Annotated in this window: 44 protein-coding genes; 18 read left to right on the top strand and 26 right to left on the bottom strand. The window is 63.5% G+C overall.

Annotated elements, in window-relative coordinates; translation table 11 throughout:
- Positions 1-224: 224 nt before the first annotated feature.
- The 11 genes from ACE3QM_RS19330 to xth all read right to left on the bottom strand — a co-directional run bounded on the left by ACE3QM_RS19330 (position 225) and on the right by xth (position 10,564).
- Positions 225-1,217 carry an Lrp/AsnC family transcriptional regulator gene (locus ACE3QM_RS19330; protein ID WP_374424149.1) on the bottom strand — a complete coding sequence of 331 codons (993 nt, stop codon included), beginning with the start codon at positions 1,215-1,217 and terminating at the stop codon, positions 225-227.
- Complete coding sequence (locus tag ACE3QM_RS19325) at positions 1,204-2,202, bottom strand: Lrp/AsnC family transcriptional regulator (RefSeq protein ID WP_048410849.1); 999 nt, start codon at positions 2,200-2,202, stop codon at positions 1,204-1,206. Before ACE3QM_RS19325 ends, ACE3QM_RS19330 begins: the two co-directional genes overlap by 14 nt.
- 2 nt (positions 2,203-2,204) lie before the next feature.
- Complete coding sequence (locus ACE3QM_RS19320; RefSeq protein WP_374424146.1) at positions 2,205-3,398, bottom strand: cytochrome D1 domain-containing protein; 1,194 nt, start codon at positions 3,396-3,398, stop codon at positions 2,205-2,207.
- Positions 3,359-3,694 (bottom strand): cytochrome c, encoded by a 336-nt coding sequence (locus ACE3QM_RS19315; RefSeq protein WP_374424144.1) that lies wholly within the window; start codon positions 3,692-3,694, stop codon positions 3,359-3,361. The genes ACE3QM_RS19320 and ACE3QM_RS19315 overlap by 40 nt, the downstream gene beginning before the upstream one ends.
- Positions 3,676-3,984: a c-type cytochrome gene (locus ACE3QM_RS19310; RefSeq protein ID WP_048410852.1), complete on the bottom strand. Its 309-nt coding sequence runs from the start codon at positions 3,982-3,984 to the stop codon at positions 3,676-3,678. Before ACE3QM_RS19310 ends, ACE3QM_RS19315 begins: the two co-directional genes overlap by 19 nt.
- 50 nt (positions 3,985-4,034) lie before the next feature.
- Positions 4,035-5,717 carry a nitrite reductase gene (locus ACE3QM_RS19305; protein WP_269325976.1) on the bottom strand — a complete coding sequence of 561 codons (1,683 nt, stop codon included), beginning with the start codon at positions 5,715-5,717 and terminating at the stop codon, positions 4,035-4,037.
- A gap of 77 nt (positions 5,718-5,794) precedes the next feature.
- Positions 5,795-6,007: a DUF3079 domain-containing protein gene (locus tag ACE3QM_RS19300; RefSeq protein WP_048410854.1), complete on the bottom strand. Its 213-nt coding sequence runs from the start codon at positions 6,005-6,007 to the stop codon at positions 5,795-5,797.
- Positions 6,008-6,626: 619 nt separating this feature from the next.
- Complete coding sequence (locus tag ACE3QM_RS19295; RefSeq protein WP_374424141.1) at positions 6,627-8,456, bottom strand: nitric oxide reductase activation protein NorD; 1,830 nt, start codon at positions 8,454-8,456, stop codon at positions 6,627-6,629.
- Positions 8,457-8,461: 5 nt separating this feature from the next.
- Entirely contained in the window at positions 8,462-9,265 is an 804-nt protein-coding gene (locus tag ACE3QM_RS19290; RefSeq protein WP_374424139.1) for a CbbQ/NirQ/NorQ/GpvN family protein, read from the bottom strand.
- A 10-nt stretch (positions 9,266-9,275) separates the two neighbouring features.
- Positions 9,276-9,530, bottom strand: a complete 255-nt coding sequence (locus ACE3QM_RS19285; protein WP_048410857.1) for a cytochrome C oxidase subunit IV family protein — start codon at positions 9,528-9,530, stop codon at positions 9,276-9,278.
- A 260-nt stretch (positions 9,531-9,790) separates the two neighbouring features.
- Entirely contained in the window at positions 9,791-10,564 is a 774-nt protein-coding gene (gene xth / locus ACE3QM_RS19280; RefSeq protein ID WP_048410862.1) for an exodeoxyribonuclease III, read from the bottom strand.
- 219 nt (positions 10,565-10,783) lie between these two features.
- Here xth and ACE3QM_RS19275 point away from each other — a divergent pair, with 219 nt between their 5' ends.
- Positions 10,784-10,960, top strand: coding sequence for a hypothetical protein (locus ACE3QM_RS19275; RefSeq protein WP_156183916.1), 177 nt, complete (start codon positions 10,784-10,786; stop codon positions 10,958-10,960).
- Between the two features lie 209 nt (positions 10,961-11,169).
- On the opposite strand, the gene ACE3QM_RS19270 is transcribed toward ACE3QM_RS19275, so the two are convergent.
- Positions 11,170-13,203, bottom strand: coding sequence for a M3 family metallopeptidase (locus ACE3QM_RS19270; RefSeq protein WP_374424136.1), 2,034 nt, complete (start codon positions 13,201-13,203; stop codon positions 11,170-11,172).
- A 59-nt stretch (positions 13,204-13,262) separates the two neighbouring features.
- Here ACE3QM_RS19270 and ACE3QM_RS19265 point away from each other — a divergent pair, with 59 nt between their 5' ends.
- The 3 genes from ACE3QM_RS19265 to ACE3QM_RS19255 all read left to right on the top strand — a co-directional run bounded on the left by ACE3QM_RS19265 (position 13,263) and on the right by ACE3QM_RS19255 (position 15,054).
- Positions 13,263-13,808 carry a gamma carbonic anhydrase family protein gene (locus ACE3QM_RS19265; protein WP_019104212.1) on the top strand — a complete coding sequence of 182 codons (546 nt, stop codon included), beginning with the start codon at positions 13,263-13,265 and terminating at the stop codon, positions 13,806-13,808.
- A gap of 2 nt (positions 13,809-13,810) precedes the next feature.
- Positions 13,811-14,338 (top strand): RDD family protein, encoded by a 528-nt coding sequence (locus ACE3QM_RS19260; RefSeq protein ID WP_374424134.1) that lies wholly within the window; start codon positions 13,811-13,813, stop codon positions 14,336-14,338.
- 248 nt (positions 14,339-14,586) lie between these two features.
- On the top strand, positions 14,587-15,054 hold the full coding sequence (locus ACE3QM_RS19255) for a DUF1842 domain-containing protein (protein WP_374424132.1): 468 nt from the start codon (positions 14,587-14,589) through the stop codon (positions 15,052-15,054).
- Between the two features lie 155 nt (positions 15,055-15,209).
- On the opposite strand, the gene ACE3QM_RS19250 is transcribed toward ACE3QM_RS19255, so the two are convergent.
- The gene (locus ACE3QM_RS19250) at positions 15,210-15,506 is read right to left on the bottom strand and encodes a hypothetical protein (protein WP_231464462.1); all 297 of its coding nucleotides are present in this window, start codon (positions 15,504-15,506) and stop codon (positions 15,210-15,212) included.
- Positions 15,507-15,798: 292 nt separating this feature from the next.
- Between ACE3QM_RS19250 and ACE3QM_RS19245 the strand changes: the two genes are divergently transcribed.
- On the top strand, positions 15,799-16,206 hold the full coding sequence (locus ACE3QM_RS19245) for a hypothetical protein (RefSeq protein WP_231464459.1): 408 nt from the start codon (positions 15,799-15,801) through the stop codon (positions 16,204-16,206).
- Between the two features lie 148 nt (positions 16,207-16,354).
- Here the strand turns inward: ACE3QM_RS19245 and ACE3QM_RS19240 are convergent, their stop codons facing one another.
- Positions 16,355-17,104: a PAS domain-containing protein gene (locus tag ACE3QM_RS19240; protein ID WP_231464456.1), complete on the bottom strand. Its 750-nt coding sequence runs from the start codon at positions 17,102-17,104 to the stop codon at positions 16,355-16,357.
- A complete protein-coding gene (locus ACE3QM_RS19235; protein ID WP_231464453.1) occupies positions 17,091-17,597 on the bottom strand; it encodes a WbuC family cupin fold metalloprotein in 507 nt (168 codons plus the stop codon). Before ACE3QM_RS19235 ends, ACE3QM_RS19240 begins: the two co-directional genes overlap by 14 nt.
- 164 nt (positions 17,598-17,761) lie before the next feature.
- Here ACE3QM_RS19235 and ACE3QM_RS19230 point away from each other — a divergent pair, with 164 nt between their 5' ends.
- The gene (locus ACE3QM_RS19230; RefSeq protein WP_231464450.1) at positions 17,762-18,163 is read left to right on the top strand and encodes a hypothetical protein; all 402 of its coding nucleotides are present in this window, start codon (positions 17,762-17,764) and stop codon (positions 18,161-18,163) included.
- A 186-nt stretch (positions 18,164-18,349) separates the two neighbouring features.
- Here the strand turns inward: ACE3QM_RS19230 and ACE3QM_RS19225 are convergent, their stop codons facing one another.
- Positions 18,350-19,570, bottom strand: a complete 1,221-nt coding sequence (locus ACE3QM_RS19225) for a DUF2399 domain-containing protein (protein WP_374424128.1) — start codon at positions 19,568-19,570, stop codon at positions 18,350-18,352.
- A gap of 10 nt (positions 19,571-19,580) precedes the next feature.
- Entirely contained in the window at positions 19,581-19,796 is a 216-nt protein-coding gene (locus ACE3QM_RS19220) for a hypothetical protein (protein ID WP_374424126.1), read from the bottom strand.
- A gap of 15 nt (positions 19,797-19,811) precedes the next feature.
- On the opposite strand from ACE3QM_RS19220, the gene ACE3QM_RS19215 reads away from it, so the two are divergent.
- The 9 genes from ACE3QM_RS19215 to kynA all read left to right on the top strand — a co-directional run bounded on the left by ACE3QM_RS19215 (position 19,812) and on the right by kynA (position 27,599).
- On the top strand, positions 19,812-20,324 hold the full coding sequence (locus tag ACE3QM_RS19215) for a GNAT family N-acetyltransferase (protein ID WP_048411902.1): 513 nt from the start codon (positions 19,812-19,814) through the stop codon (positions 20,322-20,324).
- A gap of 103 nt (positions 20,325-20,427) precedes the next feature.
- On the top strand, positions 20,428-20,820 hold the full coding sequence (locus ACE3QM_RS19210) for a hypothetical protein (protein ID WP_048411903.1): 393 nt from the start codon (positions 20,428-20,430) through the stop codon (positions 20,818-20,820).
- Positions 20,821-20,891: 71 nt separating this feature from the next.
- Positions 20,892-22,226, top strand: coding sequence for a tRNA (N6-isopentenyl adenosine(37)-C2)-methylthiotransferase MiaB (gene miaB, locus ACE3QM_RS19205; protein ID WP_048411904.1), 1,335 nt, complete (start codon positions 20,892-20,894; stop codon positions 22,224-22,226).
- An 83-nt stretch (positions 22,227-22,309) separates the two neighbouring features.
- The gene (locus tag ACE3QM_RS19200) at positions 22,310-22,597 is read left to right on the top strand and encodes a YciI family protein (RefSeq protein WP_231464442.1); all 288 of its coding nucleotides are present in this window, start codon (positions 22,310-22,312) and stop codon (positions 22,595-22,597) included.
- Positions 22,598-22,646: 49 nt separating this feature from the next.
- Positions 22,647-23,633: a PhoH family protein gene (locus tag ACE3QM_RS19195; protein WP_231464439.1), complete on the top strand. Its 987-nt coding sequence runs from the start codon at positions 22,647-22,649 to the stop codon at positions 23,631-23,633.
- Complete coding sequence (gene ybeY / locus ACE3QM_RS19190; protein WP_374424122.1) at positions 23,614-24,120, top strand: rRNA maturation RNase YbeY; 507 nt, start codon at positions 23,614-23,616, stop codon at positions 24,118-24,120. Before ACE3QM_RS19195 ends, ybeY begins: the two co-directional genes overlap by 20 nt.
- A gap of 3 nt (positions 24,121-24,123) precedes the next feature.
- Positions 24,124-24,975, top strand: a complete 852-nt coding sequence (locus ACE3QM_RS19185) for an HlyC/CorC family transporter (protein ID WP_231464433.1) — start codon at positions 24,124-24,126, stop codon at positions 24,973-24,975.
- Positions 24,976-25,106: 131 nt separating this feature from the next.
- Positions 25,107-26,591, top strand: a complete 1,485-nt coding sequence (gene lnt / locus ACE3QM_RS19180; RefSeq protein ID WP_374424119.1) for an apolipoprotein N-acyltransferase — start codon at positions 25,107-25,109, stop codon at positions 26,589-26,591.
- 165 nt (positions 26,592-26,756) lie between these two features.
- Entirely contained in the window at positions 26,757-27,599 is an 843-nt protein-coding gene (kynA, locus tag ACE3QM_RS19175; RefSeq protein ID WP_374424117.1) for a tryptophan 2,3-dioxygenase, read from the top strand.
- 33 nt (positions 27,600-27,632) lie between these two features.
- On the opposite strand, the gene ACE3QM_RS19170 is transcribed toward kynA, so the two are convergent.
- The 4 genes from ACE3QM_RS19170 to ACE3QM_RS19155 form a co-directional block, all read right to left on the bottom strand.
- On the bottom strand, positions 27,633-29,270 hold the full coding sequence (locus ACE3QM_RS19170) for a methyl-accepting chemotaxis protein (RefSeq protein ID WP_231464427.1): 1,638 nt from the start codon (positions 29,268-29,270) through the stop codon (positions 27,633-27,635).
- Positions 29,271-29,455: 185 nt separating this feature from the next.
- Positions 29,456-30,943, bottom strand: a complete 1,488-nt coding sequence (locus ACE3QM_RS19165) for a CoA-acylating methylmalonate-semialdehyde dehydrogenase (protein ID WP_374424115.1) — start codon at positions 30,941-30,943, stop codon at positions 29,456-29,458.
- Positions 30,944-30,984: 41 nt separating this feature from the next.
- Positions 30,985-32,301, bottom strand: a complete 1,317-nt coding sequence (locus tag ACE3QM_RS19160) for an aspartate aminotransferase family protein (RefSeq protein ID WP_231464420.1) — start codon at positions 32,299-32,301, stop codon at positions 30,985-30,987.
- Positions 32,302-32,485: 184 nt separating this feature from the next.
- The gene (locus tag ACE3QM_RS19155; protein ID WP_231581088.1) at positions 32,486-34,342 is read right to left on the bottom strand and encodes a methyl-accepting chemotaxis protein; all 1,857 of its coding nucleotides are present in this window, start codon (positions 34,340-34,342) and stop codon (positions 32,486-32,488) included.
- A 266-nt stretch (positions 34,343-34,608) separates the two neighbouring features.
- On the opposite strand from ACE3QM_RS19155, the gene ACE3QM_RS19150 reads away from it, so the two are divergent.
- From ACE3QM_RS19150 to ACE3QM_RS19140, 3 genes are read left to right on the top strand one after another with little or no spacing between them, the layout of a single operon-like run.
- Entirely contained in the window at positions 34,609-36,006 is a 1,398-nt protein-coding gene (locus tag ACE3QM_RS19150) for a PLP-dependent aminotransferase family protein (RefSeq protein ID WP_048411913.1), read from the top strand.
- Positions 36,007-36,039: 33 nt separating this feature from the next.
- Positions 36,040-36,837, top strand: a complete 798-nt coding sequence (locus ACE3QM_RS19145; RefSeq protein ID WP_374424112.1) for an MOSC domain-containing protein — start codon at positions 36,040-36,042, stop codon at positions 36,835-36,837.
- A 50-nt stretch (positions 36,838-36,887) separates the two neighbouring features.
- The gene (locus tag ACE3QM_RS19140; protein WP_048411915.1) at positions 36,888-37,799 is read left to right on the top strand and encodes a glutaminase; all 912 of its coding nucleotides are present in this window, start codon (positions 36,888-36,890) and stop codon (positions 37,797-37,799) included.
- A 115-nt stretch (positions 37,800-37,914) separates the two neighbouring features.
- Here ACE3QM_RS19140 and rplQ read toward each other — a convergent pair whose 3' ends face one another.
- Genes rplQ through rpsM form a run of 5 tightly spaced genes read right to left on the bottom strand, consistent with a single transcriptional unit; the run spans position 37,915 to position 40,759 of the window.
- Positions 37,915-38,310: a 50S ribosomal protein L17 gene (rplQ, locus tag ACE3QM_RS19135; protein WP_048411916.1), complete on the bottom strand. Its 396-nt coding sequence runs from the start codon at positions 38,308-38,310 to the stop codon at positions 37,915-37,917.
- Positions 38,311-38,335: 25 nt separating this feature from the next.
- Positions 38,336-39,319: a DNA-directed RNA polymerase subunit alpha gene (locus ACE3QM_RS19130; protein WP_039755788.1), complete on the bottom strand. Its 984-nt coding sequence runs from the start codon at positions 39,317-39,319 to the stop codon at positions 38,336-38,338.
- Positions 39,320-39,342: 23 nt separating this feature from the next.
- Positions 39,343-39,963: a 30S ribosomal protein S4 gene (gene rpsD, locus ACE3QM_RS19125; RefSeq protein WP_043594097.1), complete on the bottom strand. Its 621-nt coding sequence runs from the start codon at positions 39,961-39,963 to the stop codon at positions 39,343-39,345.
- An 18-nt stretch (positions 39,964-39,981) separates the two neighbouring features.
- Positions 39,982-40,377, bottom strand: a complete 396-nt coding sequence (gene rpsK / locus ACE3QM_RS19120) for a 30S ribosomal protein S11 (RefSeq protein ID WP_008955659.1) — start codon at positions 40,375-40,377, stop codon at positions 39,982-39,984.
- Positions 40,378-40,396: 19 nt separating this feature from the next.
- Positions 40,397-40,759, bottom strand: coding sequence for a 30S ribosomal protein S13 (gene rpsM / locus ACE3QM_RS19115; protein ID WP_048411917.1), 363 nt, complete (start codon positions 40,757-40,759; stop codon positions 40,397-40,399).

Here is a 40,759-nt window from a genome sequence, read left to right as displayed (position 1 = left end):
GTTGGCCGGAAACGATGGTGGCGCTGACCGCGTGGCGGAAGGCCAGATGCGGGAAGGAGCCTTCCGCGCCTAAACCAGGTAAGTCGTTCAATATTAGTTGCGCTTCAATAGGCATATTGCACGATGAGCACTCGCTGCAAAATGCTCATAAGCTCTTGATCATTCCACTTCTTCAGCTACAACGCCTTGCCTCATTCTTATCCCTCGAGACCTTGAACCGGTCCTCACAACCTCAAGCCCGTTTTCTTCAAAATCCGGCTGGAAAACAGCACCTCGTGGCTACGGCAGGCCTCGCCCAGCAAGGCGCGCGCGTCGTCCACCGCGGCCAGCACCGCCGGCCGCTCGCTGCCGTGCAGCATGGCGAACAGATTGTACGGCCAGCCCGGCTGGCGCGGACGGCGGTAGCAGTGGCTGACCGCGTCCAGGCCGCCCAGTTGCGCGCCCAGCGCGTCCACTTGTTCGTCGGCCACGTCGAACACCGCCATGCCGTTGGCGCGGTAGCCGATGGCGTAATGGTTGGGCACCGCGCCAATGCGGCGCACCACGCCCTGCTCCAGCCAGCGCGCCAGCTTGGCCGTCACTTCGGCCTCGGTCCAACCCAGTTGCCGCGCAATATCGCGGTAGGGCTGCCGGCACAGCGGCAGGCCGGCCTGGGTGGCGCGGATCAGCAGCCGGTCGTCCGCGCTCAGCGCGGCCGGTTCGCCCGCACACCGCGCGCCGGCGGCGGCGCCCACCGGGGCCGCGCCGCCCACCTGAAAACGCATGCCCACAAAGTATTCCCGCTCCTTGGGAAACAGGCTTACCGCCAGGCCGGTCACCAGTTCGATGCCGCGCCGGGCGGCGTCGATGGCGTCCGCGCTGTCCGCGGCCAGCACGAACCACATATTGAGCCGGTGTTCGCGGCGGTAGTTGTGCGCCACCGCCGGCAGCGCGTTGACGGCGGCGGCCACTTCGTCGAAGCGCGCTTCCGGCACCGCCAGCGCGGCCAGCACAAAGCGGCCGCCCAGGCGTTCTATCTGGTACATCGGCCCAAAGCGGCTGAGCACGCCGGCGTGCAGCAGCTCGCGCAGGCGCCGGATCAGGCTGTCTTCGCTGATGCCCAGGCTGCGCCCGGCCACGGCATAGGGCCGCGCCGCCAGCGGGAAGCCGCCTTGCAGCCGGTCTATCAGCCGCGCGTCCAGCGCTTCCAGCCTGTCTATCGCTTCAGGCGTATCCATAACAGGCTCCGGTTTGTTTGTAGCGCCGGGTGGAGCGCAGCACCGCCTGCGGCAGCCGTTCCAGCCCGTGCCGGTGGCGGATGTCGGCCAGCACGGCGTCCAGGCTTTGCGCATCGCGGGCGTGGATCATGGTGAACAGCTGGTAGGGCCAGTCCGGCGGCCGCGGCGGCCGTTCATAGCACAGGGTGACCGCCGCTTCCGCCGCCAGCGCCAGCGCCACGCGCTCGCGTTCGGTCTCATTGTCGATGCGCCACACCCACATGGCGTTGGCGCGATAGCCCAGTTCCCGGTGGCGCACCACCATGCCCAGGCGGCGGATGGCGCCCTGGCGCTGCCAGCTGGCGATTTGCGCCAGGGTCTGGGCTTCGCTCAGCGCGCATTGCGCGCCCAGCGCTTGATAAGGCCGCTCGGTCAGCGGCAGGCCCGGCGACAGCGCCGCCAGCAGGCGCTGGCGCTGGCCGGCGCCCAGGCCGGGGTCGTCCGCCGCCGCGGGCGCGTCCTGCGCCGCCGGCGCGGCATCGGGCAGGAAGGAGAAGCCCAGGTCGATGTGGTATTCGCGCAGCAGCGGCAGGTCCAGCGGGCGGATGCCGGTGGCCAGGCGGATGCGGCTCAGCGCCGCGGCGACGCCGGCCGAGGAGGCGGCGGCCACGACGAACCACAGATTGTAATGATGGTCGCGCCGGTAGTTGTGGTTGACCTCGCGCTGGCGGCTGACAAAGGCGGCCACTTCTTCCAGCCGCTGCGCCGGCACCGCCATCGCCGCCAGGGTGCTGTTGCCCACGGTATTGGGCGCGAACACCGCGCCGACGCGGGTCAGCAGGCCGGCCGCCTGCGCTTGTTGCAGCGCGGCCAGCAGCCGGGCTTCGCTCCAGCCCGGTTCCATGCCGGCGGCGAGCGCGGCAAACGGGCGCGGCAGCAACGGAAAGCCGCGCTGGCAGCCGTTGATCAGCCGCAGCAGGGCTGGTTCGGTATGCGGTAGCTCCATGTTCACATCCCGATGCGGCTGGCGCGCCAGCTGAAGAAGATGCCGGACGGACTCCGCGCCGGCAGTTCGCGCAGCACTTTGAGGCTGGCGGTGTCCACCACCACCAGTTTGTCGTCGTCGCGGCTGGACAGCCACACCGCGTCGCCGCGCGGGGTGAATTCCATGTGCAGGATGGCCTTGCCCGGCTTCAGGGTGGCGATCACGCTGCGCGTGGGCACGTCGATGACTTGCACCTTGTCGTTGTCCGGGAAGGCGAAATTGACCCAGACGCGCCGGCCGGACGGTTCCGCCATGGCGAACACCGGCTGGCCCAGCACCGGGATGGCGGCCAGTTGCGCCCAGCTGCGGTTGTCCGCCAGCAGCACTTCGTGGCGGCCGATGGCGGGCAGGAAGGCGTAATCGCCGGCCAGCGCCCAGCCGCGCAGATGCGGCATCTTGTACACCGGCAGCGGCTGCTGGCCACGGCCGTAGCCGGCCAGGATGCGGCGCACGCCCTGCTCCGGCCGCCAAGTGTCCAGCAGGGACAAGCCGTCTTCGCCGTACAGCCCGGCCAGGAAGTAGCGGCCGTCCATGCTGGCCAGGCCGTCGTAGGGGCGCTTGCCGGCGTCGCGGTAGCGGGTCAGTTGCGGCTGGGCCGGGTCGGCGGCGTCCAGCACGTCGATTTCGTCGGCGTCGAACAGCGCGTAAACGAAGCGCCGGCCCGGCAGGTCCGCCAGGCCCACCACGCGCGAGGGTTTGCCGTCCGCGCCCGGCGCGGCGGGCACCGAGGCCAGCGGCGCCAGCGTGGCGGCGTCGAACAGGCGCACGCCGCCCGGCTGGTAGTTTTGCGCGGCCAGCACGCGGCCGTCCGAGGAGATGGCGCCGCCTATGCTGTTGCCGGCCTGCACCACGCGCCGTTCCAGCCGCTGGCGCAGCAGGTCCACCTTGCTGATGGCGCCGTCGCGGCCAAACACGTAGGCGTAGCGCGCGTCGCGCGAGAACACCACCGAGGCGTGGGACAGATCGCCCAGCCCTTCCACCCGGCCCAGGCTTTCGGCGCGGGTATTGTCCACCACTTGCACGCTACCGCTGGCGCGTTCTATCACCACGCCCAGATCGCCGGTGCCGCGCAGCGCCGGCGCGGCGCAGCCGCCCAGCAGCGCGGCCAGCGCCGGAATCAGGGCGGCGCGCCCTGCTTTAACCAGTAAACCAGCCATATCGCTTCTTCTTCCGTCAGGAATGGCCGCCAGGGCGGCATTGGGGTGCCGGGCCGGCCGGCCAGGATCACGGCGGCCAGGCTGGCGTCGGGTTTGTCCTTGAGCGCCGCCGGCGTCAGCGGGCTGCCCAGCCCGCCGCCCAGGCTCAGCCCGTGGCAGGCGCCGCAGTCCTGGCGCACCAGGTGGCGCAACTGGGCCGCCCGCTCCGGCGCGGGGGCCGCCGGCGCGGCGATGGCGCTGCCGCAGCACAGCAGCAGCGCTACCGCCGCGCCGCGGATCAGCGGTTCAAGATCCATTGCACCATGGCCTTGAGATCGGCGTCCGGCACTTGCGGGTTGGGCGACATCGGCACCGGGCCAAAGCTGCCGGAGCCGCCCTGCTTCACCTTGTCCATCAGCTTGGCGGCGACGTCCTGCCCCTTGTACTTGGCGGCCACCTGCTGGTAGGACGGCCCCACCAGCTTGGCGTCCAGCGCGTGACAGGCCAGGCAGTTGTGCTGCTTGAGCAGCGCTTCCGGCGCGGCGGCCGCGGCCGGCAGCGCATGTAGCGCCAGGGCGGCGCAGGCCAGGATCAGGCTTGTTTTCATTGCAGTCTCCTCCGCCCGCCGGACCGCGCCCGGCAGGCGTTCTGGCGGGGTCAATAGATGTCGTGCTGGGTGTTGTAGACGTTGAACTTGCCGGTGGGGGTGACCAGGCGCGGGTCCTTGATCACCGCCTTGAGCTTGCGGGTCTTGTCGTCCACCACCACGATGGCGGATTGCTTGTCCTTGGCGCTCCACACCGAGAACCAGACTTCATCGCCGGCCTTGTTGTACTCCGGTTGCAGCACGCGCTTGGCGCCGTCGCTCAGGCCGGACCATTCGCCTATCGGCAGCATGCTGAAGCCCTTGTCCAGGTGCTTGATGTCGAACACCGCCACGCTCTGGCTGAGCTTGGCGTCCGGATTGAACACGGTGTCCACCCACAGATTGGCGGATTGCGGATGGGTCTTGATGAACAGCGAGCCGCCGCCCTGCCCTTTCAGCGTGCGCACCACTTTCCAGGCCTGGGCCTTGTGTTTTTCCGGATCGGTGCCCACCAGGCTGATGCTGTCGTCGCCCAGGTGGCTGGTGGCCCACACCGGCCCGTATTGCGGATCGGTGAAGTTGGCGCCGCGGCCGGGGTGCGGGGTTTTGCCCACGTCCACCAGCGCCGCCAGCTTGTCCAGCTTGGTGTCCACCACCGCCACTTTGTTGGAGGCGTTGGCGGCCACCATGAAGTAGCGGCCGCTGGCGTCGAAACCGCCGTCGTGCAGGAATTTGGCGGCGTCTATGGTGGTGGTCTTGAGGTTGGCCAGGTCGGAGTAGTCCACCATCATGATCTTGCCGGTTTCCTTGGCGTTGACCACGAATTCCGGCTTGTAATGGCTGGCCACGATGGAGGCCACGCGCGGTTCCGGGTGGTATTCGTTGTCCACCGTCATGCCGCGGGTGCCGACGATTTTCAACGGCTTGAGGCTGGCGCCGTCCATGATCACGTATTGCGGCGGCCAGTAAGCGCCGGCCACCGCCAGCTTGTCGTCGTAGCCGCGGTATTTGGAGGTTTCCACCGAGCGTGCTTCCAGGCCGATGCGGATTTCCGCCACGCTGTCCGGCTTGGCCATCCACAGGTCCACCAGGTTGATCTTGCCGTCGCGGCCGATCACGTACAGGTAGCGGCCGGATTTGGACAGCCGGGAGATGTGCACGGCGTAGCCGGTCTTGATCACGCTGACGATCTGTTTGCTGTGGCCGTCGATCAGCGCGATTTCGCCGGCGTCGCGCAGAGTGACGGAGAACAGGTTGGAGATGTCCAGCTGGTTTTCCTTGCGCCGCGGACGCTTGTCCACCGGCACTTGCACTTTCCAGGTGGCCAGCATGTCCTGCATGCCGAATTCCGGCGGGGTGGGCGGCTCTTGCTGCACATAGCGCGCCATCAGGTCCACTTGCTGGTCGTTGAATTCGCCGGAGGTGCCCCAGTTGGGCATGCCGGCCGGGGAGCCGTATTTGATGAAGGTTTTCAGGTATTCGGTGCCGCGCGCCAGGGTGATGTCCGGCGTCAGCGCCTTGCCGGTGGCGCCTTTGCGCAGCACGCCGTGACAGCCGGCGCAGCGTTCGAAGTAGATTTGCTTGCCGCGGGTGAATTCCGCCTCGGTCATCGGCGGGGCTTTGGCGTTGGCGTTCTGGTGCATCGCCTCGCCGGCGGGCGGGGCGGCGGTGTCCGCCCAGACGGGGGCCGCTGCCAGCGGCAACAGGGCGAGCAAGACGCTCTTGGTGAACAGGGACTGCTTCGGAGACTTCATGGTAGCGCTCCAGCGTTAGGAATAACCCTTTTGCGAGCATGATCATCCCGGACGCATACAGACAGCCTTGATTCGAATCAACGCTTGCCGGAGCCGTCCTGTCCGGTGACCGGGGAATCTTCCAGGCCCCAGTCGCCGTATTGATACCAGTCGTCGCCCAGCACTTCCGCCGGATGCTGGGTACGGCTGGAGCCGTTGCCGCACTGCAGGGAGTTGGCGGGGCAATAGAGGTCGCAGCCCCAGCAGATGCGTTCAGGATGGGCGGGGTGCAGCGGGAATTTTTTGGCCATGGAATCCTTCTGTGTTCGCGATGTTCATCATTTTCGAATCCGCTTCGCGGATGATGATTTAGGGCCGGTTCCGCCCGGCAAACGGAAAGGGAGATTTGCGCGGCCAAATCTCCCTTTACCCTAAAGGCCGCCCTGCAAGCCTGGCCTGCGGCTTCCCGCCGGGTCCCGTCAGGCCCGAGGCGCGGCTGAACTCGCAGCGCGCTAACGTCGCGCTGCTCGAACAGGCAGCCGCTTAAAACCTCGGGCCTGCCACCCGTCGGCAGGCTTGAAGGGAGCAGGGGCGCGTCGAATTCGTATTTGCCTACGTCTCTTAACCCGCCCCTCAGGAACATGAAAAAGAAACGGAACCATGCCATGCATAGCGCAGACGGACTTGGCGCGACATCAAACAATGGCCATTCAGCCCGCTAGAGCGGCTAACAAAATCCCTGAGGCAAGTCGGCCCAATGCGGCATCAGGGGTTTTGTTTGCCGAGCTCAGAACCTGTTCAAAGTCTCGCGAGCTAGAGCGAGACAAGGCGAAAACGGCTGAGAAAGCGGAATGTACATTCGGTACATGAGCATTTCGAAGACGTTTTCAACGCCGTATCGCCGACGCGCAGCAGACTTTGGGCAGGTTCTCACGCCGTCAGACTGGCATACAGCCTGGTCAACGCCTGCGGTAACCGCTCCGCCTGCCGCACCAGCGCATAACCATTGCGGCCGAACAAATGCGGCAGGTAGTCGCCCGCCTCCCGGTCTATGGTCACGCAGAACGGCGTCAGGCCGGCGCGGCGGGCTTCCAGCACCGCCTGGCGCGTGTCTTCTATGCCGTAGCGGCCTTCGTAGTGGTCCAGATCGTTGGGCTTGCCGTCCGAGATCAGCAATAGCAGACGCCGCTGCGCCGGCCGCTCGCTCAGGATGCGGGTGCACTGGCGGATGGCCGCGCCCATGCGGGTGTAGTAGCCGGGCCGGATGGCGAGGATGCGGCCGCGGGCGTCGTCGTCGTAGCGATCGGCGAAGTCCTTCAGGATCTGCAGCCGCACCTCCTGCCGCCGCAGCGAGGAAAAACCGTACAGGCCGAAGTCGTCGCCGCTGGCGGCCAGCGCCTCGGCGAACAGCAACAGGCTGTCGCGGATCACGTCGATCACCCGGCCGGTTTCGCCCAGCCAGCTTTCGGTGGACAGCGACAGGTCGGCCAGGGTCAGGCAGGCCAGGCTGCGTTCGCCCGGCGGCCAGTCCTGGTACAGCGCCGGCTCGCTCAGCGCCGCGCCGCCGCGTCGTTCCGCGAGGAAGCGGATCAGCCGGTCCAGGTCGATGTCGGGCCCGGCGGTTTCGCCGCTGCGCCGGCGGCGTTCCGGCGCCAGCGCCTGGAATTGCCGCCGCAGCCGGCGCGCCAGCGGCTGCAAGCGTTCCGGCAACGGGGCCGGCGCGGCATCGCGCGGCAGCATCGGCCGCAGCAGGCAATGGTCCTCCACCAAGCATTGCCGCTTCCAGTGCCATTCCGGCAGCTTGATGCCCGGTCCCAGCGGGGTGTCGTCGTAGGCGGCGGCCGGCAGGTCGAGATCGAAACGCAAACGGCTGCCACGGGTATGGGCGTCCTGGCCCAGGGTCAGCCGGTTCATGTCTTCGGCGGCGATTTCACCGTTGCCGTCATCGTCGTCGTCGTTGTGGCGGTTGACCTTGACGTATTCGTCCCAGGTGAACAGGCTCTCGGCGCGGAACACCATCAGCATGCCGTTCTTGCGCTGGTCCTGTTCCATGCGCCGGGCGCGGTAGCGGCGGCGTTGGCGCTGGGCGTCCTTGCCGCCGCCGCGTTCGCCGTCGGCATGGCGGCTGCCCTGCCCGCCCGCGTCCGTCAGCGGCGGTTCCGGGTGCAGCCACAGCGGCACCGGCTGCGGCGGCCGGCTCAGCGGCGGCAGTGTCACCGCTTGTTCCGGCCGGCTCAGCGCCGCCTGGATCGCGCGTTCCACCTCGGCCTCCGCCGGCGGCAGGCCGGCGGGCTCCGGCCGCTGCTCCAGCACCGCCGCCGCCAGCCGGCGGTAGAGGGCGGCCAGGCCGGGCATGGCCGCCAAGGCGCGCGCCGCGGCCAGGCGGTTGCGGCTCAGCCAGTCGCCGTCGCTGTCGGCCGCATAGGCGGCCTGGGCCAGCAGCCAGAAGTAGCAGTCTCGGTTGAGCGCAGCGCTGGGGAAACAGTCGATGCGTTCCGGCAGGTAGAGTGCCTGGCTGTCCTGCCAGGCCAGCTCCATCCGCGCGCCGGTGCCGGCCAGCCGCTGCAGCCAGCCGCGGCGCGCGCCGTGTTCGGTGCCCACGGTGGAGCGCAGCGCCAATGCCGGGTCGCCGCCCATCGCGCGGAAGAACAGCGGCGCCTGCGCCGTCACTTGCGCCAGCTCCGCCGCGTATTCCGGAAAGCCGCGCCGCGCCGCGCGCCGCGCCAGTTTGTCCCACCAGCCGCCGACGATGTCTTCCATGTCGCTCAGCCGGGGAATTGGGTCTGGATCACCGCCAGCAGCGCCGCCACGGTGTCGGCGTCGTCGCTCAGCGGTTCCGCCAGCGCGGTGCGGCAGGCTTGCCAGGGCGGCAGGCCGGCCTGGATCAGCTTGGCGGCGTACACCAGCAGCCGCGTGCTGGCGGCTTCTTCCAGGTCATAGCCGGACAAGCGCCGCAGCTGACCGGCCAGCGTCACCAGTTGGCGCGCCAGCGCCTCGCTGACGCCGCTTTCCCGCGTCAGCACGCCGACTTCCACTTCCGGCGGCGGAAAATCGAAGCTCATGGCGACAAAACGCTGGCGGGTGCTGGGCTTCAGCGTTTTCAGCACGTGTTGGTAGCCGGGATTGTAGGACACCACCAGCATGAAGCCCGGCGGCGCTTGCAGCACTTCGCCGGTGCGTTCCACCGGCAGGATGCGGCGGTCGTCGGTCAGCGGATGCAGCACCACGGTGGTGTCTTTGCGCGCTTCCACCACTTCGTCCAGGTAACAGATGCCGCCTATCCGCACCGCGCGGGTCAGCGGGCCGTCGCACCAGACGGTGGCGCCGTCGGCGATCAGGTGGCGGCCCACCAGGTCGGCGGCGCTCAGGTCGTCGTGGCAGGAGACGGTGATCAGCGGCAGGCCCAGCCTGGCCGCCATATGGGCGACGAAGCGGGTCTTGCCGCAGCCGGTGGGCCCCTTGATCAGCACCGGCAGTTGCTGGCGCCAGGCGGCTTCGAACAGTTCGCACTCGGCGCCCTGCGGTTGGTAAAAGGGCACGGGGATATCGAGGATTTCTGGCGCGTTCATCGGCATTCCTTCAGATAAAGCTGAGCAGCAGCGCGGCCGACACCAGCGCCAGCCAGCCCTGCACCAGCGCGCGCAGCCAGCGCGGCGCATGGCGCAGGCCCATATAGTGTTCCACCAGCAGCACGCCCTTGAACCAGGCCAGGCCCAGCGCGATCAGCGCCAGAGACGGCAGCCGACCGCCTTCGGCCAGCCAGGCCGCCAGCAGGGTCAGCCCGGACAGCAGCAGCCACAGGCCGATTTGCACAGATGGGGTGGGATGAGTCATGACGGCATGATGCCGGCGCGGCGCGGCGGCCGCCTTGATGCGAAATAAGGCTTTAGCGCCTGTTCAAAGGCTCGCGGGCAAGGGCGAGACAAGGCGAAAACGAGCGAAAAAGCGGAATGTGCTCGTGGTACATGAGCATTTTGAGCTCGTACTCACCGTGCAACGCTTCACGACGCGCAGCAGACTTTGAACAGGTTCTTAGGGAAGGAAGCGCGCCCCTGCCTTTGTCACGGGCGCGTCGGGCCAAGCTTGGACGGCGCTCAGTCGGCCAGAGTCAGCACCACCGGGGTGTGGTCGGACGGGCGTTCCCATTTGCGCGGCGCCTTGTCGATCACGCATTCCAGCGCGCGCGGCTTCAAGGCGTCGCTGACCAGGATGTGGTCGATGCGCACGCCCTTGTTGCGGCGGAACATCATCGCGCGGTAGTCCCACCAGCTGTATTGCTTCTCTTCCTGGTTGAACAGGCGGAAGCTGTCGCTCAGGCCCAGCGCGATCAGGCGGCGGAAGGCCTCGCGCTCCGGCGTGCTGCACAGCACTTGTTCGTGCCAGCTTTCCGGGTCGTACACGTCGCGGTCTTCCGGCGCGATATTGTAGTCGCCCAGCAGCAGCAACTGCGGATGGCGCTGCAGTTCGGCGGTGACGTAGCGCTCCAGATTGGCCAGCCATTCCAGCTTGTACGGATATTTGGGCGAATCCACCGCCTCGCCGTTGACGAAGTAGCCGCAGATCACGCGGATGCCGTTCACCGTGGCGGCGATCACCCGGCGCTGCTCGTCGCCGTAATCGGGAATGCCGCACACCACGTCTTCCAGCTCCAGCGGCGCGCGCACCAGGATGGCCACGCCGTTATAGGTTTTCTGGCCGAACCAGGCGGCGCGATAGCCGGCCGCTTCGATCTCGGCCAGCGGGAACACGTCCTGATCCATCTTCAATTCTTGCAGGCAGAGCACGTCCACCGGGCTGTCGGACAGCCACTGGATCACTTGCGGCAGGCGGACCTTGAGGGAATTGACGTTCCAGGTGGCAAAACGCATCAGCGGGCTCTCCAATAGTTTTTCAGGCAAAGGCCGACACCATAACCGCAGCGCGCGGCACTGCCAAGCCTTGCCCTGCAAGCGGCGCCAATGTTGATTATTTGACGCCAAATTAAACAGATTCGTTTAAACAAATAAACAACACCCCGGCGCGGCGGATTTGCCAACGCCGGAAACGCCGGCCTATGATCGAAATGTCGTCGTAACCGGAGCAAGTTCTTGACTATCAAGCACAAGCAGCACGACGCGCAACAGGCATTGTGCCCGACGCGCAACCCCAACCGTCCTCGTCTGGCACCGTTGACGCCGCCATTCTCGATGCGGACCCCCACCTTCCAGCACCGCCACACCCTGCAGCCGCTGCCGCCGTCCGCCAAACCAGAGCGGGACGACTGAATCTTTTTGCCGCGCGATCCGCGGCAAAAAAAAGGCGCCTCCGTCTGCACGGAGGCGCACAATAGACACTATATCAATCTACCCTGATATGCGTCTGGCTCGCTTGCTGCTCTGGAGATAACCCACTGAGCAAAAAATTAGAGCCACGGCGCTTCACAAGAGTTCCGGCGCAAACCGGATTATTTTTCCCTCGGCATAAAACGCTCGTTTCAAGCCGTCTCCACCATGCCGGAATGGCGCAGCAGCGCGTCGATCTGCGGGTCGCGGCCGCGGAAGGCGCGGAAGGATTCCAAGGCCGGGCGGCTGCCGCCCACCGCCAGGATTTCATCCCAGAAGCGCTTGCCGGTGTCCGGATTGGCGCCGCCGGCTTCTTCGAAAGCGGCGTAGGCGTCCGCGGACAGCACTTCCGCCCATTTGTAGCTGTAGTAGCCGGCCGAGTAGCCGCCAGCAAAGATGTGGCTGAAGCTGTTGGGGAAGCGGTTGTAAGCCGGCGGGAAGTTCACCGCCACTTCGCTGCGCACTTCGTCCAGCAAGGCCAGCCAGTTGCCCTTGTCGGCGTCGAAGCCGCTGTACAGCTGCAGGTCGAACAAGGCGAATTCCAGCTGGCGCACCGTGGCCATGCCGCTCTGGAAGTTCTTGGCCGCCAGCATCTTGTCGAACAGCTCGCGCGGCAAGGTCGCGCCGCTGTCCACGTGGCTGGTCATGCCTTGCACCACGTCCCATTCCCAGGCGAAGTTTTCCAGGAACTGGCTAGGCAGCTCCACCGCGTCCCATTCCACGCCGTTGATGCCGGCCACGCCCAGTTCGTCGACGCGGGTCAGCATATGGTGCAGGCCATGGCCGAACTCATGGAACAAGGTGATCACTTCGTCATGGGTGAACAGCGCCGGCTTGTCGCCCACCGGGCGGGTGAAGTTGCAAGTCAGGTAGGCAATCGGCGTCTGCACCTGGCCGCTCTTGCTGCGACGGCCACGTGCGTCGTCCATCCAGGCGCCGGAGCGCTTGCCGTCGCGGGCGTACAGGTCGAAGTAGAAGCTGCCGACCAGTTGGCCGTCCTTGTGGATGTCGAAGAAGCGCACGTCCTGATGCCAGACCGGCGCGCTGCTCGGGCGCACCTCGATGCCGAACAGCGTCGACACCACGCCGAACAGGCCGGGCAGCACCTTGCTTTCCGGGAAGTATTGCTTCACTTCTTGCTCGGAGAAGGCGTAGCGCGCCACCCGCAGTTTTTCCGCGGCATAGGCCAGGTCCCAGGCTTCCAGCTTGGCCAGGCCCAGTTCGGCGGCGGCGAAGGCTTCCAGTTCCTGGCGGTCCTTGACCGCGAACGGCTTGGCGCGCGCGGCCAGGTCGCGCAGGAAGGCGATTACTTGTTCCGGGCTTTCCGCCATCTTGGTGAACAAGGACAGTTCGGCGAAGTTGGCGAAGCCCAGCAGCTGAGCTTCCTCGCGCGCCAGCTTCAGCTTTTCGCGGATGATGGGGCTGTTGTCGCGGTCGGACGGGCCGAACTCCGATGCGCGTTGCACATTGGCCTGGTACAGCTTTTCGCGCAGCGCGCGGTTGTCGGCGTATTGCAGCACCGGGAAGTAGAACGGGAATTGCAGCGTGATCTTGTAGCCACTCTTGTCGTCGCCGGCCGCGGCGGCGGCGAACAGTTCCAGCGAATCCTCGGGCACGCCGGACAGTTCGGCCTTGTCCTCGATGTACAGGCTGAAGGCGTCGGTGGCGTCCAGCACGTTTTGCTCGAACTTGGCGGACAACTCGGCCAGCCGCGTCTGGATGACGGCGAAGCGCTCTTTTTCCGCCTGCGGCAATTCCGCGCCGGACAGGCGGAAATCGCGCAGATCATTGGACACAATCTTCTTGCGCGCCGCGCTGTAATCCGCGTGCTCCGGGCTGGCCGCCAGCGCCTTGAAGCGGGCGTACAGCTCCAGGTTCTGGCCCATCTCGGTCCAGAACTCGGATATGCGCGGGATGTTGGCGTTGTAGGCTTCGCGCAGCTCCGGGGTGTTCACCACCGCGTTCAGGTGGCCCACCACGCCCCAGGCGCGGCCCAGATGCTCGGTGGCGTCGGTCAGCGGATCGACAAAGCTTTCCCAGCTGGGCGCGCCCTGCTCCGCGGTCAGCCGCTTCACCGCGGCGCGCGCGGCGGACAGCAATTCGTCGATGGCGGGGGAAATGTGCTCCGGCTTGATCTCCGCGAAACGGGTCAGCCCGGAAAAGTCCAGCAAGGGGTTCTGGCTCATATTGGCATCCTGTGGGGGTATGATAGGAACTTTACCCGATTTCAGATGAGGACAGACCGATGAAAAGCAATATCCGCCCTTATGACGGGCATCAGCCGCAGATCCACGACAGCTGCTACATCGACCCGGCGGCGGTGGTCATCGGCGAGGTCTCGTTGGCGGAGGGCGCGTCGGTCTGGCCCTGTGCGGTGATCCGCGGCGACGTCAACGCCATCAGCATAGGCGAGAATTCCAATATCCAGGATTTCGCCATGCTGCACGTCAGCCACCGCAGCGCCGCGGACCCGGCCGGCGCGCCGCTGGTGATAGGTCGCAATGTCACCATCGGCCACCACGTCACCCTGCACGGCTGCACCATAGGCGACGAGGTGCTGGTCGGCATCGGCAGCATCGTGCTGGACCGCGCGGTGATCGAACCGCGGGTGCTGATCGGCGCCGGCAGCCTGGTGCCGCCCGGCAAGCGGCTGGAATCCGGCTATCTCTACCTGGGCAACCCGGTCAAGCAGGCGCGGCCGCTGACCGAGAAGGAACTGGCCTATTTCCAATACTCCGCCGAGCACTACCTGCGCGTGGCGGCCAAGCACAAGCCCAATCTGGAGGATTGAAGATGCAAGACGGCGCGGAAGAACTGGAATACGTCGGCTTCTGGCTGCGGGTGCTGGCCAGCCTGGTCGACACTCTGCTGCTGTGCCTGGTGCTGGCGCCGGTGATCTGGCTGCTGGCCCGCGGCGGCGGCGAAACCAGCCGCATGGCGGAAAGCGGCGACGGCTGGATGATGCAGGCCTTCATGCTTCAAGGCGGTTTCGAGCTGAGCCCGTTGGCCAGCCTGCTGATCAACTGGATATTGCCGGCGGCGGCGGTGCTGGCGTTCTGGTGGTTCAGAAGCAGCACGCCGGGCAAGATGCTGCTGGGCGCGCGCATCGTGGACGCCAAGACCGGCGCGCCGATGACGCCGATGCAGGCGGCGCTGCGCTATCTCGGCTACTTCGTGTCCTGCTTCCCCTTCATGCTGGGCCTGATCTGGGTGGGCCTGGACGCCCGCAAGCAGGGCTGGCACGACAAGATCGCCGGCACCGTGGTGGTGCGGGCCAAGCGCCTGGGCAAACAGCCTGTGCGCTTCGAGCAACAAGCCTGATTTTCCCTCGCGCCGCCAAACTCCGGCGGCGCGCTTTCCCTCCTCCTTGTTCCCTAATCCCGCGCGCAAGCCCCATCGCCTCTTTATTTCCAACTGCCATTAAGTACGGCAGAAAATAAAAACAAAAGTTATATAACTACAGGGCAGCCGCGGTTACCGCCACGGTTCGCACATCGCCATTGGGCCTGGACGTCCCACCGGACGCTCCAACTTCTCTTCTGATGTCATTGATCTCAAGGAGTCCAAACATGACTATCGATCGCGATCAAAAATCCGGCCTGTTCATCATCAGCTACAACGTCAACAAACCCGGCCAGGCGGGCGGCCTGAACCTGCGGCTGGACCTGACCGTGTACACCCCGTCGCGTCACATCACCGGCCGCGCCACCATCACTCACGCCACGCTGCAGCCGCTGGTGTTCGAACACCCGATCCAGGGCCGCTACGAAGAGCAGGGCCGTGACATCGAACTGCATCTGATCGGCTCGCCGCGCCTGCACGAGCAGCACGCGCAAAACCAGGCCCACGCGGCTGGCCATGCGCTGCTGGAGCAGTTCTTCTTCGACGGCCAACTGAAAGACGGCTGGCAAGCCGGCAACGGCTCCAAGGCGCGCTACGCCTTCTTCCAGAACCAGCAATGGCACGAGCAGCTGGGTCAGGAAGTGCGCCTGGCGGAGGAGATCAATAGCGCGATCAAGGCGCTGAACCTGCGCTAAGCGCATGCGCCCGGTTCCGGGACCGGGCCATCCATCAGCACCCGAAGCCCGCCCCCAGGCGGGCTTTGCGCATGCCGCGCGCGGCGGCCGCCACTGCGAAAAAGCAAAACCCCGCATCCGCGGGGTTGGCATCTTATCCACACAGCGCCGGCGGCTTAGCCGTCGCCCTCTTCCGATCCATCTTCGACATCGTCCGTGGCCGGAAAAAACACATGCTTGAACACGCTCAGCCGCACCGGATCCAAACTCGCCTCGGCGGCGGCCAGCACCGCATCCGGGTCGAAATCGTTGCGGGCCTCGTAAACGAAAAACGCCTCCTCATCGTCTACCTCGTACACCGAGATAAGCAATACGCCAGTGGCGAGCAACTCCAGCTTGAGCTGCGCCATCGGAATGCCGCCGCCCACCAAGTCCCGTTCTTCCATCTCAAACCTGCTTTCCAACCACGCCATGCCACCTTCTCAGCATAGGCCAGCACTCGTCGGCCGCAATCGGTAAACATCGCCGGCTCCGGGGTTTCGCCAGCCCGGCCTTAAGGACTGGCATGCAAGACTTGCTGCGCGCCGTGGGCTCGCCTATCGTCTAAATCCAAATGGCATTCAAAGTTGTACGTTAATTGCCATTTGTATAAATAGGCGACATTTAAGCGCCATTCACGACGCTAACGCCTCCCCATCCATCCCGATGGCATTGAACGCAGCCGTTACCGGCCAAGCGCTCTCAACCATTTCAGAAAGGTGTCCCATGCATCCACCCCTCCACTTCCTGTTTCGCCGCGTTGCGGCCTTGCTCGCGGTCAGCGCGCTGACACTGACCGCCGGCGGCGCGCTGGCCGCCAATATCAGCGGCAGCCTGCCCGATTACAAAAAAAGCGGCATCACCTTCAATTATGTGGAGCAGAAAAGCGGCGGTTCCGGCCCCGGCGCGCGCGGCATCCGCATTTATATCGCCGGCGGCCGCGATCAAAGCTATAAATTCAGCCCCAACCCGCACGACGACCCCTGGTACAACAAGAACCAGGGCAAGTTCTACCGCCAGGCGGCCGAGGCGCTGGCGGATGCCTACCTCGCCAAGAAGCCGAACCCGGCCTTCCCACGCTACGGCTTCAAATCCACGATCAACGGCATCGAATACAGCTATAACCAGCCTTGAGCTAGACCGATGAGGCCATAGGCCGTACGAACTGATGCCACTTCAGCTCGTACGGTCTGACAATGTGCTTCCGTTTTGGGATAGACGGGGGCCGCGGCAAAGTGTAAGTGCCGAGCCTTGGCCGAGAAGAACGCGACACACAGCCACTCTACTTCGGCATGTGCAGCGGAATCAGATTCAGGGCGGCTGCCCGTTCTATGAGGTGGCTGGTGGAGTGCACATCCAGCTTGGAGTACAACTTTTCATTGATGATGGTTTGCACCGAGCGAATCGACACCTCTCTGCCATGCGCCAGCGACAGAATTCGGGAAATCTCCTTTGGTGTCTTATGCAGGGACAGGCAATACAGGATTTCGGTTTCGCGCTTGCTCAAGGGCGCAGCAATCACCAGCTTGTTGTTCGGACTTTTCAGACCTATCCGTTCATTCACGATCTCAACCTGGCATAGCCGGGCATCGTTAACGAATTTCTCCACTAGCGCGATCAACTTGGAATTGATCTTCTCAATCTGTTTCTCTGCTTCGGCGTCTTTGAGTTTTTTTTCCAAGGTGACGTCTTTGCAGTAGCCAACGATGCCGACGACCTTGCCATTCTTGATCAGGGGATGCTTGGTGGTTTGTGACAGGACTATGCTGCCATCACTGGATGGGATGCCTTCCAGCCTGGAAATCGGCGTCCCTGTCTGCAACACATGGCGGTCATCTCGCTCGTACTCCTCCCAATTCGGGCTCCATGGCAAGTCGATATCTTTTTTGCCGATGAATTCGGAGCGCTGCATGGCACCAACCATGTCCAGAAAAGCATCATTGCAACCGACAAAGTTCAGGGCGGCATCTTTCCAGAAAGTAGGTACCGGGCTACTGTCTATGATTTGCAAATACAGACTAAGATTCTGCATACCGCTGTCCAACTTCAGCGCTTTTCATCCAAGCGAAGAAATCATCCACGCCTGCACTGGCCTCATCCGGAGCCCAGGCCGCATACCGTCTATCACTATCAGGGTCAAATTTACAGTTTCTAACCTCAAAATAGGCACAGTCCGACATGGGAACAAAGGCATGGTATTGGTTCTGCCGAATTTCAACGATCCGATTCTTGTCCTGGCCAAACTCGATTCTTTTTGAGATGGAGCCATCTTCATTAAAGATCAGCACCAGCATTTCCCCAGAAACCCAGATCACCAGTTCCCACTGATTATTATTCTCATGCAGATGCGGTCTGATATAGGAATTGGCCGACATGCAATTGACAAAGCGCTGCGGCATCTCATCGTAACTGTCATGAACCAGGATAGGCACACGTTTTCTAGGCAGTGCCTTGCTTTCACGTATCACCGCTTCGACATCCGCGCTGCTGATCAACTTTGATTTTTTCGCATCAACTACACTCATCTGAAATGTTCTTTCTAGAACAAAATGAACGCAATGATCATATCATAACACTTAAAGCTGACATCGTGAATTATCATTTTTTCGGAGATGTCCTGCTGCTGTATCTATATGATCGGCTCCCTGCACCCTCTTAAAATTTGACCGCCATGGATAATGTTAACTATATGCATAAAAACCTATCCAGCTACCGGATGGAAGGGTTAATTCCGTTCAGAGCCGATTTCGTGCGTGTTGTTTCGGAGCATGTACGAGCATTGCCAAATGAAGAATTCGACATGCTGGACAGCTTGTCGAAAACTGGCGACCGGACCAAGTGCATCGCCAATTACGCATCAATAGAAGACCGCGTCGCACAACTAACATGTATAGATGAGCTATCGGTCATCGATTTTTTGACATCCCCATTTTTTTACTGCAAAGCCTCGGTTGTTGGATATGTCGCACACAAACCCGTTTTTTATTTCAACGGCTCAGGCATTTACCAATGGGGGGATTCGGCAGAGCGCCGCTCTCTGAGTTACTGGATATCTTACCCGACCTGTCCACCAGGTTGGGAAATTGACTAGCACTACGACAGCATTAATCTGTCATCTTACCCGGCAACCCGGCATCAAATGCATACTATTTAATCAGCCAGCCATATCAGAAATAGTGAACAAACCAATCAAAGGCCAGCTATTGAAAAAAGCGGCGCATCCCATGCGTCGCTTTTAGAAATCTAAAACAATATGATGCAAGGCCCAATATGGGTTTCAATCCCCCCATTCATCGATGAACAGCGCCTCCTGCTCCACCTTGCACTGCCGCTCCTGCATCTCCATCGCCAGGCTGTGCAGCAAGGGCGGCAGGCCGCCGCCCATCAAGCGCGCCAGCTGCGCCTGGTCCACCTCGCTCAAGGGCTGCGCGCCATTGGCCAGCGTCAGTTGCTCCGGCAGCATCCGCCACGGCTCCCACGGCCGGCCAGCCTGCTCCGCCACCTTGCCCACGGCCATCGCGATGGCGACGCCGGACGGGTCTAGGTCGCAGGCGATCTGCACCGGCACCCGCAGCAAGGACAGCAGATGGCGCACCGCCTCGCGCCAACGCTGGTGCGGCTGGCCCGGCACCCAGATGGTCAGCACCGGCAGCGCCTGCTGGCTGAGGGTTTGAAACACGCTGAGGTTTTCCACGATGCGCACGCTGCGGATCGCCCCCTCCACCGCGCTCACGCCCAGCAAAGCCTCCGGCCCCAAGGCCACGCCTTGCCGCAGCAAGGCCGCGGACAACAGGCAGTGCTGTCCGGCCCACAGCCCCAACGGTCCGGACAGGAACACGTGCGGGGTGTGGCGGGCGATGCCGCAAGCTTCCAGATCGATGCCGAACTCCGCCAGCCACTGCCGGTCCGCCGCGCCGAAGGCCTTGCTGCGCCCCAACGCGCGTTGCGAGAACTGGCGCTCGGTGCCCCAGCTGCCGTCCAGCAGCCATTGATCCAGTGCCTGGGCCAGCTTGAGGCGGCGCTCCAGCGTGGAGGATTGCAGATGCGGGCTCAAGCTTTCCGCCAAGCCCAGCAGCAGCGGGTGGCGCGGCTGCCAGCCGCGCCACAGCTCCACCACTTCCGCCTGCGGCCGCGGGTCGGTCATGCCCAGCAGGTGACGCAGGCCGTACATGTCCAGCCATTGCACCCAGAACGGTTCCAGCTGATTGAAGCGCAAGCCGGTTTCGGCATGCAGTTCCACTTCGCACCAGCCGGCCTCCAATAGCCGGCGCAGCAGGTTCTCCGCCAGCGTGGGGCTGTCCGCCAACGCCAGCAGGCTGCTCCAGCGCGCGCGGTTGCGCCGCGATTTGAGCCAGCCGCCCACCAGCTCCTGCTCTTCCAGGCTCAGCAGCAACGCTTGCGGCGTCGTCTGCGGCGTCAGCAGCAGATTATGGCCGCGCGCGCCCAGCGGGGTGCGGCGAATCTTGTCGGGGTCGATCAGGGACAGCCAGTGCGACATAAACGGCGACTCAAGGAATGGGGCGGATCAGGAATAGACCATTATTCCGCCAGAAATTCAATGCCGCGTGCGGCGCCGGCGCGTCCAAGGCCAGGGAAATCCCCTTGCGGTAGCGGTTCCGGGGGGCCTGCCGGCTGGCCGCGCGCGCGGCTGGCGCGCTATAATGCCATTCGTATTCGAACAGAGCGCGGCGGTCGCCGCGCTCTTTGCTTTTGTCGTTTTTCATGGATAGGCCGTACCGATGTCCGCAGTCAGTAGTCGCCAGGACGCCATTGTTCTGCGCCCGATGCAAGTTCGAGATTTACCCGCGGTGCTGCAAGTGCAGCAGCACTGCTACCCTGCCGAGATGCTGGAAAGCCGCGATGCGCTGGCCTCGCGCCAGCGTTTGTCGCCGGACACCTGCTGGGTGGCGGAACGTCCCGGCCAGTTACTGGGTTATCTGTTTGCCCACCCCTGGGCCGGCAGCCGCCCGCCCAAGCTGGGCCATAAGCTGGAACAGCTGCCAACCGCCGCCGACACTCTGTTCATCCACGATCTGGCGCTGCATCCGGACGCGCGCGGTCACGGCCTGGGGCCGCGCCTGGTGCAAACCGTGCTGGGCCAGGGCCGCCGCCGCGGCCTGCGCCAGGCGCGGCTGGTGGCGGTACTGGGCGCCGCCCGTTATTGGCAGCGCTTTGGCTACCAGGCCAGCCGGGACAATGAGGCCAATGCCGCCTATGGCGAAGGCGCGGTGTGCATGCAGCGTTCATTGTAAAACGAGCCGCTTTGCCGCGCCGACGCGCCCATGCTCACAGGAAGATTTGGCCTGGCCGCCGGCCAAGCTATGATAGAATCGCGCGCAACGCATTCAATTCCTTATGAAAATACTCATCGTCGCCCTGCTCGCGGCATCGCTCGCCGCCCCCGCCCTGGCCGGCCGCCTGCTGCCCTTGGATCTGAAGGCCGGCACCGTCCGCGCCGTGGATGACGCCACCATCGAGTTCGTCAAGAAAGACCGCTCGCTGCTGGAAAGCCTGCTCGGCATTTTCATCCGCTCCAACCGCCAGTTTCCGCTGGCGCCCGGCCTGCGCATCTTCGATGAGAGCAACCGCTTCCTGCTGCGCGGCCAACTGGATACCCTGGAGGGCAAGCCAGTGGCCGTGACTTTCAATATGCAGGGCCAGATCAACCGCATCTGGGTGCTGCGTCCCGAGGAAGTGGAATTGCTGAAGCAAAGGGAGGCCGAGGCCGCCTCCCAGCCATCCCAATAATCCCGCGCGCGGCGCGCGCCTGCCAAGCAGGCCGCGACGAACCGACGGAAACACGCTGGAATCAAGCTGCAATGAAAAAGGTATACATCAAGACTTTCGGCTGCCAAATGAACGAGTACGACTCGGACAAGATGGCCGACGTGCTGTCCGACGCCGAGGGCATGATTCAGACCGACAAGCCGGAAGACGCCGACGTCATCCTTTTCAACACCTGTAGCGTGCGCGAGAAAGCGCAGGAAAAGGTGTTCTCCGACCTGGGCCGCATCCGCCCGCTGAAGGAAGCCAACCCCAATCTGATCATCGGCGTCGGCGGCTGCGTGGCGTCGCAGGAAGGCGAAACCATCGTCAAGCGCGCGCCCTATGTCGACGTGGTGTTCGGCCCGCAGACGCTGCATCGCTTGCCGGACCTGATCAAGTCGCGCCAGTCCAGCGGCAGCTCGCAGGTGGATATTTCCTTCCCGGAAATCGAAAAATTCGACCACATCCCGCCGGCCAAGGTGGACGGCGGCGCGGCTTACGTGTCCATCATGGAAGGCTGTTCCAAGTACTGTTCCTTCTGCGTGGTGCCCTATACCCGCGGCGAGGAAGTCAGCCGCCCCTTCGACGACGTGCTGACCGAGATCGCCGGCCTGGCCGCGCAGGGCGTGAAGGAAATCACCCTGCTGGGCCAGAACGTCAACGCCTACCGCGGCGCGATGTCCGACGGCGAAATCGCCGATTTCGCGCTGCTGCTGGAATACGTGCACGAAGTGCCGGGCGTGGAGCGCATCCGCTTCACCACCAGCCACCCGCGCGAATTCAGCCAGCGCATCATCGATTGCTACGGCAAGCTGCCCAAGCTGGTATCCCATCTGCACCTGCCGGTGCAAAGCGGCGCCGACCGCGTGCTGGCGGCGATGAAGCGCGGCTACACCGGCCTGGAGTACAAGTCCATCATCCGCAAGCTGCGCGCGCTGCGGCCGGATCTGTGCCTGTCGTCGGACTTCATCGTCGGCTTCCCCGGCGAGACCGAGGCCGACTTCGAACAGACGCTGAAGCTGGTCAAGGACATGGAAGTCGACTTCAGCTATGTGTTCATCTACAGCCCGCGCCCGGGTACGCCGGCGTCCAATCTGCCGGACGACACCCCGCACGCGGAGAAAGTGCGCCGCCTGGAAGCCCTGAACGAGGTGATCGAGGCCAAGGGCTTCGCCATCAACCAGGCGATGGTGGGCACGGTGCAGCGCGTGCTGGTGGAAAGCGTGTCCAAGAAGGACGCCACCATGCTGGCGGCGCGCACCGCCAACAACCGCGTGGTCAACTTCGTCGGCCATCCACGCCTGCTGAACCAGATGATGGATGTGCGCATCACCGAAGCCCGCCCGCACTCGCTGGTGGGCGAGGCGCTGATTACGGAAACCGCTTGAGCATGACGCCCGCCCGCCATTTTTTTGCGCCCGTCGCCGCCGGCGGGCGTATGCTTGAAGCTTTTCATCCCCACTGAGCCGCCATGTTCATCGTTTCGCTGAGCTACACCGCCCCGCTGTCCGATATCGACGCCTTGCTGGACCAGCATATTGTCTGGCTGCAGCAAGGCTATGCCGCCGGCCTGCTGCTGGCCTCCGGCCGCAAATCGCCGCGCACCGGCGGCGTGATCCTGGCCCGCGGCGAACGCGCCGAGCTGGAAGCGCTGCTGGCGCGCGACCCCTTCGCCGTCGCCAATGTCGCCCGCTACGAAATCACCGAGTTCCACGCAAGCATGACCGCGCCGGAACTGGATTGCCTGCGGAACATTTGATGCTCGCCGCAGCCTTAACACCAGCCACGCTCCAGACCATACAAGCCGCATGACGACCTCGCATTCCGAACCGCTAAGCTTCAATCCCGTAGACAATGAACGGCTGGCCCGCCTGTGCGGCCCGCTGGACGAAAACCTGAAACAGATCGAAACCGGCCTGGACGTGACGGTGCAACGCCGCGGCGAAAGCTTCCGCGTGCAGGGCGAGCAGGCCAAGGCCGCGGTGGAAGCGCTGACCCGGCTCTACCTGCTGGCGGAAAAGCAGGAGCTGTCGATAGACGACGTGCAACTGTGCCTGGTGGAGCTGCGCCGCCACGCGGCCAATGGCGTCGAGACCGCAGCCGACGACGAAGACGTGCCGGTGCTGGTGACCCGCCGCGGAGATCTGCGCGGCCGCACCCCGCGTCAAAGCCGCTACATCAAGGCCATCCAGCAGCACGACATCACCTTCGGCATCGGCCCGGCCGGCACCGGCAAGACCTATCTGGCGGTGGGCTGCGCGGTGGACGCGATGGAGCGCGACGCGGTCAAGCGCATCGTGCTGGTGCGCCCGGCGGTGGAAGCCGGCGAGAAGCTGGGCTTCCTGCCCGGCGACCTGGCGCAGAAGGTCGACCCCTATCTGCGGCCGCTGTACGACGCGCTGTACGATCTGATGGGATTCGACCGCGTGACCCGGCTGTTCGAGAAGAACCTGATCGAGATCGCGCCGCTGGCCTATATGCGCGGCCGCACGCTGAACAACGCCTTCATCATTCTGGACGAGGCGCAGAACACCACGCCGGAACAGATGAAGATGTTCCTGACCCGCATCGGCTTCGGCTCCAGGGCGGTGATCACCGGCGACGTGACTCAGATCGACCTGGCCCGCCATCAGAAGAGCGGCCTGGTCGAGGTGGAGCGCATCCTGGGCACGGTGCGCGGCATTCATTTCCATCATTTCCAGAGCGACGACGTGGTGCGCCATCCGCTGGTGCAGAAAATCGTCGACGCCTACGACCAATACCAAAGCAAGCAAGATGAAAAGAGCCAAGCGTAACCCGCTGCTGGCGCGGCTGGCCGCGCGCCTGGAACTGAGCCTGGAGGTGCGCAGCCAGACCGCCGCGCTGCCGCGGCCGGCCGATCTGCGCCGCTGGAGCCAGGCGGCGCTGCAAGCCGGCGTCAAGCAGGCCCAGGTCAGCATCCTGATCGTGGATGCCGACGAAGGCCGCCAATTGAACCATGACTACCGCGGCAAGGACTACGCCACCAATGTGCTGAGCTTCGCGCTCAACGAGGGCGAGCCGGTGCCGGGCCTGCCGCTGATAGGCGATCTGGTGCTGTGCGCGCCGGTGGTGGAAAAAGAGGCCGCCGAGCAAAACAAGCCGCTGCAAGCGCATTACGCCCACCTGTTGGTGCACGGCATGCTGCACCTGCAGGGCTTTGACCATGAGCAAGACGACGAAGCCGAAACCATGGAGGCGCTTGAAACCGTCATCATGCAGAGGCTAGGATATCCCGACCCGTATCGAGAGGAGCAGTTCTAAGAAATGGAAGACCCCAGTAAACCGCGGCCGACTTGGCTGGAACGCCTGTCCACCATGTTGCTGCGCGAGCCGGAAGATCGCGAAGAGTTGATCGAACTCTTGCACAACGCCTTCGAGCGCAATCTGCTGGACGCGGAGGCGCTCGGCATGATCGAGGGCGTGCTGGAAGTCAGCGAGCTGACCGTGCGCGACGTGATGATTCCGCGCAGCCAGATGAACGTGATCAGCTGCGACGATCCGATCACCCGCTTCCTGCCTATGGTGATCGATTCCGGACACTCGCGTTTTCCGGTGATAGGCGACAGCAAGGACGACGTGCTGGGCATTCTGTTGGCCAAGGAACTGTTGCGCTATTTCCACGCGCCGGCCAGCTTCGACTTGAAGGCGGTGCTGCGCCCGGCGGTGTTCGTGCCGGAATCCAAGCCGCTGAATGTGCTGCTGCGCGATTTCCGCGCCACTCACAACCACATGGCGGTGGTGGTGGACGAATACGGCGGCGTGTCCGGCCTGGTGACCATCGAGGACGTGATCGAGCAGATCGTCGGCGACATCGAGGACGAATACGACACCGAGGACGACGAGGAAGACATCCTGCCGGTGCGCGGCCATCAGCGCTACCGGGTCAAGGCGCTGACCGAGATCGAGGACTTCAACCATTACTTTGAAACCGATTTCGAAGACGACGATGTCGACACCGTCGGCGGCCTGGTGATCTCGCTGACCGGCCACCTGCCCAAGCGCGGCGAAGCGGTGGAAGCCGCCGGCCTGCGCTTCACCGTGTTGCGCGCAGACAACCGCCGCGTCGACACCTTGCTGGTGGAGCGGATACAGGACGGGGAAACCTCCACCGTGTAATCCGCCATCCTCATCCGGACTCGCGTCGCGATCGCGGCTGTTGCCTCCGCCCGCGAGTTCCTATGATGAATATCAGCCATTTGATAATCCGTCGGCCAGCGCTTGCTGGCCGGCTTCGCCTGATGCCTACCATGCGCACTTTATTGGTCCTGCTGGCAGCCGCCTTGGCTGGCAGCCTCACACTGTTCGCCTTCGCCCCTTACCGGCTGTTCTGGATCATGCCGCTGTCGCTGGCGGCGCTGGCGGACCTGACCCAGCGTCACCCGCAGCGCGCGTTCTGGATCGGCTATGTCTGGGGCTTGGCCGCCTACACCAGCAATTTCAACTGGATCTACAACAGCCTGCACGACGTGGCCGGGTTGCCGGTCTGGATCGCCTTGCCGCTGGTGCTGCTGCTGCCGGCCTATCTGGCGCTCTATCCCGGCCTGGCGATGTGGCTGAGCGCGCGCGTCAGCGCCAAGCCGTGGCAGCGCTGGCTGCTGGCCTTTCCGGCGCTGTGGGAGCTGGGCGAGTGGCTGCGCGGCTGGGTGTTGACCGGCTTCCCCTGGGCGGCGGCAGGTTACTCGCAGATCACCGAAAGCCCGCTGGCCGGCTACGCGCCGCTGGGCGGCGTCCATTTGATCAGCTATCTGGTGGCGCTGTCCGCCGGCGCGCTGGCGCTGATGGTGCACGGTTCCTGGCGGCTGCGCGCCGGCTTGCTGCTCGCCGCGCTGGCGGTATGGGGCAACGGCCAAGGGCTGAAGAGCATCGAATGGACCCAGCCGCTGGGCAAGCCCATCAGCGTGGCGCTGGCGCAGGGCAATATCGCCCAGGAGCTGAAATGGTCGCCGGAAAACCTGGAAGAATCGCTGCGCGTGTATTACCAGCAAGTGGCCACCACGCGCGCCGACCTGATGCTGCTGCCGGAAACCGCGCTGCCGCTGTTTCTGGACGACCTGCCCTCCGGCTACCTGAGCATGATGGAGGGCCAGGCCCAGCGCGCCGGCATGGCGCTGGCCACCGGGGTGCCGCGCCGCACCAACGACGGCCGCGGTTATCTGAACGCGGTGGTGGCGCTGACCACGCCGGGCCGGCCCTTCTTCGCCAAGGACCACCTGGTGCCGTTTGGCGAATTCATCCCGGTGCCGGGGCTGATAGGCTGGATTTACCAGTTCATGAATATGCCGATGTCCGGCTTCAGCAGCGGCGGCGCCAACCAGCCACCGCTGCCGCTGGCCGGCGAGAAGATCGCCTTCAACGTCTGCTACGAGGACAGCTTCGGCGAGGAGCTGATAGGCCCGGCGGCCCAGGCCAGCATCATGGCCAACGTCAGCAATCTGGCCTGGTTCGGCAAGAGCGTGGCGATGAGCCAACACTTGCAGTTGTCGCAGACGCGGGCGCTGGAAAATGGCCGCTACATGCTGCGCGCCACCAATAACGGCATGACCGCCATCATCCGCCCGGACGGCGAGATCGCCTCGGTGGCGGCGCCCTATACCCGCCAGGTGTTGCAAGGCTTCGCTCAGGGCCGCCAGGGGCTGACCCCCTATATGCGGCACGGCAACGCGCCGGTCTTGATAGGCTGCGCGGCGCTGCTGCTGCTGGCCATGTTGCTGGGGCGCAAGCACCGTCCTTGAGCGTTGCCGGCTCTGCCCAGCGAACGCGCGATGTTTCCACTCTGGAACATCGCGCGTTTTGACATTCGGCCCCGGATTCCCGATCATCATTCGCCGGCGACGCGAACCGGCCCTGCGCCGAAATCACACCAAGAAACGCCGCGCCGCCTCTACAAGGGAATCAAGATGAACGAGAGAAAACTGGAAGCCGGGATCGTCACCAACTTTTCCGAGCGCATGAGCTATGGCGGTTATCTATGCCTGGACCAGCTGCTGGCCTGTCAGAAACCGCTGTCCGATCCGCCGCACCACGACGAGCTGCTGTTCGTGATCCAGCATCAGACCTCCGAGTTGTGGATGAAGCTGATGCTGCATGAGCTGCAGGCCGCGGTGCGTTTCGTCCAGCAGGACACGCTGGGCCCCAGCTTCAAATGCCTGGCGCGGGTCAAACAGATCCAGCGCCTGCTGTTCGAGCAATGGGCGGTATTGGAGACGCTGACGCCGTCGGAATACATGGAGTTCCGCGATGTGCTGGGCAATTCCTCCGGCTTCCAATCGCATCAATACCGCTCCATCGAATTCCTGCTGGGCAACAAGAACCAGGCGATGCTCAATGTGTTCGCCCATGAGACGGACAAACACGCCTCGCTGCAAGCCATCCTGGAAGCGCCCAGCTTGTACGATGAATTCCTGCGCCACCTGGCGCGGCGCGACCTGCCGGTGCCGACCTCCAGCCTGGAGCGCGACTGGTCGCAGCCCTATCAGCGCAATCCGGAACTGATCCCGCTGTTCAAGCTCATTTACGACCAGCCCCAGCAGCACTGGGAAGCCTATGAGATGGCGGAAAAGCTGGTGGACGTGGAGGAATACTTCCACCTGTGGCGCTTCCGCCATATGAAGACGGTGGAGCGGGTCATCGGCTTCAAGCAAGGCACCGGCGGCTCCAGCGGCGTGCGTTTCCTCAAGCAGGCGCTGGAGCTGACTTTCTTCCCGGAGTTGCTGGACGTGCGTACAGAAATCGGCCGCTGACGCGGCGGCGGCACGGGCCCCCGCGCCGCCGGCTCAACAGCGGAAGCGCGACACCAGCCCGCGCAGATTGCCGGCCAGCTGGCGCATGTCCACCAGCGCCGCCGAGGCGGTGGACGCCGCCTGCGCGTTCTTGCTGGAGCTCATCGCGATTTGCTCGACGTACTGGGCGATGTCCTGGCTGGCGGTGCCCTGCTCCTTCAGCGCGTGGGAAATATCGTTGACCACGCCCAGCACGCCGCTGGCGCTGTGGCTGATTTCGCCCACCGCCGCGCCGCCCTGCTCGGCCAGTTCCAGGCCGTTCTTGGCGCGCCGCACCGCTTCTTCCATCGAGCCGTGCGACTGGGTGGAGCTTTGCTGGATCTCGGCGATCATGCCGGCGATCTCCTCGGTGGCCTGGGCGGTGCGCTCGGACAGCTTGCGCACCTCGTCCGCCACCACCGCGAAGCCACGGCCCTGCTCACCGGCGCGCGCCGCCTCGATCGCCGCGTTCAAGGCCAGGAGATTGGTCTGATCGGCGATGTCCTTGATCACCTGCATGATGCCGGAGATCACCTGCGCCTTGTCCACCAGTTCATTGATGGTGCCGGCCGCCAATTCCACCGATTCATTGATGCGGCGCATTTCCGCCACCGCTCGCGAGATCACCTCGCTGCCCTGCTGCGACGATTCGCCGGACTGCTCGGACAGGCTGCGGGCATCCTGGGCGCGGTCGGAAATATGGTTGATGCTGACGGTCAGCTCTTCTATCGAGGCCGCCATCGAGGTGGCCGCCTCGCTTTGCTGCTCGGAACCGCTGGCAACGGCGGCGGCGTGGCCGCTGACGTCGTCGCTCATTTCAGACACCCGATTGGCCGCGGCGGCGATTTCTCCCACCAGCTGCCGCAGCTGCGCCTGCATGCCGGCCACATTGGCCAGCAAGCTGTCCTGATCGCCGGTTTTCACCGGCACCGCCATGTCCAGTTGCCCGGCGGCGATGCGTTTGACGATATCCACGGTGACCGCCGGCTCGCCGCCCAACTGGCCCAGCACGCTGCGCATGATGTAGCCGCCCAGGCCGGCCAGCAGCAGCAGGATCACGCCGACCTCCAGCGCCAGGTTGAACAGCGATTTGTGATAGGCGGCGGCCACATCATCCAGATAGATGCCGGTGCCCAACACCCAGCCCCAGCCGGGCGAAGTCATCAAATAGGAAATCTTGGGCTGCGGCGCGTCGAAGCCCGGCTTGTCCCACACATAGCTGGCATAACCCTTGCCGCCGCCGCTGCTCAAGGCCTGATCGAACAGCTGGCCCATGTCCTGGCCGCTGCCTTCCTTGACCCCGTGCAGGTTCTTGCCGATCAAGGCAGGCTTCACGCCGTGGGCGACATAGGTCAGGCTCTTGTCGAAGGCGAAGAAATACTCGCGCTGGTCGTAGCGCATGCTGTTGAGCGCCGCCGCGGCCTGCTGCTTGGCTTGCGGCTCGCTCATCTTACCGTCCGCCGCCATCTTTTCGTAGGACACCACCAGCGCCGCCGCCGACTCCACCAGATTGCGCGTCTTGTCCTTGCGGTCCTGCAGCATGGTGTCGCGCTCGCGCATCACCGACAGCACGCCTATCGCCGCCACCAGCAAGGCCATCGCCACCAACAGCAGCAGCAGACGGCCGCGCAGGCTCATTGTTGTTTTGTTCATTTCCATCTCCCCACACCTTGTTCACTTATTCTAGACAGCGCTGATCGCTCTTTTTGCGCGATTAGTCCTAGTTTGAGGCATTTCAACAAAAAATATCAACAGCATATAAAAAAGGCCCGGATCGCTCCGGGCCAGACTGAACGCAAGCGGTCATACCCGCGTCCAGGGTCGTCATTCCACACGCCTCACTTCATCGTCGGCATCACGAACTCGGCGGTCATCTTGGCCGGCCAGCGGCTGGTCACCGTCTTCATCCGGGTATAGAAACGCACGCCCTCCGGACCATGCATATGGTGATCGCCGAACAGCGAGGCCTTCCAGCCGCCAAAGCTGTGGAAGGCCATCGGCACCGGAATCGGCACATTGATGCCCACCATGCCCACCTGAATGCGGTGGCTGAATTCGCGCGCGGCGCCGCCGGAGCGAGTGAAGATGCTGGTGCCGTTGGCGAAGGGGTGGGCATTGATCAGGCTCACCGCGCTGTCGAAGTCCGGCACCCGCACCACCGCCAGCACCGGCCCGAAGATTTCCTCCTGGTAGATGGTCATCTCCGGCGTCACGTGGTCGAACAGGCAGCCGCCAAGGAAAAAGCCGTCCTCGTGGCCGGGATGGTGGTAGCCGCGACCATCCACCACCAGCCGCGCGCCTTCGGCCACGCCCTGTGCGACATAGCCCGTCACCTTGTCCAGATGCTGGCGCGTCACCAGCGGCCCCATTTCCGCCGCCGCGTCGTCGCCCACGCCTATCTTCAGATTGCGCGCGCGCTCGGCCAGCCGCGCCACCAGTTCATCGCCGATATCACCGACGGCCAGCACCACCGAGATCGCCATGCAGCGCTCGCCGGCCGAACCGTAGGCGGCGCCGATCAGCGCTTCCACCGCGCCGTCCAGGTCCGCGTCCGGCATCACCACCAGGTGGTTCTTGGCGCCGCCCAGCGCCTGCACCCGCTTGCCGTGGCGCGCGCCGGTTTCATAGATGTACTGGGCAATCGGCGTGGAGCCGACGAAGCTGAGCGCGGCGATGTCGGGATGGGTGAGCAAGGCGTCCACCGCCTGCTTGTCGCCGTGCACCACATTGAATACGCCGGCCGGCAAGCCGGCCTGCTGCAGCAGTTCAGCCAGCAGCAGCGCGGCGGAGGGGTCACGCTCCGACGGCTTGAGGATGAAGCAGTTGCCGCAGGCCAGCGCCACCGGGAACATCCACAGCGGCACCATGGCCGGGAAGTTGAACGGAGTGATGCCGGCCACCACGCCCAGCGGCTGACGCATGGAATGGCTGTCGATGCCGCCGCCCACCTGTTCGGTGAACTCGCCCTTCAGCAACTGCGGAATGCCGCAGGCGAATTCCACCACCTCCAGCCCACGAGTGACTTCGCCAATGGCGTCGGACACCACCTTGCCGTGCTCGCTGGAAATCAGCGCCGCCAAGCGCTGCTGGTTCTGCTCCAGCAGTTCCTTGAACTTGAACATCACCCGCGCCCGCTTCAGCGGCGAGGTTTCCGCCCAGGCCGGAAAGGCCTTGCGCGCCGCCGCCACCGCGGCCTGCACCTCGTCCGGGCCCGCCAGCGGCACGCGGGCGGCGACACGGCCCAGCGCTGGGTTGTAGACATCGCCAAAGCGGCCGCTCTGGCCTTCGCAGCGCTCGCCGCCGATGTAATGAGGAATGTTCTGCATGCTAGTTCCGATGGGTATGGGTTGAGTGTTCGGCGCCGCGCTTATTCGCAGGCGCGCAAGGCGGTGGCGATGGTGTCGAACAGCCGGTCGATCTCATGCTTTTCGATGATCAAGGGCGGCGATACCGCCAGGATGTCGCCGGTGAAGCGCAGCAGCACGCCTTGCTCCCAGCACTTGAGGAAGACGTCGAAACCGCGCTGCCCAGCGGCGCCGGGGCGGCTGTCCAGCTCGATGCCGGCCACCAGGCCCAGATTGCGGATGTCCTTGACGTAGGGCTGACCGCGCAAGGCGTGCGCGCGCTCCTCGAAATAAGCGGACAGGCCGGCGGCGCGCTCGAACAACTGCTCCTCGCGGTACAGATCCAGCGAGGCGATCGCAGCGGCGCAGGCCAGCGGGTGGGCGGAATAAGTGTAGCCGTGCGGAAACTCGATCATGCGTTCGCCGGCGGCGGCCATGAAGGCGTCGTGGATCTCCGGCTTCAGCAGCAGCGCGCCCATCGGCACCACGCCGTTGGTCAGACCCTTGGCGCAGGTGATGATGTCCGGCAGCACGCCGAACTTGTTGGCCGCCCAGTCCGCGCCCAGGCGGCCGAAGCCGGTGATCACCTCGTCGAAGATCAGCAGGATGCCGTAGCGGTCGCAGATTTCGCGCAAGCGCCGCAAATAGCCCTTGGGCGGGATCAGCACGCCGGTGGAGCCGGCCATCGGCTCGACGATGACGGCGGCGATGGTGGATGGGTCGTGCAGGGTCAGGATGCGCGCCTCCAGTTCGTCGGCGAACTCGGCGCCATGCTCCGGCTCGCCTCGGCTGAAGGCGTTGCGCGCCAGATCATGGGTGCTGCGCAGATGGTCCACCGCCGGCAAGGACACCGGAAAATGCTTGCGGTTGCCGGCCATGCCGCCCACCGAGATGCCACCGAAGTTGACACCGTGATAACCGCGCTCGCGGCCGATCAGCTTGACGCGGGCGGCGTCGCCGCGCACGCGGTGATAGGCCACCGCCATCTTCAACGCGGTGTCCACCGCCTCCGAACCGGAGCCGACGAAGAAGGCCTTGCTCAAGCCCTTGGGCGCCATCGCCACCAGCTTGTCGGCGGCCTCGAAAGCCTTGGGGTGGGCCATCTGGAACGGTGGCGCGTAATCCAGCGTCGCCACCTGGCGCTGCACCGCTTCGACGATGGGCTTGCGGTTGTGGCCGGCGGTCACGCACCACAGGCCGGCGCTGCCGTCCAGGATCTGGCGGCCCTGGTCGTCGGTGTAATACATGCCGTCGGCGCTCACCAGCATGCGCGGCGCGCTCTTGAACTGGCGATTGGCGGTGAACGGCATCCAGTACGCGTCCATCTGCAGCTGCTCCATCGTTGTCTCCCCTGGCTTTCTGCCGAATGATGACAACTAATCTAGCCGCGCGACCAATACAATTACAGGTACAGTTTGTGCTGTTTTTCAGCATCCCGTATCGGCGAAAACACCAATACGGTTACCGCCGCCAGCCATGAAAAAACCCGGCCGCAGCCGGGTTTCCTGTGTCGTGCCAGCTCGCTTAAACGCGGAAGCTGGAGAACAGCTGTCGCATATCCTTCGCCGTCTGCGCCAGATCGTTCAAGGTGTCGTGCACGGTCTGCAGCGCGCCGTCGCTGTCGACGATGCGGCCGTTGATCTGCTCGGTGCTCTGCGCGATCACGGTGGTGGCCTTGTGCTGTTCGCTGGTGGACAAGGTGATCTCGTTCATCTTGGCCATCACTTCCTGCATCGCCTGCTGGATCTGCTCGATGCGCTGCACCGCGCTGCCGGTCAGCTCCACGCCATCGTCCACCGAGCTGACGGTGCGCTGCATATTGGTCACCGCCTGGCTGGTTTCCTCGCGGATGGTGCTGACCATGCCGGAGATTTCCACCGTGGCCTGGCCGGTGCGCTCGGCCAGCTTGCGCACCTCGTCCGCCACCACCGCGAAGCCGCGGCCCATCTCGCCGGCGCGCGCCGCCTCGATCGCCGCGTTCAAGGCCAGCAGGTTGGTCTGATCGGCAATGTCCTTGATCACATTGGTGATGCCGCTGATCTGCTGCGAACGCTGGTCCAGCGACACCAACATGCCGGACAAGCCCTTCACCGCTTCCACCGTGCTGTTCATCTCGCGGGAGATGCGCTGCATTTCGTTGGCGCTTTCGCTGGACACGGTACCGGTGTGATTGACCAGCGAATCCGCTTCGCGCGCGGCATCGGCGATATGGGAGATGCTGACGGTGATCTCTTCCAGCGTCGCGGCGTTGGAACTGGACACGTCGGAAATCTGCCGTGAATCGCGCGCCACCTGATCCACCGTGGTGGCCACGCTCTGCACGCCGCTGGTGACGTTTTCCGCCTCGGTGCGCACCGCGATGAACATGCTTTGCAAACGCTGGATGAAGCTGTTGAACGCGGTCGCGGTTTCGGCGATCTCATCCTGGCCCTGCACTTCGATGCGGCGGGTCAGGTCGCCCTCGCCCTTGGAGATTTCCAGCATTGCGTTGCGCAGGCGACCCAGGCCGGCCAGCATCTTGCTCAGCATCACGCTGGCCACCGGGATCAGCACCACCACGCACAATGCCCCCAGGCCCACCACGGTCAGCAGCAGCTTTTCCAGCGGTTCGCTGACCACGGACTTATCTATCATCACCCCCAGCAGCCAGTTGGTGCCTTCCACCGGATCCACTTGCACCAGCTTGGCTTCTCCGTTGACTTCGATCTCTTCCATCGCGCTGCTGGTGGACAGCTGCACCAGTTTCTCGCCGGTCAGCGCCGGCACTTTTTCCGCCAGCGGCTTAAGCGTCAGCGTGGTGTCCGGGTGGGCTATCACCTTGCCGCTCTTGTCCACCAGGAAGGCGTAGCCATTGCCGCGCAGTTTGGCGGACAACACGGTCTTGACCAGGTCGTCGATGAAGATGTCGCCGCCCACCACCGCCTTCAGCGTGGAGCCGTCGAACACCGGGGATACAAAGGTCACCACCAGTTTCTTGGTGTCGAAGTCGACATAGGGATCGGACACGCCCGGCTTGCCGCTGGCCTGGGCCTGCTGATACCAGGGCCGCGCCACCGGATCGTAACCCGCCGGCTGCGGTTTGAAATCGGAACGTATCATCTTGTGATCGGCGGTGCCGATATAGGTCATGTCGTAGCCGCCGGCCTGGCTCAGGCGCGCCAGCGTCGGCATCGGTTCCGGGGTGCCCACCACCGGGTTGCCGGCAATCACCACCTTGACCTTGCTGCCATACCAATCCTTGACCAGGTTGGCGTAGCCGCGCGAGGTGCTGGATAGCTCATTGTCCACGCCCTGGACAATTTCATTGCGCATCTGGGTATAGACCAGCGTCGTGATAATGGCGCCCAGCAAAACCAGCAGCACCGCGATGAATACAATCAATTTTACCCGCAAGGAGCGCATTTCCGACCTCCATCCCCAATTCGACTTGGCTTGCCCTGATTGATTATCAATGTCCGGCCAAGCACTGTTATGATCATTCTCGATACCGGATGTCCTTCCCTTGTCTTAGCCGTTCAGTACTTAAAGCTCAATAAAAAACTGTGTACTCGGCAAGCCGGTCATGCCATCCGGTTTATGACGTGATATTTATCACAAGCTGTTCCCAACGGACAGACCCTATCTCAATGCTGTCGAAATAATGCGCCATGGCCAATTTTCGTCTTATGCCTGAAGATGGCATTACCTTGGTTGAAAACATCGTCAATTCAGCTATTTCGGCCATCCAATGCGGACAATGGCGCAATGGCGCAAAAATCCCATCTATTCGCAGCATGGCCAGGGAACTTGACGTCAGCCCCTTCACCGTTGTCGAGGCTTACGACCGGCTGGTCACCCTGGGCTATCTCGAAGCGCGGCGCGGTTCCGGTTTCTACGTCGAAGCGCGGCGCGAAGCCCAGACACCTCGGCAGGCGCCGCCGCCGCGCGTGTGGCCGGTGGACGAATACTGGCTGCTGCGCAAGATCTATCAGCAGGACGCCAATACCTTGTTCGCCGGCTGCGGCTGGCTGCCCTCGCACTGGTACGATGCCGAGGCCCAGCAAAAAGCCTTGCGCCAACTGGCGCGCGACGCCATTGCCGCGCCCGGCTACGGCGACCCCAAGGGTTATCTGCCGCTGCGCGAACAATTGGCCGAGCGTCTGGCGGAACGCGGCATCGCGGCGCGCGCCGACGATATCGTGCTGACCCAGGGCGCCAGCCGCGCGCTGGACATGGCCGCCTGCGCGCTGCTGCAGGCCGGCGACACCGTGCTGGTCGACGATCCCGGCTATTGCAATCTGCTGTCCTGCCTGGCCTTCCGCGAGTTCAAGCTGGTGCCGGTGCCGTGGACCGAGCACGGGCCCGATCTGGAACAACTGCGCGCGTTGCTGCGCCAGCATCGGCCACGGGCCTTCTTCACCAATCCCTGGCTGCAAAACCCCACCGGTGCCAGCTACGCGCCGTCCATTGCCCACCAAGTGCTGCGGCTGGCCGAGGAACACGATTTCCTGATCGTGGAGGACAATGTCTCCGGCGATTTCGCCGCCGGCCGCCAGCAAACATTGGCGGCGCTGGACGGACTCAAGCGCGTGCTCTACATCGACAGTTTTTCCAAATCGCTGTCACCCGGCCTGCGCGTCGGTTATCTGGCCGGGCCGGCCGAGCTGCTGGAGCGCGTCGTCCACTACAAGATGATGTCGGGGCTGACCTCGCCGGAGTTGAATGAACGGCTGGCACTGGAGCTGATCAGCGAGGGCCGTTACCGCCGCCAGCTGGAGCGCCTGCGTTCGCGGCTGGCCGAAGCCCAGGCCCAATGTCAGCAACTATTCACCGAACACGGCTGGCAGTTGTTCGCTCGCCCGGCCAACGGCCTATTCATCCTGGCGCGTCCGCCCAGCGAGCTGGACGCGACCAGCCTGGCCGAGCAGGCGCAGCTGCGGCAGATCCTGCTGGCGCCCGGCCATTTATTCCGCGCTCACGGCATGCGTTCCGACTGGCTGCGCTTCAACGTTGCTTTCAGCCAGGATCGTCGGCTGTGGGATTTTCTGACTCTCCGGCCACAGTGATAAGATGTGGACATCCAGCCTAGCGGAGCCCCTATGCAACTCGTAGAAATGTTCGTCCATCCATTGAAGTCCTGCCGCGGCATCTCTTACAGCCGAGCCTACGCCAGCAAGCAGGGTTTGCTGCATGACCGCGAATGGCTGCTCGCCGGCGATAAGGGCCGCTTTTTCACCGCGCGCTCGCATCCGCAGCTGGTGCGCGTGGAAGTGGACCTGATTCCCGGCGGCGCGCTGTTCAAATATCCCGGCAAGCCGCCCATCCTGGCAATGAGCACCCAGTACCAGCAAGAAGCGGCGGCCACGGTATGGAAGGACAGCTTTACCGCCTACCATGGCGACCCGGCCGTCGACCACTGGTTCAGCGAGCTGCTGGGCGAACCCTGTCAGTTGCTATGGCTGGGCATGCAGTCGCAGCGCCGGCTGAAGGACAGCGAGCACGCGATGTCCTTCGCCGACGGCTATCCTTATCTACTGGTGAACCAGGCCTCGCTGGACGCGCTGAACGATGAGCTGGACCAGCCGGTATCGCTGCGCCACTTCCGTCCCAATCTGGTGGTAAGCGGCGAGTACGCCTGGGAAGAGGACGATTGGAAGGTGATTCAGATCGGCGATGTGGTGTTCGACGTGGCCAAGCCCTGTAGCCGCTGCGTACTGACCACGGTGGACCCGGATACCGGGATCAAATCGCCGGAACAGCAGCCACTACGCACCCTGGTCAGCATCCGCACCTTGCCGGAAGGCGTCTGTTTCGGCGTCAACCTGGTGCCGCGCAATGAAGGCGCGCTGGAGCTGGGCGCGGAGTTCCGCGTGCTGGAAAGCCGCTACGAGTTTTGACCCCGACGCCGGTTCGCCGGCGTTGTTACCGCTTTATGCTGAATAGATTCATGAATTTGCAAGTCATCATTGATCAAATCCAACGCGAAGTCGCCGCCTATTACGGCCAGGGCCGCGTCGCCGACTACATCCCGGCGCTGGCCGAAGTGGCGCCGCGCCAATTCGGCATGGCCATCACCACGCTGGACGGTCGGCATTATCGCTGCGGCGATGCGGCCACCCCCTTTTCCATCCAGAGCATTTCCAAGGCCTTCATGTTGGCGCTGACACTGGAGGCCGAGGGCGATACGCTGTGGCGTCATGTCGGCAAGGAACCTTCCGGCAATCCCTTCAATTCCCTGGTGCAGCTGGAGTACGAGGACGGGGTGCCGCGCAACCCCTTCATCAATGCCGGCGCCCTAGTGGTCACCGACCGAGCGATCAGCCACTTCGGCGACGCTCATGGCGCCTTATTGGCCCGCCTGCGCCAGGAATCCGGCAATGCCACCCTGTGCGGCAATGCCCGCGTAGCCGAATCCGAGCGCGCGCACGGCCACCGCAACGCGGCGCTGGCTCACTTCATGAAGAGCTATCACAACCTCGACAACGACGTCGAAACCGTGCTGCAGCAGTATTTCAACAGCTGCAGCATCGTGATGAACTGCGTGGAACTGGCCAATGCCGGCCTGTTTCTGGCCAACCGCGGCGTTACCCGAGACGGCCGGCAAACGCTGAGCCGCAGTCAGGCCAAACAGATCAACGCGGTCATGCTGACTTGCGGCACTTACGATGCCGCCGGCGAGTTCGCCTACCGCGTCGGCCTGCCGGTGAAAAGCGGCGTTGGCGGCGGCATGCTCGCCATCATCCCCGGCAAGATGAGCATCGCGGTATGGAGCCCGGAGCTGGATGGCAAGGGCAATTCGGTGTTGGGCCTGGAAGCGCTGGATCGTTTCACCACGCGTACCGGTTTGTCGATCTTTTAAGCACGCCGGCTCCGCTGGGCGCCGCCAAAAGAAAAACCCGCGCAAGGCGGGTCTTTTCTTTTCCGGCAATGAAAAAAGCCAGGCTTGCGCCTGGCTTTTTCCTCAACTTCGTCGATTACTCGGCGGAGTTGTCTTCAACCGCTACGGCATCTTCCGGACGGTCCACCAGCTCTACCAGAGCCATCGGGGCGTTGTCGCCCTTGCGGAAACCGTACTTCAGGATACGCACATAACCACCATTGCGGGCGGAGAAGCGCGGGCCGAGAACGTCGAAGAGTTTAACCACGATATCGCGGTCACGAGTGCGGTCAAACGCCAGACGACGGTTGGCGAGAGACGGCTTTTTGCCGAGCGTGATCAGCGGCTCGGCCACACGACGCAGTTCCTTGGCTTTCGGCAGCGTGGTCACGATAACTTCGTGCTTCAGCAGCGAGTTCGCCATGTTGCGCAGCATCGCCAGACGATGGCTGGTCGTGCGGTTCAGTTTACGATTACTGTAACGATGACGCATTGTTAATGTCCTTTTATCTCAAACCTTACGGCTTTTCGAGGCCAGCAGGCGGCCAATTCTCGAGCTTCATGCCGAGAGTCAGGCCTTTGGAAGCGAGAACTTCCTTGATCTCGTTCAGCGACTTGCGGCCGAGGTTCGGAGTCTTCAGAAGCTCGGTTTCAGTACGCTGGATCAGATCGCCGATGTAATAAATGTTCTCAGCTTTCAGGCAGTTGGCCGAACGAACCGTCAGTTCAAGATCGTCTACCGGACGCAGCAGGATCGGATCGATCGGCGGCGCCTTTTCAACGACTTCTTCAACCGCTGTGCCTTGGAGATCGGCAAAGATCGACAGTTGATCCATCAGAATACGGGCAGCGTTGCGCACTGCCTGTTCCGGCTCGATCACGCCATTGGTCTCGATATCGAGAACCAGGCGGTCGAGGTCGGTACGCTGCTCAACACGGGCGCTTTCCACAGCAAAGCTCACGCGGCGAACCGGCGAGAAGGAAGCATCCAGTTGAATGGTACCGATGGAACGGTTGTCTTCATGATTGGATCGAACCGACACCGGCTGATAGCCGCGGCCTTTTTCGATCTTGATCTCCATGTCGATCTTACCGCCAGAGGAGATGTGACAAATCACGTGGTCCGGATTGATCACTTCCACATCGTGCGGCAGTTCGATATCGCCAGCCAAGACAGCGCCTTCGCCGTCCTTTTTCAAGGACAGCACAACACTGTCACGACCATGCAGCTTAAGCACTACGCCCTTGAGGTTGAGGAGGATGTCAACGACATCCTCGCGCACGCCATCAAGTGCGGAATACTCATGCAAAACGCCAGCGATAGTCACTTCGGTCGGAGCATAGCCCGGCATCGACGACAGCAGGATACGGCGCAGCGAGTTACCCAGAGTATGAGCGTAGCCGCGCTCGAACGGCTCCATCGACACACGAGCGTGAGTGGCGGAAACCGGCTGAACGTCGATAAGACGAGGTTTCAGAAATTCCGAAGCGCTGTTTTGCATAGTCATTCCCTAAGAGCTAGCGATTACTTGGAGTAGAATTCCACAACGAGTTGTTCGTTGATATCGCTAGACAGTTCGGAACGTTCCGGAGCGGATTTGAAAGTGCCTTCCATTTTCTTGGAGTCAACCAGGACCCAAGACGGGAAACCACCCTGCTCGGCCAGAGCCAGACCTTCTACGATACGGGCCTGTTTCTTGGCTTTTTCACGGACGGACACTACGTCACCGGCTTTAACCTGGTAGGACGGAATGTTCACAACCTGGCCGTTCACAACGATAGCCTTGTGGCTAACCAGCTGGCGCGCTTCGGCGCGAGTGGAGCCAAAGCCCATGCGATATACAACGTTGTCCAGGCGGGCCTCGAGCAGCTTCAGCAGGTTTTCACCCGTGGAGCCCTTGCGACGCACAGCTTCCGCAAAGTAATTGCGGAACTGACGCTCGAGTACACCGTAAATACGACGGATTTTCTGCTTTTCACGCAGTTGCACACCGTAGTCAGACAGGCGGCTCTTACGAGCGCCATGCTGACCCGGAGGGCTATCCAGTTTGCACTTGGAATCCAGTGCACGACGCGCGCTCTTCAGGAAAAGGTCGGTGCCTTCACGACGAGCGAGCTTACACTTAGGGCCGATATAACGTGCCATGTTCTCACACTCTCCGAATTAGATACGACGTTTTTTGGGCGGACGGCAACCGTTGTGCGGTACCGGCGTCACGTCGGAGATGCTGGTGATCTTGAAACCCAGCGCGTTGAGTGCGCGAACAGCGGATTCACGACCCGGACCCGGGCCCTTGATGCGAACTTCGAGGTTCTTCACACCGTATTCTTGGGCAACTTTACCAGCGTGCTCTGCTGCTACCTGAGCAGCAAAGGGTGTACTCTTGCGCGAGCCCTTGAAACCAGCGCCGCCAGAGGTAGCCCAAGACAATGCATTGCCTTGACGGTCGGTGATCGTGATGATGGTGTTGTTGAACGAAGCGTGCACGTGCACGATGCCTTCGCTAACAGACTTGCGCACTTTCTTGCGTACACGAACTGCTGTGTTTGCTTTAGCCATTATCTGTTGTTCCTATTAATTACTTCTTGCCGGCGATCGCCTTACGCGGTCCCTTACGGGTACGAGCGTTAGTGCGAGTGCGCTGACCGCGGCACGGCAGGCCACGACGATGGCGGAAGCCGCGATAGCAGCCCATGTCCATCAGACGCTTGATGCTCATGGTGACTTCACGGCGCAGATCACCTTCAACGGTGAACTTAGCCACTTCATCACGCAGAGTTTCCATTTCAGCGTCAGTCAGATCCTTCACTTTCGTGGAAGGGTTCACGCTGGCAGCAGCACAAATCTGCTGGGCGCGAGTCTGACCGATGCCGAAAATTGCCTGCAGGCCGATAACGGCATGCGCATGATTGGGGATGTTTACCCCTGCAATACGGGCCAT

This window comes from Chromobacterium sp., from assembly GCF_041912965.1.
Lineage (GTDB): Bacteria > Pseudomonadota > Gammaproteobacteria > Burkholderiales > Chromobacteriaceae > Chromobacterium > Chromobacterium aquaticum.
Note: the sequence above shows the minus strand (reverse complement) of the source record. Positions and strands in the feature narration are given on the sequence as shown.

Coding starts and splice junctions, on each gene's coding strand:
- ACE3QM_RS19330 (WP_374424149.1), bottom strand. CDS start 1,217: ATGGATACGCCTGAAGCGATAGACAGGCTGGAAGCGCTGGACGCGCGG.
- ACE3QM_RS19325 (WP_048410849.1), bottom strand. CDS start 2,202: ATGGAGCTACCGCATACCGAACCAGCCCTGCTGCGGCTGATCAACGGC.
- ACE3QM_RS19320 (WP_374424146.1), bottom strand. CDS start 3,398: ATGGCTGGTTTACTGGTTAAAGCAGGGCGCGCCGCCCTGATTCCGGCG.
- ACE3QM_RS19315 (WP_374424144.1), bottom strand. CDS start 3,694: ATGGATCTTGAACCGCTGATCCGCGGCGCGGCGGTAGCGCTGCTGCTG.
- ACE3QM_RS19310 (WP_048410852.1), bottom strand. CDS start 3,984: ATGAAAACAAGCCTGATCCTGGCCTGCGCCGCCCTGGCGCTACATGCG.
- ACE3QM_RS19305 (WP_269325976.1), bottom strand. CDS start 5,717: ATGAAGTCTCCGAAGCAGTCCCTGTTCACCAAGAGCGTCTTGCTCGCC.
- ACE3QM_RS19300 (WP_048410854.1), bottom strand. CDS start 6,007: ATGGCCAAAAAATTCCCGCTGCACCCCGCCCATCCTGAACGCATCTGC.
- ACE3QM_RS19295 (WP_374424141.1), bottom strand. CDS start 8,456: ATGGAAGACATCGTCGGCGGCTGGTGGGACAAACTGGCGCGGCGCGCG.
- ACE3QM_RS19290 (WP_374424139.1), bottom strand. CDS start 9,265: ATGAACGCGCCAGAAATCCTCGATATCCCCGTGCCCTTTTACCAACCG.
- ACE3QM_RS19285 (WP_048410857.1), bottom strand. CDS start 9,530: ATGACTCATCCCACCCCATCTGTGCAAATCGGCCTGTGGCTGCTGCTG.
- xth (WP_048410862.1), bottom strand. CDS start 10,564: ATGCGTTTTGCCACCTGGAACGTCAATTCCCTCAAGGTCCGCCTGCCG.
- ACE3QM_RS19270 (WP_374424136.1), bottom strand. CDS start 13,203: ATGAGCCAGAACCCCTTGCTGGACTTTTCCGGGCTGACCCGTTTCGCG.
- ACE3QM_RS19265 (WP_019104212.1), top strand. CDS start 13,263: ATGAAAAGCAATATCCGCCCTTATGACGGGCATCAGCCGCAGATCCAC.
- ACE3QM_RS19260 (WP_374424134.1), top strand. CDS start 13,811: ATGCAAGACGGCGCGGAAGAACTGGAATACGTCGGCTTCTGGCTGCGG.
- ACE3QM_RS19255 (WP_374424132.1), top strand. CDS start 14,587: ATGACTATCGATCGCGATCAAAAATCCGGCCTGTTCATCATCAGCTAC.
- ACE3QM_RS19250 (WP_231464462.1), bottom strand. CDS start 15,506: ATGGCGTGGTTGGAAAGCAGGTTTGAGATGGAAGAACGGGACTTGGTG.
- ACE3QM_RS19245 (WP_231464459.1), top strand. CDS start 15,799: ATGCATCCACCCCTCCACTTCCTGTTTCGCCGCGTTGCGGCCTTGCTC.
- ACE3QM_RS19240 (WP_231464456.1), bottom strand. CDS start 17,104: ATGCAGAATCTTAGTCTGTATTTGCAAATCATAGACAGTAGCCCGGTA.
- ACE3QM_RS19235 (WP_231464453.1), bottom strand. CDS start 17,597: ATGAGTGTAGTTGATGCGAAAAAATCAAAGTTGATCAGCAGCGCGGAT.
- ACE3QM_RS19230 (WP_231464450.1), top strand. CDS start 17,762: ATGCATAAAAACCTATCCAGCTACCGGATGGAAGGGTTAATTCCGTTC.
- ACE3QM_RS19225 (WP_374424128.1), bottom strand. CDS start 19,570: ATGTCGCACTGGCTGTCCCTGATCGACCCCGACAAGATTCGCCGCACC.
- ACE3QM_RS19220 (WP_374424126.1), bottom strand. CDS start 19,796: ATGAAAAACGACAAAAGCAAAGAGCGCGGCGACCGCCGCGCTCTGTTC.
- ACE3QM_RS19215 (WP_048411902.1), top strand. CDS start 19,812: ATGTCCGCAGTCAGTAGTCGCCAGGACGCCATTGTTCTGCGCCCGATG.
- ACE3QM_RS19210 (WP_048411903.1), top strand. CDS start 20,428: ATGAAAATACTCATCGTCGCCCTGCTCGCGGCATCGCTCGCCGCCCCC.
- miaB (WP_048411904.1), top strand. CDS start 20,892: ATGAAAAAGGTATACATCAAGACTTTCGGCTGCCAAATGAACGAGTAC.
- ACE3QM_RS19200 (WP_231464442.1), top strand. CDS start 22,310: ATGTTCATCGTTTCGCTGAGCTACACCGCCCCGCTGTCCGATATCGAC.
- ACE3QM_RS19195 (WP_231464439.1), top strand. CDS start 22,647: ATGACGACCTCGCATTCCGAACCGCTAAGCTTCAATCCCGTAGACAAT.
- ybeY (WP_374424122.1), top strand. CDS start 23,614: ATGAAAAGAGCCAAGCGTAACCCGCTGCTGGCGCGGCTGGCCGCGCGC.
- ACE3QM_RS19185 (WP_231464433.1), top strand. CDS start 24,124: ATGGAAGACCCCAGTAAACCGCGGCCGACTTGGCTGGAACGCCTGTCC.
- lnt (WP_374424119.1), top strand. CDS start 25,107: ATGCGCACTTTATTGGTCCTGCTGGCAGCCGCCTTGGCTGGCAGCCTC.
- kynA (WP_374424117.1), top strand. CDS start 26,757: ATGAACGAGAGAAAACTGGAAGCCGGGATCGTCACCAACTTTTCCGAG.
- ACE3QM_RS19170 (WP_231464427.1), bottom strand. CDS start 29,270: ATGAACAAAACAACAATGAGCCTGCGCGGCCGTCTGCTGCTGCTGTTG.
- ACE3QM_RS19165 (WP_374424115.1), bottom strand. CDS start 30,943: ATGCAGAACATTCCTCATTACATCGGCGGCGAGCGCTGCGAAGGCCAG.
- ACE3QM_RS19160 (WP_231464420.1), bottom strand. CDS start 32,301: ATGGAGCAGCTGCAGATGGACGCGTACTGGATGCCGTTCACCGCCAAT.
- ACE3QM_RS19150 (WP_048411913.1), top strand. CDS start 34,609: ATGGCCAATTTTCGTCTTATGCCTGAAGATGGCATTACCTTGGTTGAA.
- ACE3QM_RS19145 (WP_374424112.1), top strand. CDS start 36,040: ATGCAACTCGTAGAAATGTTCGTCCATCCATTGAAGTCCTGCCGCGGC.
- ACE3QM_RS19140 (WP_048411915.1), top strand. CDS start 36,888: ATGAATTTGCAAGTCATCATTGATCAAATCCAACGCGAAGTCGCCGCC.
- rplQ (WP_048411916.1), bottom strand. CDS start 38,310: ATGCGTCATCGTTACAGTAATCGTAAACTGAACCGCACGACCAGCCAT.
- ACE3QM_RS19130 (WP_039755788.1), bottom strand. CDS start 39,319: ATGCAAAACAGCGCTTCGGAATTTCTGAAACCTCGTCTTATCGACGTT.
- rpsD (WP_043594097.1), bottom strand. CDS start 39,963: ATGGCACGTTATATCGGCCCTAAGTGTAAGCTCGCTCGTCGTGAAGGC.
- rpsK (WP_008955659.1), bottom strand. CDS start 40,377: ATGGCTAAAGCAAACACAGCAGTTCGTGTACGCAAGAAAGTGCGCAAG.
- rpsM (WP_048411917.1), bottom strand. CDS start 40,759: ATGGCCCGTATTGCAGGGGTAAACATCCCCAATCATGCGCATGCCGTT.